55 protein-coding genes (2 of these 55 running past the window's edge) are annotated in these 57,531 nt (G+C 69.2%); 13 read left to right on the forward strand and 42 right to left on the reverse strand.

Features of this window, described 5'->3' with window-relative positions:
- The 6 genes from ACFWCH_RS15970 to rpsA form a co-directional block, all read right to left on the reverse strand.
- Positions 1-179: the 5' portion of an O-acetylhomoserine aminocarboxypropyltransferase/cysteine synthase family protein gene (locus ACFWCH_RS15970; RefSeq protein WP_136028801.1), read on the reverse strand. Its footprint begins 1,126 nt before the window's first position; 179 of the gene's 1,305 nt are visible here — the first part of the coding sequence; its start codon is at positions 177-179; its stop codon lies off the left edge, out of view.
- Complete coding sequence (gene acs / locus ACFWCH_RS15975; protein ID WP_378803797.1) at positions 176-2,185, reverse strand: acetate--CoA ligase; 2,010 nt, start codon at positions 2,183-2,185, stop codon at positions 176-178. The genes ACFWCH_RS15970 and acs overlap by 4 nt, the downstream gene beginning before the upstream one ends.
- Positions 2,176-3,033 carry an ABC transporter permease gene (locus tag ACFWCH_RS15980; RefSeq protein ID WP_378803798.1) on the reverse strand — a complete coding sequence of 286 codons (858 nt, stop codon included), beginning with the start codon at positions 3,031-3,033 and terminating at the stop codon, positions 2,176-2,178. Before ACFWCH_RS15980 ends, acs begins: the two co-directional genes overlap by 10 nt.
- On the reverse strand, positions 3,030-4,076 hold the full coding sequence (locus ACFWCH_RS15985; protein WP_378803799.1) for an aliphatic sulfonate ABC transporter substrate-binding protein: 1,047 nt from the start codon (positions 4,074-4,076) through the stop codon (positions 3,030-3,032). Before ACFWCH_RS15985 ends, ACFWCH_RS15980 begins: the two co-directional genes overlap by 4 nt.
- Positions 4,073-4,915, reverse strand: coding sequence for an ABC transporter ATP-binding protein (locus tag ACFWCH_RS15990; RefSeq protein ID WP_206253325.1), 843 nt, complete (start codon positions 4,913-4,915; stop codon positions 4,073-4,075). Before ACFWCH_RS15990 ends, ACFWCH_RS15985 begins: the two co-directional genes overlap by 4 nt.
- A 144-nt stretch (positions 4,916-5,059) precedes the next feature.
- Positions 5,060-6,514: a 30S ribosomal protein S1 gene (gene rpsA, locus ACFWCH_RS15995; protein ID WP_136028795.1), complete on the reverse strand. Its 1,455-nt coding sequence runs from the start codon at positions 6,512-6,514 to the stop codon at positions 5,060-5,062.
- A gap of 234 nt (positions 6,515-6,748) precedes the next feature.
- Between rpsA and ACFWCH_RS16000 the strand changes: the two genes are divergently transcribed.
- From ACFWCH_RS16000 to ACFWCH_RS16010, 3 genes are all read left to right on the forward strand, one after another.
- Positions 6,749-7,294 (forward strand): hypothetical protein, encoded by a 546-nt coding sequence (locus ACFWCH_RS16000; protein ID WP_378803800.1) that lies wholly within the window; start codon positions 6,749-6,751, stop codon positions 7,292-7,294.
- Positions 7,295-7,383: 89 nt separating this feature from the next.
- Entirely contained in the window at positions 7,384-8,094 is a 711-nt protein-coding gene (locus tag ACFWCH_RS16005) for a hypothetical protein (RefSeq protein ID WP_378803801.1), read from the forward strand.
- 31 nt (positions 8,095-8,125) lie between these two features.
- Positions 8,126-9,076, forward strand: coding sequence for a 5'-3' exonuclease H3TH domain-containing protein (locus ACFWCH_RS16010; protein WP_378803802.1), 951 nt, complete (start codon positions 8,126-8,128; stop codon positions 9,074-9,076).
- A 3-nt stretch (positions 9,077-9,079) separates the two neighbouring features.
- Here ACFWCH_RS16010 and ACFWCH_RS16015 read toward each other — a convergent pair whose 3' ends face one another.
- On the reverse strand, positions 9,080-10,066 hold the full coding sequence (locus ACFWCH_RS16015) for a PHP domain-containing protein (RefSeq protein ID WP_206253319.1): 987 nt from the start codon (positions 10,064-10,066) through the stop codon (positions 9,080-9,082).
- Between the two features lie 2 nt (positions 10,067-10,068).
- A complete protein-coding gene (gene trpD, locus ACFWCH_RS16020; protein WP_136028790.1) occupies positions 10,069-11,139 on the reverse strand; it encodes an anthranilate phosphoribosyltransferase in 1,071 nt (356 codons plus the stop codon).
- Positions 11,140-11,331: 192 nt separating this feature from the next.
- Here trpD and ACFWCH_RS16025 point away from each other — a divergent pair, with 192 nt between their 5' ends.
- The 6 genes from ACFWCH_RS16025 to ACFWCH_RS16050 all read left to right on the forward strand — a co-directional run bounded on the left by ACFWCH_RS16025 (position 11,332) and on the right by ACFWCH_RS16050 (position 17,371).
- The gene (locus ACFWCH_RS16025) at positions 11,332-11,985 is read left to right on the forward strand and encodes a heme-copper oxidase subunit III (RefSeq protein ID WP_136028789.1); all 654 of its coding nucleotides are present in this window, start codon (positions 11,332-11,334) and stop codon (positions 11,983-11,985) included.
- Between the two features lie 20 nt (positions 11,986-12,005).
- Positions 12,006-12,806: a c-type cytochrome gene (locus ACFWCH_RS16030; RefSeq protein ID WP_378803803.1), complete on the forward strand. Its 801-nt coding sequence runs from the start codon at positions 12,006-12,008 to the stop codon at positions 12,804-12,806.
- 36 nt (positions 12,807-12,842) lie between these two features.
- On the forward strand, positions 12,843-13,919 hold the full coding sequence (locus tag ACFWCH_RS16035; RefSeq protein ID WP_136028787.1) for a ubiquinol-cytochrome c reductase iron-sulfur subunit: 1,077 nt from the start codon (positions 12,843-12,845) through the stop codon (positions 13,917-13,919).
- On the forward strand, positions 13,916-15,730 hold the full coding sequence (locus tag ACFWCH_RS16040; RefSeq protein ID WP_136045370.1) for a cytochrome bc complex cytochrome b subunit: 1,815 nt from the start codon (positions 13,916-13,918) through the stop codon (positions 15,728-15,730). Before ACFWCH_RS16035 ends, ACFWCH_RS16040 begins: the two co-directional genes overlap by 4 nt.
- Positions 15,731-16,331: 601 nt before the next feature.
- A complete protein-coding gene (locus tag ACFWCH_RS16045) occupies positions 16,332-16,868 on the forward strand; it encodes a GNAT family N-acetyltransferase (protein WP_378803804.1) in 537 nt (178 codons plus the stop codon).
- A gap of 83 nt (positions 16,869-16,951) precedes the next feature.
- The gene (locus ACFWCH_RS16050; RefSeq protein ID WP_206253311.1) at positions 16,952-17,371 is read left to right on the forward strand and encodes a rhodanese-like domain-containing protein; all 420 of its coding nucleotides are present in this window, start codon (positions 16,952-16,954) and stop codon (positions 17,369-17,371) included.
- 68 nt (positions 17,372-17,439) lie between these two features.
- Here ACFWCH_RS16050 and ACFWCH_RS16055 read toward each other — a convergent pair whose 3' ends face one another.
- The 5 genes from ACFWCH_RS16055 to ACFWCH_RS16075 form a co-directional block, all read right to left on the reverse strand.
- Positions 17,440-17,874, reverse strand: a complete 435-nt coding sequence (locus ACFWCH_RS16055; RefSeq protein WP_206253308.1) for a cytochrome c oxidase subunit 4 — start codon at positions 17,872-17,874, stop codon at positions 17,440-17,442.
- 3 nt (positions 17,875-17,877) lie between these two features.
- Entirely contained in the window at positions 17,878-19,611 is a 1,734-nt protein-coding gene (ctaD, locus tag ACFWCH_RS16060) for a cytochrome c oxidase subunit I (RefSeq protein ID WP_205812734.1), read from the reverse strand.
- 3 nt (positions 19,612-19,614) lie between these two features.
- Positions 19,615-20,511: a cytochrome c oxidase subunit II gene (gene coxB / locus ACFWCH_RS16065; protein ID WP_136031360.1), complete on the reverse strand. Its 897-nt coding sequence runs from the start codon at positions 20,509-20,511 to the stop codon at positions 19,615-19,617.
- A gap of 142 nt (positions 20,512-20,653) precedes the next feature.
- On the reverse strand, positions 20,654-21,016 hold the full coding sequence (erpA, locus tag ACFWCH_RS16070; RefSeq protein WP_136031358.1) for an iron-sulfur cluster insertion protein ErpA: 363 nt from the start codon (positions 21,014-21,016) through the stop codon (positions 20,654-20,656).
- Positions 21,017-21,085: 69 nt separating this feature from the next.
- Positions 21,086-22,489 (reverse strand): dipeptidase, encoded by a 1,404-nt coding sequence (locus tag ACFWCH_RS16075; RefSeq protein WP_206253306.1) that lies wholly within the window; start codon positions 22,487-22,489, stop codon positions 21,086-21,088.
- Between the two features lie 45 nt (positions 22,490-22,534).
- On the opposite strand from ACFWCH_RS16075, the gene ACFWCH_RS16080 reads away from it, so the two are divergent.
- On the forward strand, positions 22,535-23,107 hold the full coding sequence (locus tag ACFWCH_RS16080) for a DUF3043 domain-containing protein (RefSeq protein WP_136031354.1): 573 nt from the start codon (positions 22,535-22,537) through the stop codon (positions 23,105-23,107).
- Here the strand turns inward: ACFWCH_RS16080 and ACFWCH_RS16085 are convergent.
- The 27 genes from ACFWCH_RS16085 to ACFWCH_RS16215 form a co-directional block, all read right to left on the reverse strand.
- The gene (locus ACFWCH_RS16085) at positions 23,082-24,119 is read right to left on the reverse strand and encodes a quinone-dependent dihydroorotate dehydrogenase (protein ID WP_206253304.1); all 1,038 of its coding nucleotides are present in this window, start codon (positions 24,117-24,119) and stop codon (positions 23,082-23,084) included. The genes ACFWCH_RS16080 and ACFWCH_RS16085 overlap by 26 nt on opposite strands.
- Positions 24,120-24,129: 10 nt before the next feature.
- Positions 24,130-24,600 (reverse strand): transcriptional regulator NrdR, encoded by a 471-nt coding sequence (nrdR, locus tag ACFWCH_RS16090; RefSeq protein WP_136037296.1) that lies wholly within the window; start codon positions 24,598-24,600, stop codon positions 24,130-24,132.
- Positions 24,601-24,610: 10 nt separating this feature from the next.
- A complete protein-coding gene (gene hisD, locus ACFWCH_RS16095) occupies positions 24,611-25,915 on the reverse strand; it encodes a histidinol dehydrogenase (protein ID WP_378803805.1) in 1,305 nt (434 codons plus the stop codon).
- A gap of 1 nt (position 25,916) precedes the next feature.
- Positions 25,917-27,158: a hypothetical protein gene (locus tag ACFWCH_RS16100; protein WP_378803806.1), complete on the reverse strand. Its 1,242-nt coding sequence runs from the start codon at positions 27,156-27,158 to the stop codon at positions 25,917-25,919.
- Positions 27,159-27,226: 68 nt separating this feature from the next.
- Positions 27,227-30,745, reverse strand: a complete 3,519-nt coding sequence (gene dnaE, locus ACFWCH_RS16105) for a DNA polymerase III subunit alpha (RefSeq protein ID WP_136031345.1) — start codon at positions 30,743-30,745, stop codon at positions 27,227-27,229.
- A 70-nt stretch (positions 30,746-30,815) separates the two neighbouring features.
- Positions 30,816-31,901 (reverse strand): hypothetical protein, encoded by a 1,086-nt coding sequence (locus tag ACFWCH_RS16110; protein WP_247638917.1) that lies wholly within the window; start codon positions 31,899-31,901, stop codon positions 30,816-30,818.
- Positions 31,876-32,481 carry an RNA polymerase sigma factor gene (locus ACFWCH_RS16115; protein WP_136031341.1) on the reverse strand — a complete coding sequence of 202 codons (606 nt, stop codon included), beginning with the start codon at positions 32,479-32,481 and terminating at the stop codon, positions 31,876-31,878. The genes ACFWCH_RS16110 and ACFWCH_RS16115 overlap by 26 nt, the downstream gene beginning before the upstream one ends.
- 121 nt (positions 32,482-32,602) lie before the next feature.
- Entirely contained in the window at positions 32,603-33,175 is a 573-nt protein-coding gene (locus ACFWCH_RS16120; protein ID WP_241115776.1) for a GNAT family N-acetyltransferase, read from the reverse strand.
- Between the two features lie 56 nt (positions 33,176-33,231).
- Positions 33,232-34,152 carry an RluA family pseudouridine synthase gene (locus ACFWCH_RS16125; RefSeq protein ID WP_247638915.1) on the reverse strand — a complete coding sequence of 307 codons (921 nt, stop codon included), beginning with the start codon at positions 34,150-34,152 and terminating at the stop codon, positions 33,232-33,234.
- 2 nt (positions 34,153-34,154) lie between these two features.
- Positions 34,155-34,715 (reverse strand): signal peptidase II, encoded by a 561-nt coding sequence (gene lspA, locus ACFWCH_RS16130; protein WP_247638914.1) that lies wholly within the window; start codon positions 34,713-34,715, stop codon positions 34,155-34,157.
- A 96-nt stretch (positions 34,716-34,811) separates the two neighbouring features.
- Entirely contained in the window at positions 34,812-35,405 is a 594-nt protein-coding gene (locus tag ACFWCH_RS16135) for a DivIVA domain-containing protein (protein ID WP_136031335.1), read from the reverse strand.
- 181 nt (positions 35,406-35,586) lie between these two features.
- Positions 35,587-35,886: a YggT family protein gene (locus ACFWCH_RS16140; RefSeq protein WP_136031333.1), complete on the reverse strand. Its 300-nt coding sequence runs from the start codon at positions 35,884-35,886 to the stop codon at positions 35,587-35,589.
- Between the two features lie 3 nt (positions 35,887-35,889).
- Positions 35,890-36,363 (reverse strand): cell division protein SepF, encoded by a 474-nt coding sequence (locus tag ACFWCH_RS16145; RefSeq protein WP_136031331.1) that lies wholly within the window; start codon positions 36,361-36,363, stop codon positions 35,890-35,892.
- A 43-nt stretch (positions 36,364-36,406) separates the two neighbouring features.
- Positions 36,407-37,102, reverse strand: coding sequence for a YggS family pyridoxal phosphate-dependent enzyme (locus ACFWCH_RS16150; RefSeq protein WP_247639003.1), 696 nt, complete (start codon positions 37,100-37,102; stop codon positions 36,407-36,409).
- Between the two features lie 8 nt (positions 37,103-37,110).
- Positions 37,111-38,259, reverse strand: a complete 1,149-nt coding sequence (ftsZ, locus tag ACFWCH_RS16155) for a cell division protein FtsZ (protein WP_136031329.1) — start codon at positions 38,257-38,259, stop codon at positions 37,111-37,113.
- A gap of 161 nt (positions 38,260-38,420) precedes the next feature.
- Positions 38,421-39,338, reverse strand: a complete 918-nt coding sequence (locus ACFWCH_RS16160) for an FtsQ-type POTRA domain-containing protein (protein WP_247638913.1) — start codon at positions 39,336-39,338, stop codon at positions 38,421-38,423.
- 3 nt (positions 39,339-39,341) lie between these two features.
- A complete protein-coding gene (gene murC, locus ACFWCH_RS16165) occupies positions 39,342-40,742 on the reverse strand; it encodes a UDP-N-acetylmuramate--L-alanine ligase (protein ID WP_136037291.1) in 1,401 nt (466 codons plus the stop codon).
- A gap of 42 nt (positions 40,743-40,784) precedes the next feature.
- Positions 40,785-41,861, reverse strand: a complete 1,077-nt coding sequence (locus tag ACFWCH_RS16170) for a glycosyltransferase (RefSeq protein WP_136037290.1) — start codon at positions 41,859-41,861, stop codon at positions 40,785-40,787.
- Entirely contained in the window at positions 41,858-43,063 is a 1,206-nt protein-coding gene (gene ftsW / locus ACFWCH_RS16175; RefSeq protein WP_136031320.1) for a putative lipid II flippase FtsW, read from the reverse strand. Before ftsW ends, ACFWCH_RS16170 begins: the two co-directional genes overlap by 4 nt.
- A complete protein-coding gene (gene murD, locus ACFWCH_RS16180; protein ID WP_136031318.1) occupies positions 43,032-44,567 on the reverse strand; it encodes a UDP-N-acetylmuramoyl-L-alanine--D-glutamate ligase in 1,536 nt (511 codons plus the stop codon). The genes ftsW and murD overlap by 32 nt, the downstream gene beginning before the upstream one ends.
- The gene (mraY, locus tag ACFWCH_RS16185) at positions 44,557-45,663 is read right to left on the reverse strand and encodes a phospho-N-acetylmuramoyl-pentapeptide-transferase (protein WP_136031316.1); all 1,107 of its coding nucleotides are present in this window, start codon (positions 45,661-45,663) and stop codon (positions 44,557-44,559) included. Before mraY ends, murD begins: the two co-directional genes overlap by 11 nt.
- Entirely contained in the window at positions 45,660-47,072 is a 1,413-nt protein-coding gene (gene murF, locus ACFWCH_RS16190) for a UDP-N-acetylmuramoyl-tripeptide--D-alanyl-D-alanine ligase (RefSeq protein ID WP_136037288.1), read from the reverse strand. The genes mraY and murF overlap by 4 nt, the downstream gene beginning before the upstream one ends.
- A 27-nt stretch (positions 47,073-47,099) precedes the next feature.
- Complete coding sequence (locus ACFWCH_RS16195) at positions 47,100-48,869, reverse strand: penicillin-binding protein 2 (protein WP_136031312.1); 1,770 nt, start codon at positions 48,867-48,869, stop codon at positions 47,100-47,102.
- Between the two features lie 24 nt (positions 48,870-48,893).
- Entirely contained in the window at positions 48,894-49,466 is a 573-nt protein-coding gene (locus ACFWCH_RS16200) for a hypothetical protein (protein WP_136031310.1), read from the reverse strand.
- The gene (rsmH, locus tag ACFWCH_RS16205; protein ID WP_136037285.1) at positions 49,463-50,401 is read right to left on the reverse strand and encodes a 16S rRNA (cytosine(1402)-N(4))-methyltransferase RsmH; all 939 of its coding nucleotides are present in this window, start codon (positions 50,399-50,401) and stop codon (positions 49,463-49,465) included. Before rsmH ends, ACFWCH_RS16200 begins: the two co-directional genes overlap by 4 nt.
- A 103-nt stretch (positions 50,402-50,504) precedes the next feature.
- Entirely contained in the window at positions 50,505-50,936 is a 432-nt protein-coding gene (mraZ, locus tag ACFWCH_RS16210) for a division/cell wall cluster transcriptional repressor MraZ (RefSeq protein ID WP_378803807.1), read from the reverse strand.
- 254 nt (positions 50,937-51,190) lie between these two features.
- Positions 51,191-51,565 (reverse strand): DUF3040 domain-containing protein, encoded by a 375-nt coding sequence (locus ACFWCH_RS16215; RefSeq protein ID WP_136031304.1) that lies wholly within the window; start codon positions 51,563-51,565, stop codon positions 51,191-51,193.
- Positions 51,566-51,661: 96 nt separating this feature from the next.
- Here ACFWCH_RS16215 and ACFWCH_RS16220 point away from each other — a divergent pair, with 96 nt between their 5' ends.
- Positions 51,662-52,750 carry a polyprenyl synthetase family protein gene (locus ACFWCH_RS16220; RefSeq protein WP_240753216.1) on the forward strand — a complete coding sequence of 363 codons (1,089 nt, stop codon included), beginning with the start codon at positions 51,662-51,664 and terminating at the stop codon, positions 52,748-52,750.
- Between the two features lie 7 nt (positions 52,751-52,757).
- Here the strand turns inward: ACFWCH_RS16220 and ACFWCH_RS16225 are convergent, their stop codons facing one another.
- Positions 52,758-53,126, reverse strand: a complete 369-nt coding sequence (locus ACFWCH_RS16225; protein ID WP_205812765.1) for an Rv2175c family DNA-binding protein — start codon at positions 53,124-53,126, stop codon at positions 52,758-52,760.
- 121 nt (positions 53,127-53,247) lie between these two features.
- On the opposite strand from ACFWCH_RS16225, the gene ACFWCH_RS16230 reads away from it, so the two are divergent.
- The gene (locus ACFWCH_RS16230) at positions 53,248-54,450 is read left to right on the forward strand and encodes a LysM peptidoglycan-binding domain-containing protein (protein ID WP_378803808.1); all 1,203 of its coding nucleotides are present in this window, start codon (positions 53,248-53,250) and stop codon (positions 54,448-54,450) included.
- A gap of 74 nt (positions 54,451-54,524) precedes the next feature.
- Complete coding sequence (gene pknB / locus ACFWCH_RS16235; protein ID WP_136037281.1) at positions 54,525-56,480, forward strand: Stk1 family PASTA domain-containing Ser/Thr kinase; 1,956 nt, start codon at positions 54,525-54,527, stop codon at positions 56,478-56,480.
- Between the two features lie 64 nt (positions 56,481-56,544).
- Here the strand turns inward: pknB and ACFWCH_RS16240 are convergent, their stop codons facing one another.
- On the reverse strand, positions 56,545-57,531 hold the 3' portion of the coding sequence (locus ACFWCH_RS16240; RefSeq protein WP_136031294.1) for a class II 3-deoxy-7-phosphoheptulonate synthase. Its footprint extends 354 nt past the window's final position; the window shows 987 of its 1,341 coding nt (coding positions 355-1,341); its start codon lies off the right edge, out of view; the stop codon is at positions 56,545-56,547.

Consider the following 57,531-nt stretch of genomic DNA (forward strand, 5'->3'; position numbering starts at 1 on the left):
CGCGAGTAGATGTTGCCGTACTTCTGCAGAGCGAACAGGTTTCCGGCGTCCGCCGCGTCGTCGAACACGAACGACGTGGTCTGGTAGATCGGAACCGCCCGTGCGCCCGTCGACGCGTCCGGCGTGCCGCCGGCGTGCAGGGCCCTGGTGCGGAACCCGAAGCGATGTTCTTCCGTCATGATGTCCTCAGTTCGGCGGCGGAGAGCACGTCGGCGATGTCGTCGACGGCCCACGGGTTCTGCAGCGAGGTGGTGTCCCCGAGGGGGCGGGGCACTCGACCGGCTCGACGGTCGTGCTCGGCCTCCCACAACTCTGCCAGCAGTCGGCGCATGATCTTGCCGGAGCGGGTCTTCGGCAGATCAGGCACGACGACGATGTGTCGGGGCTTCGCGACCGGGCCGATCGCCCGTGCGACCTGCTCGCGCAGCGCGGCCGGTTCGACCTCTGCCCGGCCGGACGGGGTCACGTACGCCACGACGGCCTGTCCGGTGACGGCGTCCGGCACTCCGGCCGAGCCCGCCTCGCCGACGGTGTCGTGGGCCACGAGGGCTGATTCGATCTCGATCGTGGAGAGCCGGTGACCCGACACGTTCACGACGTCGTCGAGCCGGCCGAGGATCCAGATGTACCCGTCCGCATCCCTCGTGGCTCCGTCACCCGCGACGTAGTAGCCGCCGTGCTCGCCCCGGCCCGCGTACGCCGACCAGTACGCGTCGCGATAGCGCTGCGGGTTGCCCCACACCGTCCGCGCCATGCCGGGCCACGGGCGCCGGACCACCAGTGTGCCGGACTGACCGGCGGCGACCTCGTCGCCGTGCTCGTCCACCACGGCCACGTCGATGCCGGGCAGCGGGACCGAGGCGGAACCCGGCTTGAGAGCCGTCACCCCCGGCAGCGGCGCGATCATCGCGGCCCCCGTCTCCGACTGCCACCACGTGTCGATCACGGGCAGCTCATCGCGGCCGAAGGCGCGGCGGAACCACACCCAGGCCTCCGGGTTGATGGCCTCGCCGACCGTGCCCAGCAGACGCAGCGAGGACAGGTCGTGACCCGCGGGGAGGTCCGCGCCGAACCAGGTCATGAACGTGCGGATGAGCGTCGGGGCCGTGTAGTACACCGTGACGCCGTACCGTTCGATGATCTCGAGGTGCCGCTCGCGATGCGGGGCGTCCGGCGTGCCCTCGTAGATCACCTGCGTCAGACCGTTCGACAGCGGCCCGTAGATCTCGTACGTGTGCGCGGTGACCCAGGCCAGGTCGGCCGTGCACCAGTGCACGTCGTCCGGCTTCGCGTCGAAATGCGCCCAGTGCGCCCAGCTCGCGTGCGTCAGGTAGCCGCCGGACGTGTGCACCAGCCCCTTGGGCTTCCCGGTCGTGCCGGAGGTGTAGATCACGAAGAGCGGATGCTCCGCGTCGAACGCCTCCGCGTCGTGGACCGGCGAGGCCGTGTCGACCACCTCGTGCCACCACACGTCTCTGCCCTCGGTCCACGGCACGTCCTGGCCCGTGCGGCGCAGCACGAGGACGTGCTCCAGGGTGTCCAGGCCCGCTGCCGCGCGGTCGGCGGTGGATTTGACCTCGGTCGCGGCACCGCGCCGGAACTGCCCGTCGCTGGTGACGAGGAGCTTCGCACCGGTGTCCTCGAGCCGGAAGCGCACGGCCTCCGCCGAGAACCCGCCGAACACGAGCGAGTGGACGGCGCCGATGCGCGCACACGCCAGGGTGACCACCACCGTCTCCACGAGCACCGGCAGGTAGATCACGACCCGGTCGCCCGCGCCGATGCCGAGCGCCGTGAGGGCGTTCGCGGCGCGGGACACCCGGCGCAGCAGCTCGGCGTACGTCACCGACTCCCGGTCGCCGGGCTCGCCCTCGAAGTGCAGCGCGACCCGGTCTCCGCGGCCCGCGGCGACATGGCGGTCGAGGCAGTTCACGGCCACGTTGAGCCGTCCGCCGACGAACCACCGCGCGGCGGGAACGCGCCCGTCGATCGGGGGCTCCCACTCGTGCGCGGTGTGCCACGGTGCAGACCACTCCAGCCGCCGTGCGGCTTCCTCCCAGAACGCGGTGGGGTCGGCGGCCGCCCTGGCGTAGGCCTCGGCGGTCACGTTGGCGTCCGGGAACAGCGGTGACGGCGGGTAGACGCGCGTCTCGTGCAGCCGGGCCTCGGTCGCGGTCACGTCCATCGCCGCAGCAGGTACTTCTCGACCAGCGCGAGCACCCCGTTGGTGAGGGTGCCGAGCAGGGCCAGCAGCACGATCGACAGCAGGATCCGGTCCACGCGGCCGCTGTTCTGGGAGTCGGTCAGCAGGAAGCCGAGCCCCATCGACGACGCGATGAGCTCCGCAGCGACGAGGAACAGCCACGCCTGAGCCAGGGCGAGCCGCAGTCCGGACACGACGGAGGGGATCACGGCGGGCAGCTGCACCACCCGGAACAGCGACCATCCGCGCAGGCTGAACGAGCGGCCGGCCTCGACCAGCTGCGGATCGACGTGTCGCAGGGCCGAGGCGACGGTGGTGTACACGGGGAAGAAGGCACCGATCGCGATCAGGGTGACCTTCGACTCCTCGCCGATCTGCATCCACAGGATGAGCAGCGGCACCCAGGCGAGCGAGGGCACGGCCCGCAGCGCGGCGAGCGTGGGACTCAGCAGCGCGTCGCCGAGGCGCGAGAGACCGACGATCCCGGCGACCGCGAGACCGATCACCGAGCCGATCGCGAAGCCGAGCAGCACGCGCTGCACGGAGATCGCGATGTGCGTCCACAGTTCTCCGCGCTGTGCGAGTTCGACACCGGCCGTCACGACCGAGGCGGGTGCGGGCAGCCGGTAGGGCGGCACGATCCCGGTCGCGGTCACGTACTGCCAGGCGCCGAGGATCAGCAGCGGGAGCACGAGCCCGGCGACGACCCGCACGGCGGGGCGGTTCCACCCGTGCCCCGCGCCGGCCGGACGCCGGTGCTCGCCCTTCGCGACGTCGAGCGCGTCCCGCGAGTCCGCCGGGACGATGGCCCGCTGGTCGAGATCGGTCACTCGTCCCCGACCGCTTTCTTCGCGAACGTGTCGTTCACGATCGACGAGAGCGCCTTGTCGACCGACGCCTGGCCTCCCTGCACGTCGCCGGACTCGGCGAGCACGGGCGCGATCTTCTCGAGCACCGCGAGCTGGTCGTCTCCGGGGATGCCGCTCACGTCGAGGTTCGAGCGCTCCTGGATCACGGTGGTGGCGACCTCGACGTCGATGCCCGCGACCTCCGCGAGCAGCGCCGCCGTCTCCTCGGGGTTCTGCAGAGCCCACTCGCGCGCCTGCTCGTAGGCGTCGACGACGGCCTGGGCGAGGTCGGGGTGCTCGGTGAGGAAGTCCTCCGTGGCGTTGAGGAAGCCGTAGGTGTTGAAGTCGACGTTGCGGTAGACGAGCGTGTCCCCCGACTCGACCTCGGCGGCCGCCATGATGGGGTCGAGCCCGGCCCACGCGTCCACCGAGCCGCCGTCGAGCGCGGCGCGACCGTCGGCGTGCTGCAGGTTCTGCACCTCGACGTCGGACAGGGAGAGGCCCGCCTCGTCCAGCGCCTGCAGCAGGAAGAAGTAGGGGTCGGTGCCCTTGGTGGCCGCGACCGAGGCGCCCTTCAGCTCTTCGACCGAGGTGATGTCGCTGTCTGGTCCGACGACGATCGCCGACCACTCCGGCTGCGAGAAGATGTCGATTACCTGGATGGGCGAGCCGTTGGCGCGGGCGAGCAGCGCCGCGGATCCCGCGGTCGAGCCGACATCGACAGAACCGGAGCGGAGCAGCTCGTTCGCCTTGTTGGAGCCGGCGGACTGCACCCACTCGACCGTCACGTCGTCGCCCAGGATGTCCTCCAGGATCCCCTGGTCGCGCACGACGAGGCTGAGCGGGTTGTAGGTGGCGAAGTCGATGGTGAGGGTGTCGGACGACCACTCGGCGTCGGCCGCCGGTGCGGTGTCCGTGTCGGTGTCGGCGGTCGCGTTCTCTCCCGCGACGCAGCCGGTCGCGACGAGCATCATCGTCCCGGCGATCGCGATCGCGGGGATGATTCGGCGGGTGATGGTGCTCATCGGGTCTCCTCGGTGCTGCGGTGGTGGGTGTCGACGCCGAGTCCCTCGAGGAGGTCGGCGCGCAGGTCGGCGAGGCCGCGGTCGGCGCGGTCGCGGGGTCGGGCTCCCGGCACCTCGATCGTGCGGGCGACGGAGGCGTGGTCGTGGTCGCCGAGGGTGCGCAGCAGCAGCACGCGGTCGGCGAGGTAGAGGGCCTCTTCCACGTCGTGCGTCACGAGGAGCACGGTGGTGGGCTCGGCTGCGTGGATCTTCAGCAGCAGGTCGTGCATGCGCAGGCGCGTGAGGGCGTCGAGCGCGCCGAAGGGCTCGTCGAGCAGCAGCACGGAGGGGTTGCGGGCGAGGGCTCGCGCGAGGGATGCCCGCTGCGCCATGCCCCCGGAAACCTCACGCGGGCGCTGATCGGCGGCATGGTCGAGTCCCACCAGGTGCAGCAGCTCCTGCACGCGCGCGCGTCCCGCTCGACGCCCGGTGCCTCGCGGCAGGCCGAGCTCGACGTTCTGTGCGATCGTCCGCCAGGGCAGCAGCCGCGGCTCCTGGAAGGCGACCGCGGTGCGCTCGTCCACGTCGGCGACCGCGGTGCCCCCGATGCGGATGCTGCCGCGGCTCGGCGCATCGAGTCCGCCCACGAGACGCAGGAGAGTCGACTTGCCGCACCCGGAGGGTCCGACGACGGCGACGATCTCCCCCGCGCGGATGTCCAGGTCGATGCCGCGCAGCACCCGGCGGGTGCCTCGTGCGATCGGGAAGGACCGTTCGACGGCGTCGAGTCGCACGTCCTGCGCCGTCGCTGCGGTCGTCGTGACGTCGGCGGTGCGCGACGCGGGCAGCAGGGCGGTCATAGGCCCATGCTGGCGGAGCGGCTCTTGTGTTACGAATGCGGTCGTAATGTTCCGTCACGCAGCGGATCGCCACCGAATCCGGTACGCGAAAAGGGCCGCCACACCCGCCCGGAGGCGGGGTGACGGCCCTTCTCGGAATGTTACTTAGGAGTTGCCGCCCGAGAGCTTCTCGCGCAGAGCGGCGAGAGCCTCGTCATCGGCGAGCGTGCCGGCACCGGCCGACTCGCTCGAGAAGGACTGGCCACCGAAGTCGTCGCCGGCCGCAGCCTCGGCCTCGGCCGCCTTGGCGACCTGAGCCTTGTGCGCCTCCCAGCGAGCCTGGGCCGCAGCGTACTCCTGCTCCCATGCCTCGCGCTGGGCGTCGAAGCCTTCCTTCCACGCACCGGTCTCGGCGTCGAAGCCCTCCGGGTACTTGTACTCGCCGTTCTCGTCGTACTCGGCGAGCATGCCGTACAGGGCCGGGTCGAACTCGGTGCCGTTGGGGTCGACCGACTCGTTGGCCTGCTTCAGCGACAGCGAGATGCGGCGACGCTCGAGGTCGATGTCGATGACCTTGACGAAGACCTCTTCGCCGACCGACACGACCTGCTCGGCCAGCTCGACGTGCTTGCTGGAGAGCTCGGAGATGTGGACGAGGCCCTCGATGCCGTCTGCGACGCGCACGAACGCACCGAACGGGACGAGCTTGGTGACCTTACCCGGCGTGACCTGACCGATCGCGTGGGTGCGGGCGAAGACCTGCCACGGGTCCTCCTGCGTCGCCTTCAGCGACAGGGAAACGCGCTCGCGGTCGAGGTCGACCTCGAGGATCTCGACGGTGACCTCCTGGCCCACCTCGACGACCTCGGAGGCGTGCTCGATGTGCTTCCAGGACAGCTCGGAGACGTGCACGAGACCGTCCACGCCGCCCAGGTCGACGAACGCACCGAAGTTGACGATCGACGAGACGACACCCTTGCGGACCTGACCCTTGTGCAGGTTGTTCAGGAACGTAGTGCGCGACTCCGACTGCGTCTGCTCGAGCAGCGCGCGGCGGCTGAGGACGACGTTGTTGCGGTTCTTGTCGAGCTCGAGGATCTTCGCCTCGATCTCCTGGCCGAGGTACGGCGTGAGGTCGCGCACGCGGCGCAGCTCGATGAGCGACGCCGGGAGGAAGCCACGGAGGCCGATGTCGACGATGAGTCCACCCTTGACGACCTCGATGACCGTACCGGTGACGACGCCGTCGTTCTCCTTGATCTTCTCGACGTCTCCCCAGGCGCGCTCGTACTGGGCGCGCTTCTTGGAGAGGATCAGGCGGCCTTCCTTGTCCTCCTTCTGGAGAACGAGGGCCTCGACCTGGTCGCCGACGGCGACGACCTCGTTGGGGTCGACGTCGTGCTTGATCGAGAGCTCGCGCGAGGGGATGACGCCCTCGGTCTTGTAGCCGACATCGAGGAGGACCTCATCGCGGTCGATCTTGACGATCGTGCCCTCGATGATGTCGCCGTCGTTGAAGAACTTCAGGGTCTTCTCGACCGCGGCCAGGAAGTCCTCAGCAGATCCGATGTCGTTGATGGCGACCTGCTTGGTGGCCGGGGCGGTCGTTGCGGTAGTCATGTAGTGGGTTGTCCTTGTTGAATGGATACTCGGGCTGGAAGCGCGGCCGCGCACGGCCGACAGCATGCTTCACAGCGGTTGGATTGTGATTGTTCGGCACCTGGGCATGCGCATGCACGCCACGAGTGACGATTCAGCCTATCAGAAGAAGCGATCCGCCCGCGAGCGGAGAGTTCGCCGCTCCCCTGTGGACAACCGCGACGCCGGACCCCGCATTCCCCGTACCGTGACCGGGTGATCCCGTCATCCACCATCCGGCTCCGAGCGACGCTCACCGCCGCACTCGTCGCCACGCTCCTCAGCCTCGCCGCCTGCGCACAAACCCCGCACCCGACCCCGAGCCCCACCGCCACCCCGCTGTTCGCGAACAAGGAAGATGCCTTCGCCGCCGCCGAAGCAACGTATCGCGCCTATCGGGATGCGGCGAACGAGACCGTCCTCAGCGACGCAAGCACCTTCGAGCCCGTCTTCGTCTGGCTGCGATCCGACGCACTAGCAGCGTCCAGGAAGTCCCTCACCAACTACAACGCCGAGGGCGTTGCTCGCATTGGCGAATCGTCCTTCGACACGTTCACGCCTGTTGCCTACGATGGGACGTCCATCATCGCGCGACTCTGCTTCGATGTGTCGAACGTCGATGTCGTCAACTCGGCTGGGGTGTCCGTCGTCGCGCCGGACCGCCCACTACGACAGCCACTTCAGGTGGAACTTCGTCGTGCCGACACCAGCACCGGGCTCGCGATTTACTCGAGCGTCGCGACCGAAGAGCTCTCGTGCTAGTTCGGGCGCGCATCACAACAGCACTGCTGTTGGTAGCCACCGGAGCCGCAGGCGCCGTAGCACCGCCGCCCGCTGACCCGGAGAGCGGGTTGACCGCGAACGTCTCGGGAGACGTCCTCACCGTGTCGGCGTCACAGACTCGTCCCGGCTCATCCCCCGTCGACGCCACCCCCGACGCACGCCACACGGGCACGCCCCGCCGCTACCCCCGCCCGGACCAGAACCGTCAGTCCGACGTGTGCGCGGGAATAGCCGACGAACGATGCCGCGCCACGGCGCCTCAGACTCCTCCCGCACCCCGGCCTGCTGCCCCGGGTCCCGCGCTCACGATCACCGATGTCGCCCAGTTCGCGCCGGGCCCGGCCGCCACCAGCGCCGAGCCGTCCAACATCGGCGTCGCCGGACTCCCCACGAACTTCCTCACCCCCACCGCCCCTCCGGCCCGCACCGGCACTCTCCTGGGCACGCCCATCACCGTGCGCTTCACCCCGGTCCGCTACGACTTCGTTTACGGCGACGGCACGACCGCATCCACCACGACGCCGGGACTCCCGTGGGCCGCGCTCCGTCAATCCCAGCTCACCCCCACCCCCACCAGCCACGTGTACCGCGCCCGCGGCACCTACACCGCCACCACCGCCGTCCACTACACCGCCGAGCTCGACACCGGCAGCGGCTGGGTGCCCCTCCCCGGCGAGCTCACCATCCCCGGGCCCGGCCAGGCCATCCGCATCTATGAGGCCACCACAGCGCTCGTCCGTCACACGTGCACCGAGCAACCCACCGCCCCCGGCTGCTGACCCGTGCGCACGCACGCTCTACCCTGAAGCCATGCCCCGCGCCGAACGCCTCATGCTGCTCGACACCGCCAGTCTGTACTTCCGCGCCTTCTACGGCGTGCCCGACAAGGTGACCGCCCCGGACGGCTCCCCCATCAACGCCGCGCGCGGACTGCTCGACATCGTCGCGAAGCTCATCACCCTGTATCAGCCGACGCACGTGGTCGCCTGCTGGGACGACGACTGGCGGCCGCAGTGGCGCGTCGACCTGATCCCGAGCTACAAGACGCACCGCGTGGTGGAGGTCGTGGCCGGTGCGCCGGACGTCGAGGAGGTGCCCGATCCCCTGGAGGCGCAGATCCCGCTCATCCGCGAGACCCTCGCCGCCATCGGGATCCCGATCGTCGGTGTGGCCGAGCACGAGGCCGACGACGTGATCGGCACCCTGGCGACGCACGCATCCATGCCGGTCGACATCGTGACGGGCGATCGCGACCTCTTCCAGCTCGTCGACGACGCCGCCGACGTCCGGGTCATCTATACGGCGCGCGGCATGAGCAACCTCGAGGTGGTCACCGACGCCACCGTCGTCGCCAAGTACGGGGTGCTCCCGTCGCAGTATGCCGACTTCGCCACGATGCGAGGGGATGCGTCCGACGGCCTCCCCGGCGTCGCCGGGGTGGGCGAGAAGACGGCGGCCACGCTGCTGGGGGTGCACGGCGACCTGGTGGGGATCCGGGAGGCGGCGGAGGCGGGTGAGGGCATGAGCGCAGGGGTGCGCGCCAAGATCCTCGCAGCGACGGCCTACCTCGATGTCGCACCGACCGTCGTGGCCGTGGCGACGGATCTCCCGATCGCCACACCGGACATCCCCCTCCGTGCCCTGTCCGAGAGCGAGGTCACGACGGCGACGGCACTGGCGGAGAGGTGGAACCTCGGCGGCTCGATGACGCGGGCGGTCACCGCGGTGACGGAGGCCGCACGCGCAGCGACCGAGGAGTGAGCGTCACTCCGCCCAGGCGAGCAGGCGGGACAGACCCCAGGTGGTGACGATGCGCGACGCGGGCACTCCCGCACGCTCGGCGCGTTCGGCGCCGTAGTCCAGCAGTGAGAGCTGTCCCGGCGCGTGGGCGTCGGAGTCGATCGAGAAGAGACACCCGGCTTCCAAAGCGATCGCGATCAACTCGTCGGGTGGATCCTGTCGCTCCGGTCGCGAGTTGATCTCCACGGCCACGCCGTTCTCGGCACAGGCGGCGAAAACCGCCGCAGCGTCAAAGGCCGACGGCGGGCGCGTCCCCCGGTCGCCCTGCACGAGCCGGCCTGTGCAGTGACCGAGCACATTGACGCGTGGATGCGAGACGGCGGCGATCATGCGCGCGGTCATGGGCCTGGCGTCCATGCGCAGCTTCGAGTGCACGGAGGCGACCACGATGTCGAGTTCCCGGAGGAGATCGTCGTCCTGGTCGAGAGACCCGTCTTCGAGGATGTCCACCTCGATGCCCGCGAGCAGCGTGAAACCGTCGCCGGACTGCGCCCGCACGAGCGGCATCTGCTCCCGCAGCCGTTCGGCGGAGAGGCCACGCGCCACCCGCAGACGCGGCGAGTGATCGGTGATCGCCTGATACTCGTGCCCCTGGGCTCGAGCGGCGGCGGCCATCACCTCGATGGATGTGGTGCCGTCCGACCAGTCGGTGTGGGCATGCAGGTCGCCGCGCAGTCGGCCCCGCAGCTCCGAGACCCGCTCGGGTTCGACCTCGCCGCGCAGCTCTACGAGGTACTCGGGGATGCGGCCCTCCTGGGCCTGGCGGATCACGGCGAACGTCGACTCCCCGATCCCCCGTGCGGCGCGAAGCCGCGTGGCGTCGTTCCGCACGTCCTCGGGGAGATCCTCGAACGTGGCGGCTGCCTGCCGGAACGCCTTCGCCCGATACCGCGATGCCCGCTCGCGCTCGAGCAGCGAGGCGATCTCGAGGAGGGCGTCGACGGGCTCCATGGTCACTCCTCGACGGCGGCCAGTTCGCGGCTCGCACCGATCCACGCGTCGAGCTTCGCGAGGGCCCGCCCGTCGTCCACCGCCGCGGACGCGCGAGCGTATCCCTCACGCAGACGCTCCAGGATCGGCCGCTGCACCTGCGTGGCGTCCTGCGAGAGCTCGAACGCGACGATGCCGGCCGCGGCGTTGAGCAGCACGATGTCACGCACGGGCCCGGTCTCACCCGCGAGCGTGCGTCGCAGCACGTCCGCGTTGTGCTCGGGCGAGCCGCCGATCAGGTCGGCGAGGTCGGCGAGCGGGATGCCGAGGTCGCGCGGATCCAGGTCGTGCTCGTGGATGTCGCCTCGGGTCACCTCCCAGATGCGACTGTGACCGGTCGTGGTGAGCTCGTCCAGCCCGTCGTCTCCGCGGAACACGAGGGCGGTGGCGCCGCGGGTGCGGAAGACGCCGGTGATGAGCGGGACCCGCTCCATCTGCGCCACCCCCACCGCGTTCGCTTCGGCTCGTGCGGGGTTGCAGAGCGGGCCGAGCATGTTGAACACGGTCGGAACGCCGAGCTGCGCGCGCACAGCTCCCGCGTGCTTGAAACCGGGATGGAACGCCCCGGCCCACGCGAAGGTGATCCCGGTCCGGTCGAGGATCGAGGCCACGGCAGCGGGGTCCAGCGAGAGCTCCAGGCCGAGCGCGCCGAGCACGTCGGAGGAGCCGGATGCCGAGCTCGCAGCGCGATTGCCGTGCTTGACGACAGGGACTCCGGTGGCGCCGATGATGATGGCCGCGGTCGTGGACACGTTGACGGTCCCGACGCGGTCGCCGCCCGTTCCGACGATGTCGAGCACGTCCGGCGAGACCGGGAGAGGAACGGCCGCCTCGAGGATCGCGTCCCGGAAGCCGACGATCTCGTCGATGGTCTCCCCCTTGGCCCTGAGCGCGACGAGGAACCCGGCGAGCTGCGCCTCGGTGACCGAGCCCGACATGATCTGGCGCATCGCCCACGTCGATTCCCAGACGCTGAGGTCCCGACGCTCCAGAAGGGTGGTGAGCACATCGGACCAGGTCAGGGATTCAGCCATGTGTGCGATCCTATCGGCGCGGAGAAAACGTGCAGATCGATCCGCGCTTCCGCGCAGAGGGACCGCGACCGCCGTTTCCCGCGGATTCACCGATGATTCGCAGTGATCTCTTAGGGTCCCCTAAGTCACCCACGAGGGATTCGACGGCCGTGGGTGCAAGAATCACGTCCGCGGATCGGCCATAATGGAGGGGTGACGACCTCAGCGACGTATGCCCCGGCGGCGAGAACGATCAAGCGGCCCAACCCGGTAGCTGTCGGCACCATTGTGTGGCTCGGCAGCGAGGTGATGTTCTTCGCGGGACTCTTCGCGATCTACTTCACGCTCCGCAGCACTTCACCCGAGCTCTGGGCCGACCGTACCGAGCTTCTGAACGTGCCGTTCGCGGCCGTCAACACGGCGATCCTCGTGCTCTCGTCGTTCACGTGCCAGATGGGCGTGTTCGCAGCCGAGGACCTCCAGCCCTACCGCATCGCGAAGGGCCAGAAGAACGGCGCCGGTCGCCGTCGTCTGTTCGGCTGGGGCATGGTCGAGTGGTTCTTCCTCACCTTCGCCCTCGGCGCGATCTTCGTCTCCGGCCAGGTCTGGGAGTACGCGCAGCTGGTCGCGGAGGGCATGCCCATCCAGGCCGACTCGTACGCCTCGGCCTTCTACCTGACGACCGGCTTCCACGCCCTGCACGTCACCGGCGGTCTCGTCGCGTTCCTCCTCGTCATCGGCCGCGCGTACGCCGTCAAGAACTTCCGGCACAAGGAGGCGACGTCCTCGATCGTGGTGTCTTACTACTGGCACTTCGTCGACGTCGTCTGGATCGTGCTGTTCTTCGTTATCTACTTCCTGAAATAAGAGCGGAGCTGATCCCCGAGATGGCACGAGAGAAGAAGCGCCGTTCGAGCGGTCGTCGCAGCCCACTGGCGGCGGCCGCGCTCATCGGAGCTGGACTGATGATCACGGGCGCCGTGTACGCAGGAGCGTCCGCCGCCTTCGCGGCCAAGGACGCCCCTAGCGCGGCGACGCAGTTGACGGTGGAGGACGGCGAGAAGCTGTTCCAGGCGAACTGCGCCACCTGTCACGGCCTCGACCTGCAGGGCACCCCCAACGGACCGAGCCTCTACGGCGTCGGCGAGCTGGCTGTGGAGTTCCAGGTGTCGACCGGCCGCATGCCGCTGCAGATGCAGGGCCCGCAGGCACCGCAGAAGGAGCCGCAGTTCACCGAGGAGCAGATCCTCGCGATGTCGGCCTACGTGCAGTCCGAGGCCCCCGGTCCGACGTTCCCGTCCGACCGCATCCTGGACGGCGAGGGAGACGTCGCGCACGGTGCCGAGCTCTTCCGCGTCAACTGCGCGATGTGCCACAACGTCGCGGCCGCCGGTGGTGCTCTGACCGAGGGCAAGTACGCCCCCGCGATCACCGAGACCAGCGCGCTGCACATCTATGCCGCCATGGTCACCGGCCCGCAGAACATGCCGGTCTTCGGCGACATGAACCTGTCCGACGAGGACAAGCGCGACATCATCTCGGCCCTGCTCTTCCAGCAGCAGTCGGTGCAGATCGGTGGCTTCTCGCTGGGGTCGCTCGGCCCGGTTTCCGAGGGCCTGTTCGTTTGGATCTTCGGTATCGGCGCTCTGGTCGCCATCACCGTGTGGATCACGGCGAAGTCCAACTGACGCATATTCATCGAAGAGGAACGTACGAGGAGCACCATGGCACACGACGACGACTCGCAGGCTCTTGACAGGGCCTACCAGCCCTCTCCGGGGCTGGGTGTCGCAGTCAGCGATCCCGTGCAGAACCCCGGGCTGCCGCCGCACCGCGAGCGGATGACCGATAAGGACCCGCGCGCTGAGAAGGCTGCGGTCCGTACCGTCTACACGCTGTTCTACCTGTCGCTCGCTGGCAGCATCTGGGCGGTCGCCGCCTACATGCTGTTCCCGATCGAGAGCGGCGCGCTCATCGACATCCGGCAGAACAACCTCTTCATCGGTCTGGGCATCGCTCTCGCGCTGCTCGCCCTCGGCATCGGCGCGATCCACTGGTCGAAGGCGCTCATGTCCGACAAGGAGCACGTCGAGCTGCGCCACCCCACGCGGGGCAAGGACTCGACGCGCGAGGCCGCCATCAAGGCGTTCGCCGACGCCAACGAGGAGTCCGGATTCGGCCGCCGCACCATGATCCGCAACTCGCTGTTCGCGGCGATCGTGGCGTCGATCATCCCCGGAGTCACGCTGTTCCGCGGTCTCGCACCGCATTCCACGCCGGACGACCCGACCAAGGGCGACCCGGTGGCGCTGCTGAAGCACACGATGTGGGACAAGGGGATGCGCCTGGTGCGCGACCCCGACGGTACGCCGATCCGCGCCGCCGACGTCACGCTCGGCTCTGCCTTCCACGTCATCCCCGAGGACCTCGCCGAACTCGGCCACGACGAGGGCTACCTCGAGGAGAAGGCCAAGGCCATCGTGCTGATGATGCGCCTGCGGCCCGAGCAGCTGATCGAGGCCGAGGATCGCAAGGACTGGTCGTACGACGGCATCGTGGCCTACTCCAAGGTCTGCACCCACGTCGGCTGCCCGGTGGCTCTGTACGAGCAGCAGACGCACCACCTGCTGTGCCCGTGCCACCAGTCGCAGTTCGACGTCACCGACCACGCGAAGGTCATCTTCGGACCGGCCGCCCGTCCGCTTCCGCAGCTGCCCATCACCGTGGATGACGAGGGCTACCTCATCGCACGCAGCGACTTCACCGAACCCGTCGGCCCGAGCTTCTGGGAGCGCCATTGAGCACCGCAACGCTGTCCAAGGACGAGAAGGACACCAAGGCGCCTCTCGGCGGCCGCTTCGTCGGCGCCGCATCGAACTACATCGATGAGCGCACCAGCCTCTCCGGCTTCGTCAAGGAGCTCGGTCGCAAGATCTTCCCCGACCACTGGTCGTTCATGCTCGGTGAGATCGCCCTGTGGAGCTTCGTCGTCGTGTTCCTCTCCGGAACCTTCCTGACGTTCTTCTTCCAGGCCTCGATGGTCGAGACGCACTACACGGGCGCATACGCCCCCATGCGCGGAATCGCGATGTCCTCGGCTCTCGAGTCGACGCTGCACATCTCGTTCGACCTGCGCGGTGGGCTCCTGGTCCGCCAGATCCACCACTGGGCCGCGCTGGTCTTCATCGCGGGTATCGGCGTGCACATGCTGCGGGTGTTCTTCACCGGCGCGTTCCGCAAGCCGCGCGAGCTGAACTGGGTGATCGGCTTCCTGCTGTTCATCCTGGCGATGGCCGAGGGCTTCACCGGCTACTCGCTCCCCGACGACCTGCTCTCGGGCAACGGCCTGCGCATCATCGACGGCATGATCAAGGGCCTGCCCCTGATCGGCACCTGGACCTCGTTCCTCCTCTTCGGCGGCGAGTTCCCCGGCACCGACATCGTCGGCCGTCTCTACACCCTGCACATCCTGCTGCTCCCGATGCTGGTGATCGCCTTCATCGTCCTGCACCTGATGCTCATGGTCATCAACAAGCACACGCAGTTCGCCGGCCCCGGCCGCTCGAACGACAACGTCGTGGGCTACCCGATGATGCCGGTGTACATGTCCAAGATGGGCGGCTACCTGTTCATCGTCTTCGGCACCATCGTGCTGATCGCGACGTTCTTCCAGATCAACCCGATCTGGAACTACGGCCCGTACGACCCGTCCCCCGTCTCGGCGGGTACGCAGCCCGACTGGTACATCGGGTTCGCGGACGGCGCGCTGCGCCTCGCCCCGTCGAACTGGGACATCGTGTTCCTGAACCACACGTGGTCGTTCGGCATCCTGGCTCCGGTCGCAGTGCTCGGCCTGTTCATCGTGATCGTGGCGATCTACCCGTTCATCGAGGCGTGGGTCACGGGCGACAAGCGCGAGCACCACATCGCCCAGCGTCCCCGCAACGCGGCCACGCGCACGGCGATCGGTGTCGCGGGCGTCATCTTCTACGCCGTGCTGTGGGCGGCGGCATCGTCCGACCTCATCGCGACGCACTTCATGCTCACGATGGAGGGCGTGATCCACACGCTCCAGGTGCTGCTGTTCCTCGGCCCGATCATCGGCTACTTCGTCACCAAGCGCATCTGCATCGCGCTGCAGAAGAAGGACCGCGAGATCGTGCTGCACGGCTTCGAGTCGGGCCGCATCGTCCGCCTCCCCGGCGGCGAGTACATCGAGGTGCACCAGCCGGTCGACAAGTACGACCGCTGGAAGCTCATCGACATCGACGGCTACGAGCCCCTCGTGGTGCGCCCGAACGCCAAGGGCCGCATCCCGTGGACGGAGAACCTCCGTTCGGCGATGTCGCGCTGGTTCTTCGAGGACCGTCTGGCTCCGCTCACGCAGGCCGAGGTTGACGCCGCCGATGCACACCAGCACCACGTCACGGCGGACAACGAGGCGGCCGAGGCCGCGGAGATCCAGGGCGCTCACGAGCGCGCCGGCTTCCCCGACGCCCCGCTCACGGTGGACGAGACTCACGTCGACGAGACGCCGAACACGCCCAGCACGGTGATCTCGACCGAGCCCGTGAAGCGTCCGCGCAAGAAGAAGTCGGAGGACGACGAGTAGTCGCCACTCCCCCGTTGAAGGCCCCGTCGCGTCGGACGGGGCCTTCGTCGTCTCACCGATGAGAGGATCACTTCATGTCATCCAGTGCTCGGTCAGCTCGCTCGCGCGCGCTTTCGCCCCGACGCGCGCTCCATCTCGCCGCTGAGTCTGCCGCCGGTCCCCACGTCGCTGCTGGCCCCCTCGCCGGTCCCCACGGCGCTGCTGGATCCCTATTCCTCGACGATCTCAACGACGCCGGAGGACCCGTCACCGCCGCCTCTACAGCCGCAGCTCCCACCGGCAGCACTCACGTCGTCGCTCCTGGACCCCTCGCCGGTCTCCCCGCCGCCGCCGGGCCCCTTGCCCCCGCCGCTCCCCCTGACGGCACTCACGCCGGCGCTGCTGAGCCCATCGCCGAAGCCCGTACCGGCATCCACATGGTTGGACATGGAGCCCGTGACGTGCACCCCTGGTTCGCGTCTGTCACGCGGTCCATGCCGAACCCATCGACCCCTGCATCAGCCACGACCGACCCGTTCCCGATCACGCTGGACATGGGGCACGCGGCCCAGGACGAAACGACACGGAGCACCCCCGCGGTCAGCGGCTCGGCGGCGTCGCTATGACACGCGTGCGTATCCGGCCGGCGGAGCCGCAGGACATCGCTGCTCTGGAGGAGATCGAGCTCGCGGCCGATCGTCTCCTGGTCGAACGCTTCCGCGCGCAGGACTGGCCGCCCCCGGCAACGGCAGCCGAGCGCGCCGCCCATGATGGCTACGTCCTGGTCGCCGAGGCGGCCGATTCGCGCCGTGCCGCGCATCCCGCCCGATCTGCGCTCACCGTCGTCGGCTTCGCCCACGTCCTGCAGATCGACGGAGATGGGCATCTCGAGCAACTGTCGGTGCACCCTGATCATGGTCGCCGGGGTATCGGTCGGCAGCTGGTGCATGCCGCGCTGGACGAGAGCGTTCAACGGGGGAATCAGCGCATCACTCTGCGCACCTACGCCGAAGTTCCCTGGAACGCCCCGTTCTACGCCACGTGCGGGTTCGCCGTGAGCACTCCCGATACGCCGTTCCTCGAGTCCCTCGTGAGCATCGAGCACGCCCTCGGGCTGGACGCATACGGGACACGCGTGCAGATGACGCGGCGCCACTGACAGCGGGGGCCAACGGCAGAATCCGCACGACCGACGTCCGTCTCACTGCGCCACGCGGCCAGAGCGGGAACTAGCGTGGAGACATGATCTCGCGCTCCGACTACTTCGCCGCCAAGCTCGCCTATGAAACGGATCCCGCCGACGTGCACGCCGCGCGCACCGCGGGCGAACAGCTCGTCGTGGTCGATGTCCGGTCCTCGGAGGCGTGGACCCAGGGGCGCGTGACGGGCGCGGTTCACATGCACCACAGTGAGATCGCCGCCCGGGCGCCGCAGGAGATCTCCCCCGACGCCGAGGTCGTCGTGTACTGCTGGAGCCCCGGCTGCAACGGCGGTACGCGGGGCGCGGCCGAGTTCGCCAGCCTCGGGTATCGGGTCCGCGAGATGATCGGCGGATTCGAGTACTGGGTGCGAGAGGGCTACCCGGTCGAAGATGCCGATGGCGTGCACCACCGCCCCGTCGATCCTCTCACCGGGATTCCACGGATCCGCACGCGCGCCTAAACGCCGCGCTCACACACACGGGAAAGGCCCCCCGGAACGATCCGGGGGGCCTTTCGCAGGTACAGCGCTCAGCGGGCGAAGTTCCCGCGGTAGTACTCGTAGACCCAGCCGACGATCGCGACCACGAAGATCGCGAGACCGATCGGCAGGAGGAAGTGACCCACCGCGAGCCCGACAACGAACACGCCTGCCGAAGCGGCGAGCACGAGCGGCCACCACGACCACGGGCTGAACTCTCCGAGCTCGGGGTCACCGTCGTCGATGTCGGAGGTCAGGATGTCTTCCGGCAGCTCACCGTTCTGCGCCTTGTGGGTGCGGTCGAGGTAGAACGCGACCATCGCTCCCATGAAGGCGGAGAAGAACAGCGCCACGGTGCCGACCCACTCGATCTGATTCACGAGCGGCAGGCTGGGGTGGGCGAGGATGTTCCAGCCCGTGTAGACGACGCCCACAAGGGCGAAGAACGCGGTCAGGACCCACCAGATGATGACGTTATCGCGCATGACTCAGTGGCCCTCTCGCTCGCCGGGTGCGGTGGTCGCGAACTCGGCCGCCTCCGGGTGGTTCAGGTCGAACGCGGGACGCTCGCTGCGGATACGCGGGATCGACGTGAAGTTGTGCCGCGGCGGCGGGCACGAGGTCGCCCACTCGAGCGAGGCGCCGTAACCCCACGGGTCGTTCACCGTCACCTTGGGCGCCTTGCGCGCGGTGATCCAGACGTTCAGGAAGAACGGCAGCATCGAGGCGCCGAGGATGATCGCGCCGATCGTGGAGACCTGGTTCTGCCAGGTCCAGCCATCGGCCGCCGAGTAGTCCGCGTAGCGACGCACCATGCCGTCCACACCCAGCCAGTGCTGGATCAGGAAGGTCATGTGGAAGCCGACGAACAGCATCCAGAAGTGCACGTAGCCCAGACGCTCGTTGAGCATGCGTCCCGTCCACTTGGGCCACCAGAAGTAGAAGCCCGCGAACATCGCGAACACGACCGTGCCGAACACCACGTAGTGGAAGTGCGCCACCACGAAGTACGAGTCGCTGAGGTGGAAGTCCAGCGGCGGGGCCGCGAGGATGACACCGGTCAGACCACCGAAGACGAACGACACCAGGAAGCCGAGCGCGAAGACCATCGGCGTCTCGAACGTGACCGACCCTCGCCAGAGCGTGCCGATCCAGTTGAAGATCTTCACACCGGTCGGGACGGCGATGAGCATCGTCATCAGCGCGAAGAACGGCAGCAGCACCGAACCGGTGACGTACATGTGGTGCGCCCACACGGCGACCGACAGCGCGGCGATCGCGATCGTCGCGTACACCAGCGTCTTGTAGCCGAAGATCGGCTTCCGGCTGAAGACCGGGAAGATCTCCGAGACGATGCCGAAGAACGGCAGCGCGATGATGTACACCTCGGGGTGGCCGAAGAACCAGAACAGGTGCTGCCACAGGAGCACACCGCCGTTGGCCGGGTCGTAGACGTGAGCGCCGAGGACGCGGTCGGCGGCGGCGGCGAAGATCGCGGCCGCGAGCACCGGGAACGCCATCAGGATGAGCAGGCTGGTGATCAGCGTGTTCCACGAGAAGATCGGCATGCGCCACATGGTCATACCCGGGGCACGCATCGTGATGATCGTGGTGATGAAGTTCACCGCACCGAGAATCGTTCCGAAGCCGGAGATGCCCAGACCGAGCATCCAGAGGTTTCCACCGGCACCCGGCGAGAACGAGGCGTTGGCCAGCGGCTGATAGGCGAACCAGCCGAAGGAGGCGGCACCCTGCGGGGTGAGGAAGCCGGCGACGGCGATCGTCGACCCGAAGAGGAACAGCCAGAACGCGAAGGCGTTGAGACGCGGGAAGGCGACGTCGGGCGCACCGATCTGCAGCGGCAGGATCGCGTTGGCGAAACCGGCGAACAGCGGCGTCGCGAACATCAGCAGCATGATCGTGCCGTGCATCGTGAACAGCTGGTTGTACTGCTCCTTCGTCGGGATGATCTGCATGCCCGGCGCGAAGAGCTCGGCGCGGATGACCAGGGCCATCACGCCGCCGAGGAGGAAGAACAGCACAGACGCGATCAGGTACATGTACCCGATGGTCTTGTGGTCGGTGGAGGTGATCCACTTGACGACGATGTTGCCCTTCTGCTCCACACGCGAGGAGCTCATGAGAGCCGCCTGACGTGCGGGCAGAGTGGTGGGACGGGAGCGGGGTGCCTCGTCGGTGCGAGGAGCTTCAGTGGTCGACATGACTTACTCCTCTCCTTCCTCGGTGTCGGTCTTCCCGGAGGTGCCGGGGAGGTTCGAGAGACGGTCGTACGCGTCGGTGATGTCGCCCGTGTTGCCCTTCTCCTCGAGCGACTCGAGGTAGGCGTCGTACTCCTCCTGGGAGACGACCTTCACGTTGAACAGCATCATCGAGTGGTACTCACCGCAGAGCTCGGCGCACTTGCCGGCGTACTCGCCCTCGCGCGTCGGGATGAAGGACCAGGAGTTGTCCTTGCCGATGAACATGTCCTTCTTGTACAGGAAGTCGATGATCCAGAAGGAGTGGATCACATCGCGCGACTGAAGGTTGATCGTGACCTTCTTGTCGACGGGGAGCACCAGCGTCGGGAGCTCGGCCTTGTCGATGTTGCCCTCGGCATCGGGCTGGGCCTGGATGCCCATCGTCCAGACCGTGTCGTCTTCGGTGTCGCCGTTGTACTGGAAGTCCCACGCCCACTGCTTGGCGATCGCGGTGATCTCGACGTCGGGGTTGTCCCACTTGGTCTCGATCTCGGTCTGGTCGCGCGCCGTGAAGAAGAACATGCCCAGCACGAGGATGAGCGGCACGATCGTGTAGAAGATCTCGATCGGCATGTTGTAGCGCATCTGCACCGGGAGACCGGTCTGCCCCTTGCGCCGGCGGTACGCGATCGCGGCCCACGCCATGAGGCTCCAGGTGATGACGCCGACGGCGAGAAGAACGATCCAGGAGTTCACCCAGAGCGACGACACGCGCTCCGTCTGGTTGGTCGCTGCCGGGCCACCCTCCACGAAGCCCGGAAGAAAGCCGTTCAGCTCGGTGGGAGTACATCCCGCCAGAGCCACAGCTGCCACGACTCCCACAGGGAGTGCGGCCCAACGAAGGCGGCGTTTCGAGGGCACGATGCACCTTTCAGATTGCGGACAGGGCACGTTCAAGTCTAGAGCAACCTCACACCCGATTCATGCCATCCACGCAGGTTCCGCACGCGAAACGGCCGCCGTCACGCGAGGTGACGACGGCCGTGGTCCGGAAATCCGCAGATCAGTGGAAGCTGTCTCCACAGGCGCAGCTTCCCGCGGCGTTCGGGTTGTCGATCGTGAAGCCCTGCTCGGAGATCGTGTCCTTGAAGTCGATCGACGCGCCGTCGAGGTACGGGACGCTCATGTTGTCGACGATGACCTCGACGCCGTCGAAGTCGACCGTCTCGTCGCCCTCGAGGAAGCGCTCGTCGAAGTAGAGCTGGTAGATCAGGCCGGAGCAGCCTCCGGGCTGGACGGCCACGCGCAGACGCAGATCGTCGCGGCCCTCCTGCTCGAGAAGGTTCTTGACCTTGGTGGCCGCGGCGTCCGTCAGGCTGACGCCGTGTGCGCGGGTGGTCTCTGCGGACAGGGTGGTGTCGGTCATGTCACTCCTTGGGACGGGCCGCGATACACGGCTTCTGTGACGATTCTACCGCCGCTTCCCGCGACGGGCTCAGAGCTCGACGGCGTTCATCCGTGCCAGCAGCAGCGCCTCGGTCGCGACCGCATGACGGAAGGTGTCCAGGTGCAGCGACTCGTTCGGGCTGTGCGCGCGGGAATGCGGGTCTTCCACTCCCGTCACGAGGATCTGCGCGTCGGGGAACTCGCGGACGAGGTCGGCGATGAACGGGATGGACCCGCCGACTCCCAGGTCGACCGGCGCCACGCCGTAGCCGTCGCGCATCGCGTCGCGGGTGAGCGAGACCGCCCAGCCGCTGGTGTCGACGAGGAACGGGTTGCCCAGGTCGACGTCGGAGAACGACAGTTCGGCGCCGAACGGGGCGTGGGCACGCAGATGCCGCTCCAGCGCGTCATACGCCTCCTGCCCCGTCTGCCCGGGTGCCACCCGCGCGCTGATCACGACGGTGACCTCCGGCAGTAGCGTGTTCGACGCGGCCGAAACGCTCGTCGCGTCGATGCCGATGACGGTCACCGACGGCTTGTTCCAGATGCGGCTCAGAATCGTCCCGTCGCCGATCGGCATCGTGCCGGGAAGGAGACCCGCTTCGTCGCGCAGGGTCGCCTCCGCGTACTCCGGCGTCTCCGCCTCGCGGCTCGTCATACCCTCGACGGCGACCGATCCGTCGGCGTTCCAGAGCGTCGAGAGCAGCCGGACGGTGGCCATCATCGCGTCGGGCACCGCGCCACCGAACATCCCGGAGTGGGACGCGTGGTCGAGCGTGCGGACCTTCATCGTGAACCGTGCGTTCCCCCGCAGCGACACGGTGAGCCCGGGCGTCACCGAATCCCAGTTGCCGGAGTCCGCCACGACGATGGCGTCGGCGCGGAGGGCGTCTTTGTTGTCGGCGAGGAACTGGGCGAACGAGCGGGAGCCGTACTCCTCCTCCCCCTCGATGAACATCGCGATCCCGAGGTCGAGGTCGGCACCGAGAACCGACGACACCGCGCGGATCGCACCGATGTGGGCCATGATCCCCGCCTTGTCATCGGCGGCCCCGCGTCCGTAGAGGCGGCCGTCGCGCACCGTCGGCTCGAACGGCGGGGTCTCCCAGAGGGCGTCGTCGCCGGGGGGCTGCACATCGTGGTGGGCGTAGAGAAGGATCGTCGGCTTGCCGTTGCGAGCAGCGCGGGTCGCGAGCACCGCGGGCTGTCCGTGCTCATCGGCGCCCGGGATCGCGGCACGCAGCACACGCACCTCGTCGAACACCCCCGTGTCCCTGGCCAGCGTCGCGACGGCGTCCGCACTGCGCTCCAGCTGCGTCTGATCGAACGCGGGCCAGGCCATGCCGGGGATGCGAACCAGGTGCCCCAGATCGGACAGCGCGGACGGGATGCCGGTGGCCACGGCCTCGAGGACGGCGGCGTCGGACTCGCTGGGAAGTGCAGGTGAGGTCATGCGAGTAATCTTAAGGTGACCATCTTCAGCGAACCGAGGAAACCCGTGGCCACTACCCCCGTCTCCCCTTCGACGAACGACGACGCCCCGCAGACGCCCGCCGTCGGCAAGGGGCGCGCCACGCCGACCCGCGCCGAGCAGGAGGCCGCGCGACGTCGGCCGCTGGTGGCCAACACCAAGGAGGCGAAGGCGGCCGCCCGGGCCGAGCTGAACGAGCGGCGCGCACGCGCCCAGGCGGGGATGGCCGCCGGTGAGGAGAAGTACCTCCCGGTGCGCGACAAGGGCCCGCAGCGGCGCTGGGTGCGCGACTACGTCGACGCGGGCTGGCACCCGGCGGAGTTCGTCATGGGCGTCATGGTGCTGGTGATCCTGGCGTCACTCCTGCCGACGAACCTCATGATCTCGTTCTACGCGTACCTGTTCATGATGGCGTACCTCGTCATCGCGATCGGCGGCATGATCCTGCTCGGCCTTCGGGTCAAGCGCAAGGCGGCCGCGAAGTTCGGCGCCGACCGCGTCGAGAAGGGCCTCGGATGGTACGCCGGCATGCGCGCACTGCAGATGCGGTTCATGCGCCTGCCGAAGCCGCAGGTCAAGCGCGGGCAGTACCCCGACTGACCAACCCGCGGTTGATCTCGCGACCCCAGAACGGGCCGCGGTAGAGGAACGCCGTATACCCCTGCACCAGGGTCGCTCCAGCGTCTAGACGCTCCTGCACGTCGGCGGCCGTCTCCACTCCGCCGACCGCGATCACGCAGAAGTCCTCGGGCACCGCGGAACGGACGACCCTCAACACCTCGAGAGAGCGCCGCTTGAGCGGAGCACCGGAGAGCCCGCCGGCACCCGCAGCCTCGACCGTCGCGGCATCGGTGACGAGCCCGTCCCTGCTGATCGTGGTGTTGTGGGCGATGATCCCCGCGAGTCCCTCCGACACGGCGAGCTGCGCGATCGCGGTGATCTCATCATCGGCGAGGTCGGGCGCGATCTTGACCAGCAGCGGGGTCGAGCCCGAAGCGTCGCGGACGGCGCGCAGCAGTGGCGCCAGCGTCTCCACCGCCTGAAGCCCGCGAAGGCCCGGAGTGTTCGGAGAGGAGACGTTCACCGCGAGGTAGTCGGCGAGAGGCGCGAGCCGGGTGGCTGACGCGACGTAGTCGGCGGTCGCGTCCTCGACATCGACCACGCGGCTCTTGCCGATGTTGACCCCGACGACCGTGTCCGGCGCGCCCCGCCGGAGCCGGGCCAGACGACGGGCCGCGGCATCCGCTCCCCTGTTGTTGAAGCCCATCCGGTTGATCACGGCACGGTCGGCGATCAAGCGGAAGAGCCGGGGCTTCGGATTCCCGTCCTGCGGGATCGCCGTGATCGTGCCCACCTCGACGTGTCCGAAGCCGAGCGCGGCGAGACCTCGTACGCCGACCGCGTTCTTGTCGAAGCCCGCGGCGATACCGAACGGCGACGGGAACGTGAGGCCCAGCGCCTCCACACGCAGTGACGGATCCGGCCTGGTCATCGCGCGGGTCGCCCAGGACAGCGGCGGGACACCGACGGCACGGATGACGGCCATGCCGGCGTGGTGGGCGAACTCGGGATCGAAGCGCGACAGGACGGCGCGGAAGAGGAGGGGATACATCCCTGCCAGATTACCGGTCGCCCGCCTCCGCCTTCGCGTGGTCGGCGCGGAGATCGCCGATGGCCGCCTCGAAGTCCTCCAGAGAGTCGAACGCCTGATAGACGCTCGCGAATCGAAGGAACGCGACCTCATCGAGCTCACGCAGCGGACCCAGAATCGCCAGGCCGATCTCGTTGGTATCGAGCTGGGACACCCCGGTCTGACGCACCGCCTCTTCCACGCGCTGCGCGAGGATCGCCAGGTCGGCCTCCGTCACCGGACGCCCCTGACAGGCCTTTCGCACGCCAGAGATCACTTTCTCCCGGCTGAACGGCTCCATCACGCCCGAGCGCTTGATCACGTTCAGGCTGGCCGTCTCCGTCGTCGAGAACCGTCCTCCGCACTCCGGACACTGTCGGCGACGGCGGATCGAGAGTCCGTCGTCGCTGGTGCGGGAATCGATGACCCTGGAGTCGGGGTGACGGCAGAAGGGGCAGTGCATCTGACCGATCCTACGCGGTGAACCGCGCCTCGATCGCCTCGCCGTGCGCGGGCAGCGCTTCGCTGTTCGCCAGGGCGACGACCCCCTCGCGAACCGCGGCCAGGGCGGCGCGATCGTAGGAGACGACCTGCTGCGGACGGAGGAAGGTATAGGCGCCGAGGCCCGGTGCATAGCGCGCCTGGCCGCCGGTCGGCAGCACGTGGTTGCTCCCCGCCATGTAGTCGCCGAGGCTCACCGGGGTGTGGTCGCCCACGAACACCGCGCCGGCACTGGTGAACGCCGCCGCTGCCTGCTCGGCGTCGGACAGGTGCAGTTCCAGGTGCTCCGGCGCGTACGCGTTGCTGAACGCCACCGCCATCGCGCGGTCGTCGACCAGGACGACCGCGGACTGCGGACCAGCCAATGCGGCAGCGACACGTGCGCTGTGGCGCGTCGCCGCGGTGAGCCGCTCGACCTCGGCGACGACCCGGTCCGCGAGTCCCTCCGCATCGGTGACGAGCACGGCCGACGCCTGCTCGTCGTGCTCGGCCTGGCTGACCAGGTCGGCGGCGACGAGACGCGGATCGGCGGTGGAATCCGCGACCACGAGGATCTCGGTCGCTCCAGCCTCGGAGTCCGTTCCGACGACGCCCGCCACGGCCCGCTTGGCCGAGGCGACGTAGTTGTTGCCGGGGCCCGACACCACATCGACGGGATCGAGGCCGAGACCGGGGACACCGTGCGCGAAGGCACCGATCGCTCCCGCACCTCCCATGGCGTACACCTCGGTCACTCCGAGCAGAGCCGCGGCCGCCAGGATCGTCGGGTGGACACGACCGTCCTGATCCGCCTGCGGCGGCGAGGCCAGGGCGATCTGCTGCGCCCCGGCGACCTGCGCGGGGACGACATTCATGACGACGCTCGACGGGTAGACGGCCTTTCCGCCGGGGATGTAGACACCGACCCTGTGCACGGGCTGCCACCGCTGAGTGATCGTGGCACCCGCGCCGATGGTCGTGACCTGCGAGGCCGGGACCTGAGCGGCTGAGGCCAGGCGCACGCGCTGGATCGCCTCGTCGAGCGCCGCCCGCACTGCCGGATCGAGCGAGTCGAGGGCCTGCGTCATGTGCGTCTCAGGCACGCGAACCTCGTGCCCGACGACCCGGTCGAACCGCTCCGCCTGCTCTCGCAGCGCACCCTCACCGCGCTCCCGCACCTCCTCGACGAGGCGTGCCGCGGTGTCGAGCGCCTCCGCGCGCGCCTGCGTGGCGCGGGGGACGGCCGCGAGCATGTCCGCGGGCGAGAGCTCGCGCCCCCGCAGATCGATCGTGCGCATGTCAGCCCTTCGTGATGTCGGTGATGTCGTGGAGGTATCCGATGCGGCCGTCGTCATGGCGAACGACGTAGGCCCCTCCGCGATCCTCGATCACCAGCGCCCACGCGGTCGGCCCCACCCGGAAGATCGGCTCGCCGCGCTCGTCGTGCACATCGCGCTCGGTGGGCGCCAGGATCCAGAACGGTTGCGCCGCCTCCGTGTACTGGCGGGGGATCGTGGCCTCGACGTCGTCGTCCTGCTCGTCCGCGACGATCGGATGGACGGCCGTGGCATCGTCGGGGACATCGACCGCTCCTGTCTCCTCCCGAGCGGTCGTGCCGAGGAGCGACTCGATGCTCCCGGTGTCGGAGACGATCTCGGGCTGCTCGGCGCGGGAACGCCGGGAGTAGCTCGGCGTGTACTCCTCCTCGTCGGCCACGGGTATCGTCCCCGTGCCTCCGCCCGACGCGTGCGCAGTGAGCGGGATCCGGTCCGAGTAGTCGGCCGGGTACGAGTCGGTGTCGGCGTGACGCCGATCGCCATCGACCGCATCGGGTACCACGTCGGTGACGGCGTCGGTTGCGGTGTCCGGGCTGGTGGGGGGTCCGGTGTCGGTGACCGCGTCCGTGTCGGACTCCTCCGGCGACCCCACCGCCGCCTCGTCCTGAGTCTCCCCGGACGTCGACTCCGGGCGCGGACGGGCGATCACCGGCCGGACCGGATTCGCGTTCCGGTGCGCGAGAGTCACCAGCCGACCCTGGAAGTCTTCACGCAGCCCCGGGATCAGCGGTGCGAAAACGGTCAGGACGACCAGCGCCACCGACGTGATGACCTGCACGAGCGCGTTCCACGGCAGACCCCACTGACCCGTGGCGATCGCGGCGGACACCGCCAGCCAGAGGTTGCCCGCCCACACGCACGCGGATACGGCGAAGGCGACGGAGGCGAACTGATCGATGCCCAACGAGCCCACGCGGCGGATGCCGTCGGGAGAGAACCGGCGCAGCACCAGCAGGAACACGGCCACCGTCGGGACGCCGATCGGCAGGATCCACTGGATGCCGATGCCCCACAGCGAGACGCCGCCGCTGAGGGGGAAGAAGGAGACGAGGAACGACACCAGCCAGACGCCGACGATCAACAGCTCACGCAGCGTGAAGCCGAGGATGCCGTACTCCGGGGTCACTTCGTCGTCATAGAGGACGCCGTCCTCGTCGCTGAACACCGCGTCGGCGGCATCCGGCTCGGGAAGTTCCGTGCTCATAGTGGTCCTTTCATCACCGGCGCACTCTGGCCGTGGCGGTGCTGTCGACGGCTCCCGATCCTACCCGTTCACCCCAGACAGGTCGGGCCGAGCAGTGACTTGAGGTCGCCGAAGAGGTCGGCCGACACCTTCACCGGCATCGGGACCTCGAACACCTTCGCCGTCCCGCCGCGGTGCACCCGAAGCAGCACCTCGGTCTCGCCGTTGTGCCGTCGCAGCACCTCGGCGAGCTCGTGCATCACGCGCTCGGTGGCGCGCTGCTCCGCGAGCACGAGCGACAGCGGGCCTGCGGCGTCGAACGAGCCCACATCGGGTGCGAAGGCCGACTGGGCATGCAGGTTGAGGCCGTCGTCGCGGCGCGACACCCTCCCCCGCACGGCCAGGATCGCGTCCTGCTGGAGGGTGTGCTGGAACTCCGTGTACGTCTTGCCCATGAACATCACGGTGACCTCGCCGTTGAAGTCCTCGACCGTGATCATGCCGTACGGGTTTCCGCTGGCCTTCGCCACCCGGTGCTGCACGCTTGTGACCAGGCCCGCGACCGTCACCTGGTCGCCGTCCTGCAGGTCCTCCGAGTTGTTGAGGTCATGGATCGAGATCGACGCGTGCTTCGCCAAAGGCACCTCGAGGCCCGCGAGCGGATGGTCGGACACGTACAGCCCGAGCATCTCCCGCTCGAACGCCAGCTTGTCCTTCTTGATCCACTCGGGTCGGGCGGGGACCTTGGCCGGCGCGACCTCCTCCAGCCCGTCGTACAGGCTGTCGAAGTCGAACCCGATCGCGCCCTGAGCCTCGTTGCGCTTCCGGTCGACCGCGGCCTCCACGGCGTCCTCGTGCACCTCCAGCAGCGCACGCCTCGTGTCGCCCATCGAGTCGAACGCGCCCGCCTTGATGAGCGACTCCACGGTGCGCTTGTTGGCGACATGCAGCGGGACCTTGTCGAGGAAGTGGTGGAACGACGTGAAGCGCTCATCCTTCCTGGCCTGCACGATCCCGTCGACGACGTTGGTGCCCACGTTGCGCACCGCTCCCAGACCGAAGCGGATGTCGTCGCCGACGGCGGCGAAGAAGTTGATCGACTCCGAGACGTCGGGCGGCAGCACCCGGATACCCATGCGGCGGCACTCGTTCAGGTACAGCGCCATCTTGTCCTTCGAGTCGCCGACGCTCGTCAGCAGCGCCGCCATGTACTCGGCCGGGTAGTGCGCCTTCAGGTACGCGGTCCAGTAGGACACGAGACCATACGCGGCGGAGTGCGCTTTGTTGAACGCGTAGTCGGAGAAGGGCAGGAGGATGTCCCACAGCGCCTTGATCGCGCCCTCGCCGAAGCCGCGCTCCTTCATACCGCCGGCGAAGCCCTCGTACTGCTTGTCCAGCTCGGACTTCTTCTTCTTGCCCATCGCGCGACGGAGGATGTCGGCCTGACCGAGGCTGAACCCGGCGACCTTCTGCGCGATGGCCATCACCTGCTCCTGGTAGATGATGAGGCCGTAGGACTCCTCCAGGATCTCGGCCAGGGGTTCCTCGAGCTCCGGGTGGATCGGCGTGATCTGCTGCTGGCCGTTCTTGCGCAGCGCGTAGTTCGTGTGCGAGTTCGCGCCCATCGGGCCTGGGCGGTACAGCGCGATGAGGGCCGAGATGTCACCGAAGTTGTCCGGCTTCATCAGGCGCATGAGCGACCGCAGCGGAGGGCTGTCGAGCTGGAACACGCCCAGCGTGTCGCCGCGCGCGAGGAGCTCGTACACCGCGGGGTCGTCGAGTCCGAGGTGCTCGAGGTCGAGCTCCTCGCCTCGGTTCATGCGGATGTTGTCGAGCGCGTCCGAGATGATCGTGAGGTTGCGCAACCCCAGGAAGTCCATCTTGATCAGGCCGAGCGTCTCGCACGACGGGTAGTCGAACTGCGTGACGATCTGCCCGTCCTGCTCGCGGCGCATGATGGGGATGATGTCGAGCAGCGGCTCCGACGACATGATCACACCGGCAGCGTGCACGCCCCACTGGCGCTTGAGGCCCTCGAGCCCGAGCGCGCGATCGAACACCGTCTTCGCCTCGGGGTCGGTCTCGATCAGCGCCCGGAACTCGCTCGCCTCCTTGTAGCGCGGGTGCGCGGAGTCGAACATGCCGTCGAGGGGCATGTCCTTGCCCATCACGGCGGGGGGCATGGCCTTGGTCAGACGCTCCCCCATGCTGAACGGGAACCCGAGCACGCGGCCGGCATCCTTGAGCGCCTGCTTGGACTTGATCGTGCCGTAGGTCACGATCTGTGCCACGCGCTCGGAGCCGTACTTCTCCGTCACGTACTCGATGACCTCGCCACGGCGGCGGTCGTCGAAGTCGACATCGAAGTCGGGCATCGAGACGCGGTCCGGGTTGAGGAAGCGCTCGAAGATGAGACCGTGCTCCAGGGGGTCGAGGTCGGTGATCCGCATCGCGTACGCCACCATCGATCCGGCACCGGAGCCTCGGCCGGGACCGACGCGGATGCCGTTGTCCTTGGCCCAGTTGATGAAGTCGGCGACGACGAGGAAGTAGCCAGGGAACCCCATCTGCAGGATGATGCCGGTCTCGTACTCCGCCTGCTTGCGCACCCGGTCGGGGATACCGCTCGGGTAGCGGTAGTGGAGGCCCTTCTCGACCTCCTTGATGAGCCAGCTGTCTTCGGTCTCGCCGTCTGGCACGGGGAAGCGGGGCATGTAGTTGGCGGAGGTGTTGAACTCCACCTCGCAGCGTTCGGCGATCAGCAGCGTGTTGTCGCACGCCTCCGGGTGATCGCGGAACAGCTGCCGCATCTCGGCCGCGGTCTTGATGTAGTACCCGTCGCCGTCGAACTTGAAGCGGTTCGGGTCGTCGAGCGTTGACCCCGACTGCACGCACAACAGCGCCTCGTGCGCGTCGGCCTCGTGCTGGTGCGTGTAGTGCGAGTCGTTCGTGGCCACCAGCGGGATGCCCAGGTCTTTGGCCAGCCGCAGCAGGTCGGTCATCACCCGGCGCTCGATCGACAGGCCGTGGTCCATGATCTCGGCGAAGTAGTTCTCCTTGCCGAAGATGTCCTGGAACTCCGCCGCCGCCGCCCGCGCCGCGTCGTACTGCCCGAGACGAAGACGCGTCTGCACCTCGCCCGAGGGGCACCCGGTCGTCGCGATGAGGCCCTTGCCGTAGGTCTGCAGCAGCTCGCGGTCCATGCGGGGCTTGAAGTAGTAGCCCTCCATGCTCGACAGCGAGCTGAGCCGGAAGAGGTTGTGCATCCCCTCGGTGCTCTGACTCCACATGGTCATGTGGGTGTACGCGCCGGACCCCGAGACGTCGTCGCTCTTCTGATCGGGCGAGCCCCACTGCACGCGGGTCTTGTCGCTGCGGTGCGTGCCGGGGGTGACGTACGCCTCCAGCCCGACGATCGGCTTGATGCCCGCGGCCTGCGCCGCCCGGTAGAACTCGAACGCCGCGAACGTGTTGCCGTGGTCGGTCACGGCGATCGCCGGCATGCCGTAATCGGCCGCCGCCTGCGTCATGGCATTGATCTTCGCCGCGCCGTCCAGCATCGAGTATTCGCTGTGCACATGCAGGTGGACGAAGGAATCGGATGCCATGTTCCGAGTCTACGGCGGGGCCCCGACACCGAGATCGGTGCCGGGGCCCGTGTCCGGGTCGCCGTGGCTGTCAGGGGATCGCGTCGACGATCGACACGTCGTAGGTGGTTCGTTCGTCCGGCACACCCGACGGCACGAGATCCTGCCCGGACTGCTTCACGTACCAGATCGCGGACTCGACGACCCATCCCGTGGTGGTGTCGATCGTGATCGTCTCGGTCCGCGCGTCGATATCGGTGAACTCGACGCGATACGTCACCTCCGAACCCGCCGTCGAGTCGACCGTGGCACGTCCCGTGAGCTGCAGAGCGGACAGATACGCCGACCGCACGTCCGGGGGCGCGATGTTCTGCTTCAGCTGGCTGAGGATCTCCATGAGCACCGAGTCATCGCGCGCACCGCCGGCCTCGGCGAAGAAACTCGACCAGTAGTCGAGCAGCCCCTGCGGATCCCGGGGCGCGGCGTCGTAGTAGCCGGGGCCACCGACCGGAGGCAGGTCACCGTACTGCCGCCCGCCGACCGACTGCAGCTCAGAAACTTCTGGCCGGTACGGCGCGAGGCTGTCCCACGTCCATCGCATCACCTCGGTATCGGTGCCGAACAGCTCGACGCGCTCCATCGAGGGCCCATAGCGGCTGACCCACGTGCCGGCGCGGTCGGCCGGCACGTAGTCCACTGCGTGCGAGCGCATCACGGCGGCCGAGATGGTCTGCGGGTCGCCGCTCCGCGGCCAGCGGAACACGCCCCCCACACCATCCCGGAAGTAGAGCGCGTCGCTGGTGTAGCGGATCTGCAGATACTGCCCCGCCTGCGGGGTCGTACCGGGGAACGGCTCGGTCGCACCCGTCCCCGACGTCGCCGACGGACGCGGCAGCGGGTCGCCGTGCGGGCGCGGATCGAGCGTCTGCACCGGCACGGCTTCCACGCGCGGCTCCGGTGCCGTCAGCTGGCTCAGCACCACGACCCCGGCCGTGGCGGCCGCGACCCCCGCGACCGCCCCGGCGACGAGGAACAGCGGCCGGTGCACCCTCCGTGACCGCTCGGCCGCCACCCCCGCGTCGATCCCCGTGAGAAGCCGCGCCCTGGCCGACGTCAGGTGCTCCTCGCTGAGGCCGGCCCCCCGGTTGACCTCACGCACGCGCTCGAAAACGTCCATCGACTTCTCCCTTCTTCTCCGTGACCATCGTGTTCCGACCGCGGGCGCGCGCCGGATCCAACCGTGTCCGCACCCGGTTCATGCGGGACCTCACCGTTCCCACGGGAACGCCGAGGGCGAGCGCGATCTCCTCGTAGCTCAGGTCGCCCCAGGCGTAGAGCAGAAGAGTCTCGCGGTCTTTCGCCGACAGCGCGGCGATCAGCGGGGCGAGCTGACGGGTCGAGAGCTCGGCGTCGAGCCGGGCGATCGTCCCGTCGAGATCGCCGTGAGCGATGTGCTCCTCACGCGCCGCCGACTGCGCCGCCGACCGCAGGTGCTTCGCCTCGCGCGCCCTGTGCTTCTTGATCAGCCGCGACGCGATGCCGTACAACCACGGGAGTGCGGAGTCCCAGGACGTGTCGAACGACGACCGCCGCGCGAAGGCGACGAGGAACGTCTCGCTGAGGACGTCCTCTCCGGCATCCATCCCGAGGCGGCGGGCGGCATAGCCACCCACCGCGCCGGCGTGTCTGTCGAACAGTTCGGCGAACGCCCGGGGGTGCCCGAGCGACCGCTGAATGATCTCGCTGTCTGTGCTCACACTATGTATTGCCTCAGAAGCACGATCCGGTTCGAAACTCGTCGCGGCGCCCCGTCGACGACCGATCCGCCGCGCGTTCCCCGGTCCTCACTCACCCGGTCGGTCACTCCACGACGGCCCGTCACCGCAGGTCGAGACGCATGAGCACCCGGGGGAACCCGTCGAGCACGGACCCGGTGTCGGCGGCCTTCGTGAAGCCGGCACCCTCGAACAGGGACCGGGTCCCCACGTACGCCATCGTGAGGTTCACCTTCTCCCCCGCGTTGTCGACCGGATATCCCTCGATCGCTGGAGCCCCGCGTTCCCTGGTGTACGCGACCGCGCCGTCGATCAGCGCGTGCGAGACACCCTGCTTGCGGAATCCCGGGCGCACGCGGAAACACCACAGCGACCAGACGTCCAGATCGTCGACGTGCGGGATGAGGCGATTGCGCGCGAAGCTGGTGTCACGCCGGGGATGCAGAGCCGCCCACCCCACGGGCTCATCGTCGAGATACGCGATGACGCCCGGCGGCGGGTCCTGGTGGCACAGCTCGCGCACGCGATCCGCACGAGCCTGCCCGCGCAGGGACACGTTCTCCTTGTTGCCGATCCGATAGCTGAGGCAGAAGCAGACGTTCGACGTCGGCTTCTTCGGACCCACCAGTGTCGCGACGTCGTCGAAGACGGTCGCGGGGCGCACCACGATGCTCATGCGGTCAGTGTGGCGCACACCACCGACACCGCGCGCGCGGCACCCCGGGACAGCCGCTACTCCCCGCGCAGCACGTCCAGCGCGTGCCGGAAGTCGGCCGGATACGGCGACTCGAACTGCACCCACTCGCCGGTGGTCGGGTGCGCGAACGCGAGCTGGTGGGCGTGCAGCCACTGTCGCGTCAACCCGAGCCGTGCGGACAGCGTGGGGTCGGCGCCGTACAGCGGGTCCCCGACGCAGGGGTGACGATGCGCGGCCATGTGCACGCGGATCTGATGCGTGCGCCCGGTCTCCAGGTGGATCTCCAGCAGCGAGGCTCCGGGAAACGCCTCGAGCGTCTCGTAGTGCGTGACCGATGGCTTGCCGTCCGGCACGACCGCGAACTTCCACGAGTGATTCGGGTGGCGCCCGATGGGCGCGTCGATCGTGCCGACGAGCGGGTCGGGGTGTCCCTGGACGACCGCGTGATAGATCTTCTCGACCGTCCGCTCCTTGAACGCGCGCTTGAGCGCGGTGTACGCGCTCTCGCTCTTGGCGACGACCATGAGCCCGCTCGTGCCCACATCGAGCCGATGCACCACTCCCTGCCGTTCCGGAGCCCCGCTCGTGGCGATCCGGAAACCCGCGGCGGCCAGAGCCCCGACGACCGTGGGCCCTTCCCAGCCCAGCGAGGGATGGGCGGCGACCCCGGTGGGCTTGTCGACCACCACGATGTCGTCGTCGTCATACACGATGCCCAGCTCGGGCACCGCGATCGGCTCGATCCTCGGCGCCTCCTTGGGCTGCCACTCCACCTCGAGCCAGGCCCCGCCGTGCAGACGGTCCGACTTGTCGAGCGTCGCGCCGTCCTGCCGCACACCGCCGCTCGCCGCGACCTCCGCCGCGAACGTCCGCGAGAAGCCGAGCAGCTTCGCGAGGGCCGCGTCGACGCGCGTGCCGTCGAGCCCGTCCGGGACGGGGAGAGAGCGCGACTCCACGCTCAGCGCTCCTCGGGAGACGACGACCCTGCCTCGGCCGACGCGCGTCCGTCGACGACGCGGTCGCTCTCGCTCAGCGCAGCCTCGTGCTCGGCCGCGACGGCCTCCGCGTCCTCATCGGTCTCCACCGGCGCGTGGTCGCGCTCGCGGGTGCCGTCGAAGCGCAGGCCGAACACCACCAGCAGTGCCACCGAGATCATGCCGGTGACGATGAAGATGTCGGCGACGTTGAAGATCGCGGGCATCATCCACGGCATGGAGATCATGTCGACCACGTGGCCGACCGGGAACCCGGGCTCGCGGAACAGCCGGTCGCTGAGGTTGCCGAGCACACCGCCGAGCAGGCAGCCGAGGACGACGGCCCACAACCGGGACCTCAGGCCGAAGGCCTTCCAGACGATCACTCCCGCGACGACCGCGAGGGCGATCGTGAAGATCCACGTGACCTCGGACCCGAGCGAGAACGCCGCTCCGGGGTTGCGGATGTAATACAGCTGCAGGAACTCCCCGAGCACGGGGACGACCTCGTGCAGCGGAAGGTGCTCGATGGTGAGGTACTTCACAAACTGATCGGCGGCCAGCACGACCGCTGCGAGAATCGCAACGAGCGCGCCGGCCGCCGACCGACGAAGGGGACGACGTCCTGTCAACGCGACGCCTTACAGGCCGATCGCGGAGACGGGCGTGGAGTCCGTGGAAGCCGACTTCTCGTCGAGGTCGCGGAGCTGACCCTCGATGTAGCCGCGCAGCTGAGCACGGTAGTCGCGCTCGAAGTTGCGGAGCTCGGTAATGCGGGCCTCGAGCGTGTTGCGCTCGCGCTCCAGACGCGCCGACTCCTCCCGCTGCTTGGCCTCGGCCTCGGTGCGGATGCGAGCGACCTCGGTCTCCGCCTCCGCGATGAGCGCGTTGCGCTTGGCCTCACCCTCGGCGACGTGCTCGTCGTGCAGACGCTGGGCGAGCTCGATGATCCCGGCGGTCGCCGTGGCAGAACCGGTCGGAGCGGGCTCGGCGGGCGTGGCCTCGGCGGCGGGCGCGGCCACCGGCTTCGGGGCGGGGGTCTCGGCGGCGGCGGGCGCGGCACCGGACTCGTACGCGGCCAGCTTGGCCTTCAGCTCGGCATTCTCCTCGAGGGCCTTGCGCCACTCGATGACGATCTCGTCGAGGAAGTCGTCGACCTCGTCCGGGTCGAAGCCGTCCTTGAAGCGGACGTGCTGGAACTGCTTGGTGACGACGTCATCCGGGGTAAGTGCCATGGGTGGCTCCTCTTTCGATGAGTTCGATTGCCAGTACCGATGTATGGCGTGTTCGTGATGTGGCGCGAACCCGGGGCGCGCACCTGGGTGCCAGCATAGCCCCCGAGCCTTGGCCTCGCGACGCCGCGACACCCAGGCTCGGCGAACTCACCGGCGCCCTGAGGCGCGACACGCCACGGCGTCAGCGGATGAAGAGCCGGACGATGTTCATCAGGATCAGCACCACCAGCAGGGTGAGCGCGAACCCGAAATCGAGCGACAGCTGCCCGATGCGCAGCGGCGGGATGATCCGCCGGAAGAACCGGATCGGCGGATCGGTGACCGTGTAGACGGCCTCCGCGGCGACGAGGCCGAATCCCTTCGGACGCCACTCCCGGTTGAACAGGGGGATGTAGTCCAGGATAAGCCGCGCGAAGAGCACGAAGATGTACAGCAGCAGCACCAGGTGGACGATGCTGGCGAGGACCGAGACCAGCTGCACGGGTTAGGAGTGGTCGAAGCCCGCGGACTCGGCGTCCGCGTGCGCGATTCCCCCGTGCCCGGACACCGCGATGTTCTCCGGCGAGAGCAGGAACACCTTGGAGGTGACGCGCTCGATGCGGCCGTACAGGCCGAGGGAGAGACCGCTCGCGAAGTCGATGAGGCGCCGCGCGTCGGCGTCGCTCATCTGGGAGAGGTTGATGATGACCGGGACGCCCTCGCGGAAGTTCTCCGCGATGAGCTGCGCGTCGCGGTACTGCTTCGGGTGGACGGTGAGGATCTCGTTCACGGCTCCTGCTGCGGGCTGACGGACGGCGACGGGACGACGGAGGGGCGTGACGGGGGCCGGGGTCGGCTCCTCACGCTCGCGCTCGCGCTCACGGTGGGCGCGGGCGGGTGCCTGCGTCTCCTCCTCGTAGACCTCTTCCTCGTCGGCGAGGCCGAGATACACCATGGTCTTCTTCAGCGGGTTACCCATCGTGTCCTCCGGTTCGAACGTCTCGGGCTGGTCTTGTCACAGGTTAACCCCGGTCGGGGCGCGGTCCCGTGATTGCGGAACCGATGCGCAGGTGTGTCGCGCCGGCGGCGATGGCTTCGACGAAGTCGCCGGTCATACCGGCCGAGATCCACGTGGCCGTCGGCTCGATCGTGCGGATGCCGTCGGCGATGCCCCGGAGCCGCGCGAACGCGGAGGCGGGCTCCTCGTCCAGCGGCGCGACGGCCATGACGCCGCGCAGCCGCAGCGACGGCAGCGACAGCACGTGCTCGGCCAGAGCGGTCGCCGCGTCGGGTGCGACACCGCCGCGACCCGGGTCGTCGGTCAGATTGATCTGCACGAGCACGTCGAGCACATCGTCGCCGTCGGTCGCTCGATGCAGCGCGTCGGCGAAGCGGTCGCGGTCGACGGAGTGCACCACGTCGGCGCTGCGCCGGATGGCCCCCGCCTTGTTGGTCTGCCCCTGGCCGATGAAGTGCCACTGCAGGTCGAGGTCGGCGAGCTCCGTGGCCTTCGCGGTCAGCTCCTGCTGGCGGTTCTCCCCCACCGCCGAGACGCCGAGGGCGTGCAGCTCGCGCACGAGAGCCGCCGGGTGGAACTTCGTCACGACGATCCGGGTGATCTCCTCCGGTGCGCGACCGGCCGCGCGCGCGGCGTCGGCGATCCGTTCGTCGATCGCCGACAGCCGCGCCGCGAGCTCCGATGGCGCCGGAGCACCCATCGGAGCCGTCACTTCAGGAATTCGGGGATGTCGATGTCGTCGTCGGCGAATGCCGGCTCGATGCTGGTGGCCGGCGTGCGCTGCGGTGCCGGGGCCGACTCGGTGGCGGGCGTCTCCGCGGGCTTCTCGGCCTCGTCCGAGAGGGCGACCTCCGGCAGCGATGCGGTGGACGGCCGGGAGACGACCATCGGGTCCAGGCGCAGCGACGGCTCCCCGCCGTCGAAGCCCGCGGCGATGACCGTGACGCGCACCTCGTCGCCGAGCGTGTCGTCGATGACGGTACCGAAGATGATGTTCGCCTCCGGGTGCGCGGCCTCCTTCACCAGGTCCGCGGCGTCGTGGATCTCGAAGATGCCCAGGTTCGAGCCACCCTGGATCGAGAGGAGCACGCCGTGCGCGCCCTCGATCGAGGCTTCCAGCAGCGGAGACTCGACCGCGAGTTCGGCGGCCTTGATGGCCCGGTCGGCGCCGCGCGCCGACCCGATACCCATGAGCGCGGATCCCGCACCCTGCATGACCGACTTGACGTCGGCGAAGTCGAGGTTGATCAGACCGGGGGTGGTGATGAGGTCCGTGATGCCCTGGACACCGGCGAGGAGCACCTGGTCGGCGGTCGCGAAGGCCTCGATCATCGAGATGCCGCGGTCGCTGATCTCCAGGAGGCGGTCGTTGGGCACCACGATGAGGGTGTCGACCTCTTCCTTGAGCTTGGCGACGCCGGCCTCCGCCTGGCTCTGGCGGCGGCGACCCTCGAACGAGAACGGCTTGGTCACGACACCGATCGTCAGGGCGCCGATCGACTTGGCGATGCGGGCGACGACGGGCGCGCCACCGGTTCCGGTGCCACCGCCCTCACCGGCGGTGACGAACACCATGTCGGCGCCGGTCAGCGCCTGCTCGATCTCCTCCGCGTGGTCTTCCGCAGCACGGCGACCGACCTCCGGGTCGGCACCCGCCCCGAGACCGCGCGTGAGCTCGCGGCCGACGTCGAGCTTGACGTCGGCGTCGCTCATGAGCAGCGCCTGCGCATCGGTGTTCACGGCGATGAACTCGACTCCGCGGAGCCCGAGCTCGATCATGCGGTTGACGGCGTTGACGCCGCCACCGCCGACGCCGACGACCTTGATCACGGCGAGGTAGTTCTGGTTCTGGCTCATGGCCGGCCTCCGATTAGTCGAGCCTTGGATGGGAACCTTAAACCTCAACTAGAGGTGTAAAGTATTTCCCGGTATTGCGTTCTCTCAGATCGAAGGTAAGCGCCGCCCGGCCGCGCGCGCGCAGCGACACGGGCGTGTCGCCCCATTCCCGCCGAAAGCCGTCAGCCGACGACCGCGACGTCCGGCGAGGTCACATCGATCGACGACGCCTCGGGGTTCGCGGTGAGCGCCGCCGACAGCGCGAGCGCCTTCAGACCCGACTCCTCCGAACTCCCCCACACGACCGTGAGGCCGGTGCTGAGGGTGAGCGTCACATCGTCCGCGGTCGACGCCCTCACCTCCGTCAGCGCCGAGCGGATCCCCTCCGGCAGTGCACGCACCACCAGGCCGGCGCTGCGGAACGCGGCCGAATCCACCCCGCCCTCGGTCTCCACGAGCGGCTGACCCGCGGGCTGCTCCGCCGTCGTCGACAGCGCCACACCCGCCGCATCCACCAGCGTGTAGCCCGCCGACGACGAGATCACCCCGATGGGCGTCCGCTCGACGATGCGCACGGTCAGGTCGTGCGGAGGGCGCGCCTCCAGGGAGTACGTCTCGATCAGCGGGAACGCCAGGAGAGCGGCCTTCACCTCACTCGTGTCCACGAGCGCGAGGGGGGTGCCGACCTGGTCGCTCAGCGCCGCCTCGATCACGGCAGGATCGATCGTCGTCGCCCCCGCGACCGTGATCCGCTCGACCGCGAACAGCGGGCTGTATGCCGCCGCGACGCTCCCGCCCACCAGCAGCACGAGGGCACCCAGGCTGCTGAGCCAGACGATCCGGCGCCGACGTGACCGCTGCGTGAAGCGGCGGATCTCCGCGCGCAGCGCCTTGCGACGAGCGCGAGCCGCCCGCCACACCTCCCGCGTCGACGTGGGACGCTCCGCGTCGTCATCCTGCACGGCCTCGCCCGCAGGCTCATCGACGAGCGGGATCGGCGGCTCCGGATCACGGCGACGCGCACGCGCAGTCCGTTCCGGCGCGGCGGGCGCCTGCTCCGGGGCATCCGGAGCGCTCGGAAGCGGTGCGGGCCGGCGCATGCGCTACGCCCCGTCGGTCCGACGCAGCGACTCCAGCACCTGCGGGATGATCTGGTACACGTTGCCGCAGCCGAGCGTGACGACCACGTCGCCCGCGCGCGCGACCGAGGCCGTGTAGTCGGCGGCCTGCTGCCAGTCCGCCACGAAGTGCACGCGCGAGGGGTCGTGGAACGCACCGCTCACGAGTTCACCGGTGACACCGGGAACCGGATCCTCCCTGGCGCCGTAGACGTCGAGCATCACGGTGTGGTCGGCCAGCTGCTCGAGCACATCGGCGAACTCCTGATACATGTGCTGCGTGCGGGAGTACGTGTGCGGCTGCTGGATCGCGATCAGTCGGCCGTCGCCGGCGAGAGTGCGCATCGCCTCCAGCGCCGCCCTGACCTCGGTCGGGTGATGCGAGTAGTCGTCGTACACCGTGACGCCGCGCTCTTCCCCGTGGCGTTCGAGCCGACGCACGGTCCCCGCGAAGCCCTCCATCGCGTGCACCGCGTCGGCGAACGGAAAGCCGAGCGCGACGAGCACCGCGACGGCACCGGTCGCATTGATCGCGTTGTGGGCCCCAGGGACGGCGAGCTGCATGCGCACCTGCTCCCCCGCGTACACCAGAGTCGCCGCGACCGGTCCGTCCGTGACGATGTCGGTCAGGCGCACATCCGCGTCCTCCGCCTCACCGAACGTGAGCACGTGGGGGTGCGACAGCCCCGCCCCGACCCGCAGCGCACCGGGGTCGTCGCTGGAGATCACGACGGCTTCCGAGGCCGCGTCGGCGAACCGCACGAACGCGTCGTGGAACGCCTCGTCCGACCCGTAGTGGTCCAGGTGATCGGGGTCGACGTTCGTGATGAGCGCGACCGCGGTGTCGTACAGCAGGAACGTGCCGTCCGACTCGTCGGCCTCGATCACGAACAGGTCACCGCTCCCGGTGGCGCTGGACACTCCGAGCTGCTCGATCACGCCGCCGTTGACGAAGTGCGGTTCCGCCCCGAGCTCGCGCAGCGCGGTCACGATCATCCCGGTCGAGGTGGTCTTGCCGTGGGCCCCCGCGACCGACACCAGACGTCGCGATCCGATCAGCCAGTGCAGCGCCTGCGAGCGGTGGATGACGTGGAGACCGCGCTCCTTCGCCGTCACGAACTCCGGGTTCTCCGGCCAGATGGCACCGGTGTGCACCACGGTGTCGGCGTCGCCCAGGTGCGCGGCGTCGTGACCGACGTGCACGGTCGCGCCCGCGGCGGCGAGGGCACGCAGGTTGTCGCTGTCGGCGCGGTCGCTTCCGGACACCCGGATGCCGGCGTCGAGGAACATCTTGGCGAGCCCGCTCATGCCGGAGCCGCCGATGCCGATGAAGTGCGCGGAGGTGATCGTCTCGGGAAGGGGGAGGGAGAGGTCGGGTCTGATCATGTCCGCTTCAGTCTACTTTTCGTTCCGGTCGGGACGCCGGAGTCACGCCGCACCGAGGGCACGGTCGATCAGCTGGATCACGTTCTCCGTACCGTTCCTGGTACCGACGTTCTCCGCGGCCGCCGCCATGCGCGCGATGCGCTCGGGATCGCCGAGCAGGGGCACGACGAGCCGCCGCACCGCGTCGCCGTCGAAGGTGGCGTCGTCGAGCAGCTCGGCTGCTCCCGCTGCCACCGCCGAGCCGGCGTTGAGCCGCTGCTCGCCGTTGCCCACCGAGTACGGGACGTAGAGCGCGGGAATGCCCAGAGCACTGACCTCGCTCACGGTGGCCGAACCCGACCGCGACACGATCAGATCGGCCAGCGCGAACGCGAGGTCCATGCGGTCCACGTAGCGGCGCATCGTATAGCCAGGCACGCGGGGATCCTCGAGGTCGCTGCGCTCCCCCGTCACGTGCAGCAGCTGCCACCCGGCGTCGAGGATGTCGCGCCAGGAATCGGCGATCGCGTCGTTCAGCCGCTGGGCTCCGAGGGAACCGCCGAACACGAGCAGGACGGGTCGTGCGGGGTCGAGGCCGAAGTGCTCCGCCGCCTCGGCACGCGTCGCGGCACGGTCGAGCGCGATCACCTCACGTCGCAGCGGCATGCCGACGACCTCGCCACGGCGAAGCGGTGTGCCCTCGAACGCGACGCCCACCCCTGCGGCAGCCCGGGCGCCGAGCACATTCGCGAGACCCGGCTTGGCGTTCGCCTCGTGCACCACGAACGGCACCCGTTCGCGGCGCGCCGCCACGTACGCGGGAGCCGAGGCGTACCCGCCGAAGCCGACCACCACGTCGATGCGGTGACGGCGGATGTGCTGACGCACCTGAGCGATCGCACGACGGAAGCGACCGGGAAACGCCGCTGCCTGCGCGTTCGGACGCCGCGGGAACGGCACCTTGTCGACGATCAGCAGCTCGTACCCGCGCTCCGGCACCAGCCGCGACTCCAGGCCTTCGGCCGTCCCGAGCACCAGGACCGTGGCCTCCGGGTCACGCTCGCGCAACGCATCGGCGACCGCGAGCAGCGGGTTGACATGGCCGGCGGTGCCACCGCCGGCGAGAAGATACGAGGTCACCGAGCGACCCTACCCCGCGCACCTGACTGCTTCTCCGAGACGGGGATCGTCCGGGCGAAGGCGAGCAGCACACCACAGGCCACGAGCACCGCGAACAGCGCCGTCCCGCCCTGCGACATGAACGGCAGCGGCACGCCCATCACGGGGAAGACACCGATCACCACACCGATGTTCAGCACCGCCTGGCCCACGATCCACACCGTGATGCCGCCCGCGGCGACCCGGATGAAGGGGTCCGGCGTCTTGCGGATGATGTGGAACGCGCCGACCGTGAAGAACGTGAACAGCGCCAGCACCACGATGCAGCCGATCAGGCCGAGCTCCTCGCCGACGATCGCGAAGATGAAGTCGTTGCCCGCGGCGGGCAGCCAGCCGTACTTCTCCTGCGAGTTGCCCAGGCCGAGCCCGAAGATGCCGCCAGAGGCCATGCCCCAGATGCCATGGATCGACTGGTAGCAGTCGGTGTAGTAGAGCGCCATGTCGTCGCACGTCGCGGTGATGCGCCGCATCCGATCCTCGCTGGACAGTGCGTACGCGAGCACCGCGACCACGCCGAGGATCATCGGGATGATGAAGAGCCGGAGCTTGACGCCCGAGAAGAACAGACAGCCGAGCAGGATCAGGACCATCACCATCGCGGTGCCCAGGTCCTTGCCCGCCAGCACGGTCCCGATCGCGAGAGCGCCCACCGGCACGACCGGGATGAACACGTGGTGCCAGGTGCCCAGCATGGTCTGCTTGCGCAGCAGCACCGCGGCGATCCACAGGGCCAGCGCGAGCTTGAGGAACTCGGACGGCTGCATCTGGAACCCGGCGATCTGGATCCAGTTCCGGTTGCCGCCGTCCGCGATGCCCAGAGGCGTGAACACCAGCAGCTGCAGGGCGACCGCCCCGAACAGCGCGGGCCAGGCCATGCGCTTCAGGAAGGCGATCGGCAGACGGCTGATGAGGAACATCAGCGGGATGCCCAGCAGGGCGAAGACGCCCTGGCGCAGCACGCCGTCCATCGGGTTCTGGTCGTTCGCGACGGCGGTCGCGCTGGTGGCCGACAGCACCATCACCAGGCCGAAGATCGTGAGGAGCAGCGCGGTCGACGCGATCAGGAGGAACTCAGTCGACACCGGCGTGAACCGGCGCCCCAGAGACACCCGGGCCGCGAGGCCGCCCGACTCAGAGCGCGGAGGGCGAGCCACCTGCGTCATCGGCGCTCCCCCGCTCGATCCACTCACGTACCGCCTCGGCGAAGCGGCGGCCACGTTCCGCATAGCCGGAGAACTGGTCGAAGGACGCCGCGGCCGGGGCCAACAGCACGGTGCCCCCGTCTTCGACGATCCCCGCGGCGATCTCCACCACGCGGTTCATGACCTGTCCAGTGTCGCCAGCGTCGACCTCGAACACCGGCACCGCCGGCGCGTGTCGCCCGAATGCCGCCACGACATCGCCGCGCTCCACACCGATCACGACCGCCGCGCGGGCGGACGCCCCGGCATCGGCCACGAGCTCGGAGATGTCCACACCCTTCAGATCACCGCCAACGACCCACACCGCTCCGGGGTACGCCCGCAGCGAGGAGGCTGCCGCGTGCGGGTTCGTCGCCTTGGAGTCGTCGACCCAGGTGATGCCGGCGTGGCGCGCGACCACCTGGATGCGGTGAGCGTCGAGGTGGAAGCCCTGCAGGGCCGAGTGGATCGCCTCCGGCTCGACGCCGAGCGACCGGGCGAGTGCGCTTGCGGCGAGGATGTTCTGCACGATGTGCGGCGCCGAGAGTCCAGCGGACTCGAGCTCGGCGACGGTGGTGAGCTCGAGGGCGCTGCGGGCGCGGTCGTCGAGGAACGCCCGGTCGACGAGCAGCCCCTCCACCACGCCGAGGTCGCTCGGGCCGGGGATGCCCAGGTCGAAGCCGATCGCGCGGGCGCCGTCGACGACCTCGGCCTCCTCGACCATGCGGCGCGTGGCCACGTCGGCCTTGTTGTAGACGCAGGCCACGCGCGTGTTGCGATACACCAGGGCCTTCGCGTCGCGGTAGGCCTCCGCGCTGCCGTGCCACACGAGGTGATCGTCGGCGAGGTTCAGACACACGGCGGAGTACGGGAACAGCTCCCCCTCCGGCTGCGACAACCCGAGGTACCAGAGCTGATGACTCGACAGCTCCACCACGAGCACGTCGAAGCCGGCCGGGTCGCGCACCGCGTCGAGCACGGGCACCCCGATGTTGCCGCACGGGGCCGCACGCAGGCCGCCCTCGACCAGCAGCGTCGCGGTGAGCTGCGTGGTCGTGGTCTTGCCGTTGGTGCCGGTGATGAGCACCCAGTCGGCCGGGGTCCCGTCGGCGCGGAGCACCTTGTCCCGCACCCGCCACGCGAGCTCGACGTCCCCCCAGAGCGCGATGCCGGCGTCCTGCGCCCAGCGGATCACGGGGTGCGACGGCGAGAAGCCCGGCGACGCGATCACCACCTCCGGCTCGAACGCGCGCAGGGCCTCCGGCACCTCGGCGAGCGACCCCAGCTCGAGGGTCGCGCCGATCACGGGCAGCAGGCGCGCGTACTCCTCGTCCGCCGACTCGCTGAGCACGAGCACGTCGGCGCCCAGCTCCGCCAGGGTGTCCGCGACCGAGAAGCCGGTCATCGACAGTCCGAGCACGGCGACACGCAGCCCCGACCAGTCCGCGTTCCAGCTGGTCAGTCCGGCCAGACGCTCAGCCGACACGGGTCAGCCACTCCACGTAGAACAGTCCGATCGCCGAGACCGCGAGCAGGCCGGCGATGATCCACATGCGCACGACGATCGTGACCTCCGACCAGCCGCGCATCTCGAGGTGGTGGTGGAACGGGCTCATGAGGAACAGCCGCTTGCCGCGCGTGACCTTGAAGTACGCCCGCTGCAGGATGACCGAGCCGGACGAGAGGACGAAGACGCCCGCGATCACGAGGAGCAGCAGCTCGGTGCGCGTCAGGATCGCCATCGCGGTCACGACGCCGCCGATCGCCATCGAGCCCACGTCGCCCATGAACACCTTCGCCTTCGGGGCGTTCCACCACAGGAAGCCGATGAGGCTCGCGGCGAACGAGGCCGAGATGATCGCCAGGTTGAAGGGGTCGCGCACCTCGTAGCATCCGCCGAGCGCGCCGGGGTCGCCGCCGATGCAGGGCTGCTTGAACTGCCAGAACGCGATCACGCTGTAGGCGCCGACGACGAGCACGCCGGCACCGGCCGCGAGCCCGTCGAGGCCGTCGGTGAGGTTGACGCTGTTGGACGTGGCCACGCCGATGATCGCGATCCACGCCAGGTACAGGATCCAGCCGAGGACCACACCGAAGGCGAAGAGGTTGAGCCAGGTGATGTCGCGGAACAGCGAGATCGAGGCGCTCGCGGGCGTCTGACCCCAGCGGTTCGGGAAGTTCAACGCCACGATGCCGAACGGGATGACGACCAGGAGCTGGCCGATCACCTTCCGCCACCCGGAGAGGCCGAGGCTGCGCTGGCTGCGCACCTTCATGTAGTCGTCGATGAAGCCCACCGCGCCGAAGCCCACCATGAGCCAGATCACCAGGATCGCCGACAGCGCTGGCGTCTCCCCGCTCACCAGGACGCCCGTGAAGTAGCCGACGATGGAGCCGAGGATGAAGATCACGCCGCCCATGGTCGGGGTCCCGCGCTTGGCCTCGTGGCTGGGGTTGTGCACGGACTCGGGGGTGCGGATGACCTGCCCCCAGCCCCACTTCCGGAAGAGCCGGAGGAAGACGGGGGTCAGGAACAGGGTGAAGGCGAGCGAGATCGCCGCCGCCATGATGAGTGACCTCACGAGAACAATTCTCCCAGACGATCGCCGAGATGCCGCAGGCCCACGGAGTTGGATGACTTCACCAGCACGCGGTCGCCGTCGCGCAGCTCGGTGCGCAGGTACTCGAACGCCGCATCCTGGTCGGGCAGATGCACGGCCTCGCTGTCCCAGGAGCCTTCGCCGACCGCGGCCAGGTAGAGGCGGCGCGCCTCAGGGCCCACCACCACGATGCGGCGGATGTTGAGACGCACCGCGAGCAGGCCGATGCGGTCGTGCTCCTCGCCCGCGCTGTCGCCCAGCTCGCTCATGGCCCCCAGGACGGCGACCGTGCGCTCGTCCGGGCCGGTGATCTGCGCGAGCGTGCGCAGAGCGGCGGCCATCGAGTCGGGGCTCGCGTTGTAGGCGTCGTTGATGATGCGCACGCGATCGTTGCCCATCGGCTGCATGCGCCATCGCTCGGCGATCTCGACGGTCTCCAGGCGGGCGATCGCGTCGGCCGGAGCCACGCCGAGCTGCACGGCCGCGGTGAGGGCGGCCAGCGCGTTGGTCACGTGGTGAGCGCCGAGCACGCGGAGCCGCAGCGGGCGGCGCTCCCCCGCGACCTCGATCGTGCAGGTCGTCCCGGAGGCGGACACGACGATGTCGTGGGCGCGAACCTCGGCCGCGTCGGACTGACCGAAGCCGACGACGCGGAGGCCGCGGTGCTCGGCGAGCTCGCGCATCGCCCACACCCGGGGGTCGTCCGCGTTGAGCACGGCGGTGCCCGGAACCCGCGCCGCCGACACGAGCTCGGACTTCGCCTTGGCCGTGGCCTCGATGCCGCCGAAGCCGCCCGCGTGCGCGAGCCCCACCATGAGCACGACGACGAGGTCGGGTTCGACGAGTCCGGCGAGGCGGGCGATGCTCCCTGGGCCGGCCGCCCCGAACTCGCTCACGAGGTACCGGGTGTCGTGGGTCACGCGGAGCATCGTGACGGGGGCACCGACCTCGTTGTTGAAGGAGTTGATCGGGGCGACGGTCTCCCCCTCGTCGGCGAGGATGCGTGCGAGGAAGTTCTTGGTCGTGGTCTTGCCGTTGGACCCGGTGATGCCGACGATACGCAGCCCACCGCCCGCGCGCACGCGGCCCACGACCTCGCGCGCCAGCTCGCCGAGGGCGACCACGGCGTCGGAGACGACGATCTGGCTGACGGGCACGTCGACCGGATGCTCCACGATCGCGAGCACGGCACCGGCCTCGACCGCCGCACCGACGAAACGGTGTCCATCGGTCTCCGCGCCGGGCTTCGCCACGAAGATCGATCCCGGCCGCATGGTGCGCGAGTCGGTGTCGACCAGGCCGTCGACGACGGTCTCGGGGGTGTGCTCTCCGGCCACGCGCAGATCACCGCCGACAGCGGCGGTGATCTCAGCGAGCGTCAGGGCGATCATGTCATCTCCATGCGCGGCTCTCGCCGACTATCCGAACTTGGGGAGGAGCGCGTCCATCGGGACAGAGGACGGCATCACGCGATAGGTCTTCATCACCTGCGTCATCGCCTTCTGGAAGGCGGATGCGGTGGCCGCGGACGATACAACCTTAGTCGGCTCGTCGAGAGTGACCACGACGACGTACTGCGGATCGTCGACCGGAGCGAAGCCCACCATGCTCGTGTAGTACACGCCGGCCTTGTATCCGCCGTTGCCGTCGGAGACCTGTGCGGTACCCGTCTTGCTCGTCACGCGGTAGCCGGGAACCTGGATGCGATCGGCGTTGCCGCCCTGGACCGCGACGTTCTCGAGCATGCGGGTGAGGTCGGCTGCGGTCTGCGGTGCGACGATCTGCTCGTGCTCGGGCTTCTTCACCTCGGAGACCGTGCCGTCCGCACCGGTGCAGGACTCGACCAGCGACAGGTCGATCTTCTCGCCGCCGTTCGCGATCGCCTGGTATGCGCCGGCGAGCTGCGGCGCGGTTACCGTGAAGTACTGGCCGAACGTGGTCGTGTACAGCGACTGGCTGTCCCAGTCGGAGACGGGGTGCAGCAGGCCGGACACCTCGGACGGGAAGTCGAGCGTCTTCTGGCCGACGCCGAACCGCTGCAGGTAGTCGTAGCGCACTTCGGGCGACACCATGGTGCCGAACTTGGACAGTGCGACGTTCGACGAGTCGATCAGGCCGCCCGCGAGCGTGTAGTTGTAGGCCGGGTGCGAGAAGGCGTCGTTGATGACGGCACCGTTCGGGAACGTCTCGCGCGACGAGGCGGTCACCGTGCTCAGGGGCGTGAGACCCGCGCCCTCGATCGCGGCCGCGGCGGTGATCGCCTTGAACGTGGATCCCGGCTCGAAGTCTCGGTGGAAGATCTGGCTGTAGCGCGTCTCGGGCGTGGAGGAGTCGAGGTCGTTGGGGTCCATCGCCGGCCACTCGGCCGCAGCGCGGATCTTGCCCGTCGCCACCTCGACGACCGTCACGGTGCCGCCCTTGGCGCCCTGCTTCTGCGCCTCCTCGCCGATCATCTGCTGGAGGTACCACTGCAGGTCGCTGTTGATCGTGAGCTGCACGGTGCCGCCGTCCACGGCGTCGACGACCTTCTCGCTGCCCGGGATGACGACGCCGTCCTTGCCCTTGCGGTACGTCTCCTCACCGTCGACCGGCGCGAGGCACGTCTCCTCGAGCTGCTCGACGCCGGCCTTCGCCTCCCCCGTGTTGTCGAGGAAGCCGAGGATGTTCCCGGCGACCGCACCGTTCGGGTAGACCCGCGTCTCCCGCGGCTTGAGCGACAGGTAGGAGCCGATGCCGAGGTCGCGCAGGGCGATGTACTGCTCGGTGTTCAGGCCCTTCTTGAGCGGCGCGTACTGGCTGTTCGGGTTCTCGGCGAGGGCGTTGGAGACCAGCGCCCGCACCTCCTCGCCGGTCTGACCGGTGATCGCGGCGATCTTGTCCGAGGCCTCGGCCCACGGCAGCTTCGGGTTCTTCTCCTCGACGAGCATGATCACCTGCGGGCTCAGCTGGGCGTCGTAGACCATGACGCTCGATGCGAGCACGGTGCCCCCGGAATCGACGATCGAGCCGCGCTGGCCGGGGATGGCGGAACCCGCCCCGATGTGCTCGAGCGACTGCGAGACGTGCTCGTCGGCGCTCACGACCTGGATGTCGACGAGGCGGACGACGAACGCCACCAGGACCGAGAGGATGACCGCCAGAGCGACGACAGTGCGTCGCCGCGGTCCGCGCGTGGCTCGTGTCGTCATGGGATCTCTCCGTGGTCGTTGCGATCAGTGGGTGGTGGGGCTGGGGAGGCCGTCGGTGATGGCCGGCGGAAGATCCTGCGCGGGCGGCGCGACGCCGTCCTCGCCCTGCGCGGTCTGCTCCGCGGGCGGCGCGTTCTCGGTGATCAGCACGTTCCCGACGGCCGCCGCGCCGTTCGGGTCGACGGTCGAGGTCCAGTCGGCTCCCGACCCCGTGCCGAAGACCGCGCCGTCGCTGAGCCGGAGGTACGAGGGGGAACCGGCGACGACCATCCCGAGCGCGGCCGCGCTGCTGGCGAGCACCTGCGGCGAGCTCAGGCCGGTGAGCTCCTCTTGCAGGGCGTGCGTGTGCAGATCCAGCTCCCGCTGCTGGGACGACAGGCCCGCGAGGGTGAACGAGTCCTGCGTGATCGCGAGGGACAGCCCGACCTGCGCCGCGCCGATGGCGAGGGCGCCGGCGAGGGCCACGAGCGCATAGGCCAGCTTCGGCTTGCGGCGGACCGCGGGGGTGGTGACCGGCTGCAGTCGCCGCTTCGGTGCGCGCTGCGGCGCCTCGGAGGGCAGCGGACGGGCCGCCGTGCGTACTGCGTTCATGCTCATGCGCTCTCCCGCACCTTCTCAGCGGCGCGCAGGCGCACCGGGATCGCCCGCGGGTTGCGGGCGCGCTCTTCGTCGTCGGCGAGCTCCGCGCCCTTGGTCAGGATGCGGAAGCGGGGGGCGTGCTCCGGGAGCTCGACCGGCAGCCCCGCCGGGGCCGTGGACGCGGACGCGGCCGCGAACGCCTGCTTGACCAGGCGGTCTTCCAGCGACTGGTACGACATCACGACGATGCGGCCGCCGACCGCGAGGGCGTCCATCGCGGCCGGGATCGCGTCGGCGAGCACGTTCAGCTCCGCATTGACCTCGATCCGGAGCGCCTGGAAGACCCGCTTGGCGGGGTGTCCAGCGCGCTGGGCGGCCGCGGGCGTGGCAGCGACGAGGATGTCGACGAGTTCGCCCGACCGCAGGATCGGCTGCTTCTGCCGTGCCTCGATGATGAATCGGGCGTAACGGCCAGCGAGCTTCTCCTCGCCGTAGCGCTCGAAGATGCGCCGCAGGTTGCCCTCGCTGTAGGTGGCGATGACGTCGGCGGCGGTGATGCCCTTCGTCTGGTCCATCCGCATGTCCAGAGGAGCATCCTTGGCGTACGCGAAACCGCGCTCGGCCTCGTCGAGCTGCAGCGAGGAGACCCCGAGGTCGAACAGGATGCCCGCGGCCCCCTGAGCATGCAGGCCGATCTCGTCGTAGACGGCGTGCACCAGGGTGAGGCGATCGCGGAACCGGGCGAGCCGCTCCCCCGCGATCCGCAGCGCGTCGGTGTCGCGGTCGAGCCCGATCAGGCGGATGCCGGGGAACCGCTCCAGCAGCGCCTCGGAGTGGCCGCCCATTCCGAGGGTCGCGTCGACCAGGACGGCGCCGTCCTCCTGCAGGGCGGGCGCGAGCAGCTCGACGCAGCGGTCGAGCAGGACGGGGGTGTGGATGTCGCGGAGGCTCATGATCTCTCTCGGGTCCGACCTTCGGCTCTGATCCCCCTCCGCTTCGCGACCCGGCACCGGGGAAGTGTGTCGGGGCGGGAGCGGCGGGGCATCACAGCCGTGGTCAGAACAGTCCCGGAATCACCTCCTGCTCCAGTTCGGCGTAGGACTCCTCACCAGCGGCGAGGTAGGCGTTCCAGCTCTCGGCGTCCCAGATCTCGGCGTGAGCACCGACTCCGGTCACGATGAGCTCCTTCTGAAGACCGGCGTACTGACGCAGGTGGACGGGGATGGTGATGCGGTTCTGGCTGTCGGGCATCTCCGCGCTTGCTCCGGAGAGGAACAGGCGCATGAAGTCACGTGCCTGCTTGTTCGCGAGCGGCGCCTGACGGATCCGCTCGTGCATCGCCTCGAACTCGGCCGTGCTGAAGACGTAGAGGCAGCGCTCCTGACCGCGGGTGACGACGATGCCGCCACCCAGGTCCTCGCGGAACTTCGCGGGAAGGATGACCCGTCCCTTGTCGTCCAGCTTCGGTGAGTGCGTGCCCAGCAGCATCGGCCTTCACCCCCTCTCCGTCCGGCCAACTCGAGGTGCGCCCCACTTTACTCCACTTTGCTCCACTTTCCTATGAGGAATGCCCGTAGATTCTGCTCGAAGGGCTCCGGGCGCGCCAGAGAACCGCGTGATTATGCGGTGGAGCGGGGTGGAGCGTCAGTGGAGGGCCGTGGAGGCCCAGTGGAGGAAAGAGTCCACACACGGAAAAAGCCCGGATGCAGAGCATCCGGGCTTCTCAGAGAAGGTGAGGCGGGTCACCGTCCGTCTTGGCGGCGATCCCAGCGATCGTTCATGCGATCCATGAAGGAGGAGGAGTCCTGTCGCTTCGCGGTCGAGCGCTGACGCGGCTCGGCCGGCGCCGAGCGACGCACGGGGGTGACCGCGAGCATGACGCCGGCAAGCATGGCCGCGAACCCGATGACCCCGACCACCACACCCCAGACATCGCCGAGGATGACACCGACGACGAGACCGCCGACGCCCGCGAGCAGCAGGAGCGCCCCGTAGACGAGGTTGCGATAGCTGAGTGCGCGGTCACCGGACGGCGCGCTCACCACATCGGCGTCATTGTGAAGGAGATGGCGTTCCATCTCGTCGAGCAGACGTTGCTCCTGTTCGGAGAGTGGCATCTCGTCCCCCTCGGGTATGGTGCACTCCAGTCTACGCTCGACGGGCGTCCGGGGCCAGCGTCAGGCCCCTCCCTTCCTTTACGTATGCTGGGAGTCGTGCCGTCAGCCTCTCCCGTCCCCGACGCCGTCGCCGCCCGACTGGACGGCTTCCTCGCACGCATGCGGGAGGAGTCATCGGCCTACGGGCCGGATGCGGGCGCGTTCCTCGACATGGCGGCGAGCACGCTAGCGGGTGGCAAGCGACTGCGCGCGCGCTTCTGTCATGCCGGGTGGCGTGCCGTCGCCCGTTTCCACGAGCGCACGGCCACCGAGGACGACCGCCTGTGGGATCTGTGCGCGGCCCTCGAGATCTTCCAATCCGCCGCCCTCGTGCACGACGACCTGATCGACAATTCCGACACCAGGCGCGGTCGCCCCGCGGCCCATCGCGCCCTCGAGGCGTCGCACCGCGGCGCCCGCTGGAGCGGAGACGCGGAGGCTTTCGGTCGCGCGGGGGCCGTTCTGCTCGGCGACCTCCTGGTGGCGTGGAGCGACGACCTGCTCGAAGCCGCCCTCGACGGCCATCCGCACGCGAGCGCCGTGCGCGGGGAGTACGCCCGCATGCGACGCGATGTGACCACGGGCCAGTTCCTGGACATCGCAGAGGAGTCCGCCTGGAGCGTCAATCCGGCGGAGGAGCACGCGGAACGCGCGTTGCGCATCGCCTCGCTCAAGTCGGCCAGGTACAGCATCGAGCAGCCGCTCGTCCTCGGTGCCGCCTTCGCCGGCGCAGACCACGAGCAGCTCGCCGCGCTGCGGCGCTTCGGTCACCCGGTCGGGATGGCGTTCCAACTCCGAGACGACGTGCTGGGCGTCTTCGGCGACAGCAGCGTGACGGGCAAGCCGGCCGGCGACGATCTGCGAGAGGGCAAGCGGACGGTTCTGGTCGCGCTGACCCGCGAGGCGCTCGACGCGCCCGCACGCACCATCCTCGATGAGCTGCTCGGCGACCCGGCCCTGAGTGCGCAGCAGGTGGCCGCTCTGCAGTCGACCATCGCGGACTCCGGCGCGCTCGCACGGGTGGAAGACATGATCTCCGCCTACGCCCGCGAGGCGGACAGGGCGCTGACCGGAGCTCCGCTCGACAACGCCGCCGTGGGCGAGCTCCGCGACCTCGGGCGAGCCGCGACAGTGCGCTCGGCCTGAAGCCCGCTCAGGCCAGGGTGCGCGCGAGTCGGCGGACCTCGCTCTTGTGGCCGGCGAGCAGCGACGCGATGGGCGAACGGCCGAGGCTCTCCTCCTCCGCCAGAAGCCAGTCGATGAGCTCGTCATCGCTGAAGCCCGCATCCTGCAGCACGATGACCGTGCCGCGCAGCGAACTCAGCGGGTGCCCGTCGACGATGAACACGGACGGCACGGCGAAGACACCGGTACGACGCGATCCGACCAGGTGATGGTCGTCGATCAGTCGACGCACCCGTCCCAGCGGCTCACCGAGGACCTCGACGAGGTCGGGCAGCGTCAACCACTCGACGGGGGCGGCTTCGGGTGAGGCGGCAACGTTCTCAGACACGATGCCCACTATCTCACCTCGGCGTCCCTGACGCATTTCAGCACTCGCGTCACACTGTTCACATGTGTCACTTCTGTTGACATCTCTATACATCCGTGTCAGCGTGAAGTGCTCGAAAAGGGGGCCCGTCGTGAACCTTCAGACCGCTGCTCGCCGCGCTCGAACCCTGCAGCTGGGGCTGCCCGCCGCGATCGCCGGCGCTCTCGCCGCAACGCTGACAGCCGCGCCGGCCGTCGCCGTGACCGACGCCTCGGTCGCGCCGCTCGAACGGCAGCGCACCGCTCCCCCGCGCGGCGTGCCCGCCCAGGTGGCGCCGGCGACCTATGTCGTCCAGCCGGGCGACACCGTGGCGGCCATCGCCGGTCGCTTCGGGCTGCGCACGGCCGATGTCCTGACCTGGAACAGCCTGTCCTGGCGCTCCGTGATCTACCCGGGGCAGACGCTCGTGCTCCATCCTGCCGCCGCTCCGGCGCCTGCTCCGGCACCGGCGCCCGCACCGGCCGCCACCACCGTGCACGCCGTCGTCGCGGGAGACACGGTCTACGCCATCGCGCAGCGCTACGGCACGAGCGTCGATGCGGTCCTGTCCGCGAACGGGCTCACCCGCGCCTCGATCATCTACCCGGGGCAGAGCCTCGCCATCGGCGCGCCCGCGGCTGCGCCCGCCGCGGCACCCGCTCCCGCTCCGGCTCCGGCACCGGCGCCCGCTCCCGCGGCGACGACGCACACGGTCGCGGCCGGTGACACGCTGTACGGGATCGCCCAGTCCTACGGCACCACGACGCAGGCTCTCTTCGCACTGAACGGTCTCGGGCCGTCGTCGATCATCTACCCCGGGCAGAAGATCGCCGTGCAGGCGGCCGCCGCTCCTGCGCCGGCCACAGCCCCGGCGGCCGCTCCCGCACCGGGAGGTCAGCTCAGCGCCGCTCTCACCGCAGAGCAGGCCGGCACCGCCGCCCTCATCATCCGCATCGGTCGCGAGCTCGGCGTGTCCGATCGCGCCATCGCGACGGCGCTCGCGACCGGCATGGTCGAGTCCGGGCTGCGCAACCTGGACTGGGGCGATCGGGATTCGCTCGGCATCTTCCAGCAGCGCCCGAGCACCGGGTGGGGCACGCCGGAGCAGATCATGGACGCCGACCGCAGCACCCGCGTGTTCTATGGCGGCCCGAGCGATCCGAACGGCACGGTCACCCGAGGCCTGCTCGACATCCCCGGGTGGGAGAGCCTGTCGTTCACCGCGGCAGCGCAGGCCGTGCAGATCTCCGCCTACCCCGACAAGTACGGGCAGTGGGAGACTCAGGCCTACGCCTGGCTCGCGCTGTACGGCTGAGATGTCCGGGGAATACGGGGTCCAGGGGTGAGGCGCTCCCGGGGCTTTCAGGCAATCCTCCCTAGAATTCTGACGTGACGACCAATCAGCAGGCCGACCCCCTCATCGGGCGGCTCGTCGACGGTCGGTACCGAGTCCGAGCTCGAATCGCGCGCGGCGGGATGGCCACGGTATACGTCGCCACGGACCTCCGCCTCGAACGCCGCATCGCCCTCAAGGTCATGCACGCGCACCTCAGCGACGACTCCGCGTTCCAGAGCCGCTTCATCCAGGAGGCGCGCGCCGCGGCACGACTGGCCGATCCGCACGTCGTGAACGTCTTCGACCAGGGCCAGGACGGCGAGCTCGCCTACCTGGTGATGGAGTACCTGCCCGGCATCACCCTGCGCGAACTCCTCCGGGAGCAGAAACGCCTCACGGTCGCGCAGACCATCACGATCATGGATGCCGTGCTCGCCGGGCTCTCCGCGGCGCACCGTGCCGGGATCGTGCACCGCGACGTGAAGCCCGAGAACGTGCTGCTCGCCGAGGACGGCCGCATCAAGATCGGCGACTTCGGACTGGCCCGCGCGACGACCGCGAACACCGCGACCGGACAGCAGCTCCTCGGCACCATCGCCTACCTCGCGCCGGAGCTCGTCACCCGCGGAACGGCCGACGCGCGCAGCGACATCTATGCGCTCGGCATCATGCTGTACGAGATGCTCGTGGGCGAGCAGCCCTACAAGGGCGAGCAGCCGATGCAGATCGCGTTCCAGCACGCCACGGAGTCGGTGCCGCGCCCCAGCGTGCGCAACCCCGCCGTTCCCGAGCAGCTGGACGAGCTCGTGCTGTGGGCGACCGAGAAGTCGCCGGACGAGCGGCCGGACGATGCACAGCAGATGCTCGAGCGCCTTCGCGACATCGAGCGCGAGCTCGGCATCTCCCCCGCGGTGACCAGAGCGACCGTTCCCCCGCAGAGCGCCGCCGACTCGGGCGACCTGACCAAGGTGATGCCGGGCACGATGGTGATCCCCGACGCTGTCGCGCCCACCGCCGGCACGGTCGACAACGCCACGATCCTGCGGCGCCGTGCGTCCAAGCGCCGCGCCCGCGGAGCCTTCCTCCTGTCCCTCGTGCTGCTGCTGGCCGTGCTCGCCGGCGGCGTCGGCTGGTGGTTCGGCTCCGGCCCCGGCTCGCTCATCGCCGTACCCGCCGTCGCGGGTCAGACGTACGACCAGGCCGCCGCCGAGCTCACCGATGCCGGATTCGTGCCGACGCAGCGCGACGAGTTCTCGGTCGATGTCGACAAGGGCACCGTGATCGAGACCGATCCGGGCGAGGGCTCACGCCTCGACAAGGGGGCGACGGTCGCGGTCGTCGTCTCCGCCGGACCCGCGTCGCACGACATCGCCGCCGTGGCCGGGGTGCCTGCCGACGAGGTGCGCGCGGCCCTGGAGGGGGCGAACCTGGAGATCACCGACGACGAGGAGTACTTCACCGACGTCGCCGACGGCTCGGTCATCAACGTGCGCATCACCCCCCGCGCGGGTGGCGACGCCTACGGCTGCGACGAGGGCTGCACGGTCTTCGAGAAGGACACCGCCACCATCCAGATCTCGCGCGGCCCCGTGCCGGATGTGAGCGATATGACCGTGAGCCAGGCGACCGACGCCCTCACCAGCAAGGGCCTCAAGGTCAACGCCGAGAGCCAGTACCAGCCCAGCGACACGATCGGGAAGGACCGCGTCATCGGTATCGCTGAGCGTGGCGAGGAGGGGTCCTGGCGTCCGGGCGAGACCGTGCAGCTCATCGTCTCCCAGGGTCCGCCGCTGTTCGACGTCCCCGACGTGTCAGGGCTGTCCCGCGACGAGGCGACCAAGGCACTACGTGACGCCGGCTTCAAGTGGGCGTACACGAGCGGCACCGGTCTCCCGGACTCGGTGTGGGATCTGCTGGCCAATCAGAACACGCGCGTCGAGTCGTACAGTCCGACGGACCCGCAGCGGAAGGGCGCGACGATCACGCTCACGATGGGCTTCGCCGGCTGAGTCGGCGCATGACGAAGGGGCCGGAACGATGTTCCGGCCCCTTCGTCATGCAGTGTCCGCGGCGTCAGCGCTTCTCGAGCTCCTCGGCCACGAGGAACGCCAGCTCCAGGGACTGCATGTGGTTCAGGCGCGGGTCGCACAGGCTCTCATAGCGCGTCGCGAGGGCGGCCTCGTCGATCTGCTCCGAGCCGCCGAGGCACTCGGTCACGTCGTCGCCCGTGAGCTCGACGTGGATGCCGCCCGGGAACGTGCCCACGGAGCGGTGCGCCTCGAAGAACCCGCGCACCTCGTCGACCACGTCATCGAAGCGCCGCGTCTTGTATCCCGTGGGCGTCGTGATGCCGTTGCCGTGCATGGGGTCGGTGACCCACAGCGGCTGCGCGCCCGACTCGCGGACCGCCTCGAGCAGCGGAGGCAGCGCATCGCGGATCTTGCCGGCACCCATGCGCGTGATGAAGGTCAGTCGTCCGGGCTCGCGCTCGGGGTCGAGCTTGTCGATCAGCGCGAGAGCCGTCTCCGGCGTCGTCGTCGGACCGAGCTTGACGCCGATCGGGTTGCGGATCTTCGAGAAGTAGTCGACGTGCGCGCCGTCGAGCTCGCGCGTGCGCTCCCCGATCCACAGGAAGTGGGCGGACGTGTTGTACGGGGTGTCCGTGCGTGAGTCGATGCGCGTCATCGGCCGCTCGTAATCCATCAGGAGGCCTTCGTGGCCGGTGAAGAACTCGACACGCTTCAGCTCGTCGAAGTCGGCGCCCGCAGCCTCCATGAACTTGATGGCCCGGTCGATCTCGGCGGCCATGCGCTCGTAGCGCTGGTTGGCCGGGTTCTGCGCGAACCCCTTGTTCCACGAGTGCACCTCGCGCAGATCGGCGAAACCACCCTGCGTGAACGCGCGGATCAGGTTCAGCGTCGACGCGGCCGTGTGGTAGCCCTGCAGCAGACGACCGGGGTCGGCCTGGCGCGAGCCCTCCGTGAAGTCGTAGCCGTTGACGATGTCGCCACGGTACGCCGGCAGGGTGACCTCGCCACGGGTCTCGGTGTCGCTCGAGCG

The sequence above is a fragment of the Microbacterium sp. NPDC060132 genome (assembly GCF_042729675.1).
In the GTDB taxonomy this organism is placed as follows: domain Bacteria; phylum Actinomycetota; class Actinomycetes; order Actinomycetales; family Microbacteriaceae; genus Microbacterium; species Microbacterium sufflavum.

Coding starts and splice junctions, on each gene's coding strand:
- acs (WP_378803797.1), bottom strand. CDS start 2,185: ATGGACGTGACCGCGACCGAGGCCCGGCTGCACGAGACGCGCGTCTAC.
- ACFWCH_RS15985 (WP_378803799.1), bottom strand. CDS start 4,076: ATGAGCACCATCACCCGCCGAATCATCCCCGCGATCGCGATCGCCGGG.
- ACFWCH_RS15990 (WP_206253325.1), bottom strand. CDS start 4,915: ATGACCGCCCTGCTGCCCGCGTCGCGCACCGCCGACGTCACGACGACC.
- rpsA (WP_136028795.1), bottom strand. CDS start 6,514: ATGACTACCGCAACGACCGCCCCGGCCACCAAGCAGGTCGCCATCAAC.
- ACFWCH_RS16010 (WP_378803802.1), top strand. CDS start 8,126: ATGCCCCGCGCCGAACGCCTCATGCTGCTCGACACCGCCAGTCTGTAC.
- ACFWCH_RS16015 (WP_206253319.1), bottom strand. CDS start 10,066: ATGGAGCCCGTCGACGCCCTCCTCGAGATCGCCTCGCTGCTCGAGCGC.
- trpD (WP_136028790.1), bottom strand. CDS start 11,139: ATGGCTGAATCCCTGACCTGGTCCGATGTGCTCACCACCCTTCTGGAG.
- ACFWCH_RS16030 (WP_378803803.1), top strand. CDS start 12,006: ATGGCACGAGAGAAGAAGCGCCGTTCGAGCGGTCGTCGCAGCCCACTG.
- ACFWCH_RS16035 (WP_136028787.1), top strand. CDS start 12,843: ATGGCACACGACGACGACTCGCAGGCTCTTGACAGGGCCTACCAGCCC.
- ACFWCH_RS16045 (WP_378803804.1), top strand. CDS start 16,332: ATGACACGCGTGCGTATCCGGCCGGCGGAGCCGCAGGACATCGCTGCT.
- ACFWCH_RS16050 (WP_206253311.1), top strand. CDS start 16,952: ATGATCTCGCGCTCCGACTACTTCGCCGCCAAGCTCGCCTATGAAACG.
- ACFWCH_RS16055 (WP_206253308.1), bottom strand. CDS start 17,874: ATGCGCGATAACGTCATCATCTGGTGGGTCCTGACCGCGTTCTTCGCC.
- ctaD (WP_205812734.1), bottom strand. CDS start 19,611: ATGTCGACCACTGAAGCTCCTCGCACCGACGAGGCACCCCGCTCCCGT.
- erpA (WP_136031358.1), bottom strand. CDS start 21,016: ATGACCGACACCACCCTGTCCGCAGAGACCACCCGCGCACACGGCGTC.
- ACFWCH_RS16075 (WP_206253306.1), bottom strand. CDS start 22,489: ATGACCTCACCTGCACTTCCCAGCGAGTCCGACGCCGCCGTCCTCGAG.
- ACFWCH_RS16085 (WP_206253304.1), bottom strand. CDS start 24,119: ATGTATCCCCTCCTCTTCCGCGCCGTCCTGTCGCGCTTCGATCCCGAG.
- nrdR (WP_136037296.1), bottom strand. CDS start 24,600: ATGCACTGCCCCTTCTGCCGTCACCCCGACTCCAGGGTCATCGATTCC.
- hisD (WP_378803805.1), bottom strand. CDS start 25,915: ATGCGCACGATCGATCTGCGGGGGCGCGAGCTCTCGCCCGCGGACATG.
- ACFWCH_RS16100 (WP_378803806.1), bottom strand. CDS start 27,158: ATGAGCACGGAACTTCCCGAGCCGGATGCCGCCGACGCGGTGTTCAGC.
- dnaE (WP_136031345.1), bottom strand. CDS start 30,745: ATGGCATCCGATTCCTTCGTCCACCTGCATGTGCACAGCGAATACTCG.
- ACFWCH_RS16110 (WP_247638917.1), bottom strand. CDS start 31,901: ATGGACGTTTTCGAGCGCGTGCGTGAGGTCAACCGGGGGGCCGGCCTC.
- ACFWCH_RS16120 (WP_241115776.1), bottom strand. CDS start 33,175: ATGAGCATCGTGGTGCGCCCCGCGACCGTCTTCGACGACGTCGCGACA.
- ACFWCH_RS16135 (WP_136031335.1), bottom strand. CDS start 35,405: ATGGCACTTACCCCGGATGACGTCGTCACCAAGCAGTTCCAGCACGTC.
- ACFWCH_RS16145 (WP_136031331.1), bottom strand. CDS start 36,363: ATGGGTAACCCGCTGAAGAAGACCATGGTGTATCTCGGCCTCGCCGAC.
- ACFWCH_RS16150 (WP_247639003.1), bottom strand. CDS start 37,102: ATGGGTGCTCCGGCGCCATCGGAGCTCGCGGCGCGGCTGTCGGCGATC.
- ftsZ (WP_136031329.1), bottom strand. CDS start 38,259: ATGAGCCAGAACCAGAACTACCTCGCCGTGATCAAGGTCGTCGGCGTC.
- ACFWCH_RS16160 (WP_247638913.1), bottom strand. CDS start 39,338: ATGCGCCGGCCCGCACCGCTTCCGAGCGCTCCGGATGCCCCGGAGCAG.
- murC (WP_136037291.1), bottom strand. CDS start 40,742: ATGATCAGACCCGACCTCTCCCTCCCCCTTCCCGAGACGATCACCTCC.
- ftsW (WP_136031320.1), bottom strand. CDS start 43,063: ATGACGCAGGTGGCTCGCCCTCCGCGCTCTGAGTCGGGCGGCCTCGCG.
- murF (WP_136037288.1), bottom strand. CDS start 47,072: ATGATCGCCCTGACGCTCGCTGAGATCACCGCCGCTGTCGGCGGTGAT.
- ACFWCH_RS16195 (WP_136031312.1), bottom strand. CDS start 48,869: ATGACGACACGAGCCACGCGCGGACCGCGGCGACGCACTGTCGTCGCT.
- ACFWCH_RS16200 (WP_136031310.1), bottom strand. CDS start 49,466: ATGAGCATGAACGCAGTACGCACGGCGGCCCGTCCGCTGCCCTCCGAG.
- rsmH (WP_136037285.1), bottom strand. CDS start 50,401: ATGAGCCTCCGCGACATCCACACCCCCGTCCTGCTCGACCGCTGCGTC.
- mraZ (WP_378803807.1), bottom strand. CDS start 50,936: ATGCTGCTGGGCACGCACTCACCGAAGCTGGACGACAAGGGACGGGTC.
- ACFWCH_RS16215 (WP_136031304.1), bottom strand. CDS start 51,565: ATGCCACTCTCCGAACAGGAGCAACGTCTGCTCGACGAGATGGAACGC.